The organism is Enterobacter sp. EGD-HP1 (assembly GCF_000733275.2).
Taxonomy (GTDB): Bacteria; Pseudomonadota; Gammaproteobacteria; order Enterobacterales; family Enterobacteriaceae; genus Enterobacter.
In genome coordinates, this window is record NZ_AVOP01000004.1 from 57,672 (window position 1) to 115,342 (window position 57,671).

Below are 57,671 nucleotides of genomic sequence, written 5' to 3' on the forward strand. Positions count from 1 at the left end.
TGGATTCATTAACCGTGTTAATATCTTTCGTTAATGCCGTTGCAGAAAGCTGGCTCAGCGGTGCATCAAGAGCGTGCATATTTTTCAGATATGCCTGTAACTCTGGATGGCTCATCTTTTCAAGATGACTATCCAGATAATTCAGTATCTGCTGTAAGCGTAAAGCGAGTTCTTGATGCGCTTTATCGCTGTCAATATAGTGACCTAAATCTCCCCCCTTCATTAAATCGCCCTGGCTGAGCATAATTTCGAGACGCATGCGGACCTGGTCTATCGTAACGTCATCGGTATCGGTTGCGTATAGACCAAGCCATGATTCAAAACGGTAATACTCTGATACCAGTTGTGCCACGGACCAGGACTCAGTGTATTGAGTCAGTTTTTGCAACTCCTGCTGTCGATCGTAAACAAGGAATGCAATATATCCTGTCGTGATAAAAAGAGAAAAAATGATACCAACCAGTATCCTGTTCATTATGTTCTCCTGAACGGCTACTCAATCTTCATTTTGCTAACCTGCCATGCTGATCGCGAGTAATAAATCTGATTATTTAACTCAGGAAGACTGTCATAGGGGTATACAATGAATGATGGACCTTTATCGCGGATGCGCATATATTCGCCATTGACCTTTAAAGCAAGGATGGCGTTGTATTTTTTGAAATCACTGAGAGGGATCACGGTAGAGTAATCATTGAGCGCAATAACATTAACATTAGAACCCTTCGCACCCACATAATCCATGAGTTTGTTCATAGGAACACCCTCAAACTTAGTACGTCCATTATACCAGGGCGATGTTGTCTCGAAACTCACCATGCCCAGTTTTTCAAGGCTGGCGAGATCAAACACTGCTTTTCCATTTTCATTGGTATTTTCTATATTACCGTAAATCGTTAAAATGGGTTTACCAACTGGTTTTGGCAGTTCGCCAGCCCAGGTTACACTTTGTACCAGACAGCATAACAGCAGTAGGGTTAATCGCATTTTGGCCTCCACTTTTTAACAGAAGTATAAGAATTATAATTTAGATATCACACTAGTTTATATATTTTGTTGAGCAGCAAGGCCTTTTAGCGTTTTCATTGGTATAAGTTCAATAAAATCAGTTGTTTAGAGCGTGTTGATGCCAGGGTGTTTAGCAGCAGAAGGACGCTTAACTTTTTGAGAAAAGCTAAAGCTGCCTGCATAAGCTCTCTTGTGTTTAAAAAACGCTCGCTTTTATTGATTGTTATTATCTCATACCACTGATTTTACCGATGATGGAAACGGCGAGCGTGAAAACGCTCAGCGCCAGCCCTTCGCGGGTTTAGCTCTGGCGGTAGCGATGATTTCGGGGCAGTCAACCTGTACAAAATTCGTTCATCCTGAGCGAGAAGGCATGGGTACGCCGTTTCTGACGGCGCGAATACCATCCTGCCGGTTTGCTCAGGCAATCAAACGCGCTAAAAAGATTACCGCCTGCGGACTGCGTTTTTTCTTATGCGATGGCAGAAAATGTAAATAATGAAGAGATGGGGTTGTGAGATATTATCGATGAGATCGTCAGTTAACGGTTTCAATCTGTGTCTGAATAATTGCCTGATTTTTGGACGCTTCTTCCACTGGGAAGCGTCCACTTTTTTCTTTCCTTCAGCCTGATATTTTCCGGTATCTCGCTAATTATGTCACTGACCAGGTATGTTCAAATCAGGAAGCCTGTCAGCCATGTTCTGTCAGGATGATTCTCGGGTAATTGTTCAAGGATATGAATTAACGTATTCTGGTTGTCCTGCCCGCTGTTGATAAATCTAAAGAAATTGCTGTCACAATTGCTTTTGTGATATTGCATTTTATAGAACTCTTTTTTTCTTAAAAAGGTACGTTCTAGCCAGTTGAACTTCTTTATTTCCCTTTCAAGGTATTTCATTTCGGAAATTGAAAGGAATATTTTCTTGTACAGAATATCCCGGCTGCCCGGCGTGTATGATTTACTGTCCATCAGACTTTCTCTGTTTTTTTGATACTCACATCCTTGTGCTAAATAAATATCAGTGTCCTACAGACGCGGCATCCACCACGCGCGAAGGTTTAGGTGCTAATGCAATTGCAAATGCAGCGATAAAAAATATGACGCCGATCGACATCATCAGATTATTGGTCGAAAGCATCATGCTCTGGCTGTTTACCATCTTGTCAAAAAGCTCGCGTACAAATTGTCCACCTTGCTGAGGGGCCGAACTAATGTAGTGCGAAAGATCGCCAGTTGGATCGACGACGGACGCCAGTTTGTCATGTGCTATATAGCGCTGGTCCTGCCATGACGTCGTCACGAGCGATGTGGCAAACGCACCCGATAACGTTCGAACAAAGTTCATTAAGCCCGCTGCTGAAGCCATTTCCGTTTCATCTACAGAGCCCATTGCAAGCCCCGTAATCGGGACATAGTACAACGGCATGCCCACGCCCATGAATAACAACGGTACACAGATGGACCAGTAGTCCATATCGGTCGTCGCATAGGATCGCCAGAAGGTGTCGAGACCCAGCCAGGCACAGCCTAAGAAAATAAGAATGCGCGGATCGATTTTGTTGGAGAGGTTAGCGGCAACCGGAGAAAATACCACCTGCAGAAGTCCGCCCCAGGCAACCACAATCCCTGCCCATGTTGTTGTATACCCTAAGTTATATTGCAGCCACAACGGCGTGAGGACATTCAGACCAAAAAAACATCCAAACGCGAGTGCGAGAACAAACATGCTGGCCGAAAAACCGCGATGGCGAAACACTCTGATATCGACGATCGGATGCTCAGCGGTTAGCTCCCAGATGCAGAAGCTTAAAAAGCCGATACAGGCCACAATCGCCAGAACCCAAATTTCTTCTGAGGCAAACCAGTCAAGGTCTTTCCCTTCATCGAGCATGATCTGCAGGGCACCAACCCAGATAACCAATAAAATAAACCCAACGATATCAATAGAGTTATTAACCAGCGTATCTTCGAAAATTTTCAGTACTGACCACGCGACCAATGCAAAAGCGATGGCCATCGGAACGTTGATGATAAACACCCACGACCAGCTGTAATGATCGCAAATCCATCCGCCCAGAACCGGACCTATTACGGGCGCGAGCAATGTTGTCATCGCCCATAGTCCCGTCGCCTGCATGGATTTTTCTTTCGGGAAAATACGCAGCAGTAACGTTTGTGATAAGGCCATCAGGGGGCCTCCCGCCATGCCCTGAAAAACCCTCATCAGCAGCAGCATTCCCAGCGAGGTGGAAAGGCCGCAAAGCAAAGAAAAAACGCCAAACATGAACACGGAAACGCAGAAAACGCGCACGCCGCCGAAGCGTGTGGTTAACCATCCTGATAGCGGTACCGTGATGGCTTCAGCCACGGCATAGGCCGTGATGATCCAGGTTCCCTGGCTGGTGCCTGCCCCCAGGGCGCCAGCCATATTGGGTTGAGTGACGTTTGCAATGGTCATGTTGAGCACAGCTAAAAAGTTAGCCATTGCAAGTACCAGGGCACCAATCCATAACATACCGCCTTTCAGCGAAGGCGGCTCATTATCGATAACTAATGTAGACATGGCCTGGTTTCCGTTATTCACTTTTTAAGTTAACTGTCGCTTTCATGGACAGACCAACCCGCAACGGATGTGCAGCAAGCTCATCAGCATTGAGTTTGATGCGCACGGGCAAACGCTGAACAACCTTAATCCAGTTACCCGTTGCGTTCTGCGCAGGAATAATTGAAAACGCTGCGCCGGTGCCGCCATCAAAGCCTTCTACCGTTCCATGGAAAGGAACGTTGTCGCCATACAGATCGCTCACCAGTTCCACCTTCTGTCCCACTTTCACATGCTGAAGCTGAACTTCCTTGAAGTTGGCATTGACGTGAATTTGCTGCACAGGCACCACGGACAATAACGGCGTGGAAGGCTGGACACGCTGTCCAAGCTCGACCTGGCGACGAGCAACCACGCCATCGACTGGCGAACGGATCACGGTTCTTTCCAGATCCAATCTGGCCTGATCGCGCTTCGCTCTGGCGAGAGCGACTTCCGGGTTGGTCTCGATATTTGCATCCTCAATCATCACCGCATTCGCCTGTCTTGCACCCACCGCCGCCTGTCTCGCTGCATCAGCTTGCGCCACGGCGGCTTTAGCGGCATTCATGTTTGCCAGGGCGGAAGCATAAACGTTTTGAATACGCGTCAGTTCGTCGCCTGAAATCGCGCCCGTCTGCATTAACGCCTCGCGTCGCTTGAGGTCAACCGTCGCGCGCTGGAAGTCAGCGTTTGCGGCATCAACCTGGGCCAGCAGACGTTTTTGCTCTTTTTCATTCGCTACAACTTCTGCGCCGAGTTTTGTGTCATTGGCCTTGTATCCATTTACCCGCCGAATGGCCAGGTTCAGGTTTGCTTCCGCCTGATTAAGGGCTAACTCTGCGTCAGTAGGATCCAGCTGGATCAGGACATCGCCTTTTTTTACCACCTGAGAATCCGTGACCAGGATGGCACTGACCGTACCGGTGATCGCGGAAGAGAGCTGAGCGGACTCAACATCGGTATAGGCGTTATCGGTTTCAACATATCGGGAACCCACTAATTCCCAATAGGCGAACGAGCCTGCGCCAGCCAGCGCGATGCTTAACGCAAGGTAAGAGAATAAACGTTTTCTTTTTTTCTTTTTGATATCGGATGATTCAATATTTTGATTTTCAATAGCTGCAGAATGACTCATTTTATTTCCTTTCTTTCCACTATTTAGTTATTAACCTGGTGTTAAAAAATCACTGTTTGCTCGAGGTATATCCGCCGCCCAATGCACGCGCTAATGCGACGTCAATCGTAAAGGCGCGGGAATTTACATCGGCTAATTTTCTGCGGGCCGCGACCAGCTCATCTTCCGATGACAAGACGTCGAGATAGTCAGCAACCTTTCCTTCATATCGTTGTTTGGTGAGGGAATACGCCTTTTCTGCCGACGTGACTGCGCCCTGAGAATAAAGCATCTCGTCTTTAAGAGAGGCTCTGCTGGTGAGCGCATCGCTCACTTCCCGAAGTGCATTCGTTAACGTGTCGTTATAAACCTGCACCGCAATGTCATATTCACCGCTGGCATATTTCAAATCACCCTGGAGCTTCTGCGTATTAAATATTGGCAACGATATGGCCGGGCCAAAACTGCCAATTGCTGAGCCACTCCGGGTAAGGTTGTTAATACCCAGTGACTGGAACCCGGCAAAGGCAACCAGATTAACGCTTGGGTAAAAACCGGCTTTTTTCTGTTTGATTTGCTCTGCTGCCGCCTCGGCGCGTAAACGTGCCGCGACAATATCAGGACGGCGACCAATCAGATCCAGCGCAATATTCGGAGGAAGTTCCTCATGCGCTAAAAGCGTTGCCTTAGGCGCGGTGATTGCCAGCGATCTGTCAGGCCCATCACCGATCAGTGCAGCGAGCTCATGTTTTTTGATCGCAATAGCTTCATCTATTGCCACCAGGTTTGCTTTTGCGTTGAGTTGACGCGTCTCAACCTGTTGCAGGCTGGATAAATCTTCAAGCCCTGCGTCATGTCGTTGCTGGAATAACGCGAGCGTACTGGTTCTTATCGTGAGGGTATCGTTAAGCGTTTCGCGAACGGTGTATAAATGCGCCAGCTCCGCGTAAACGGTAACAATAGAAGAAGAGAGCACCAGTCTTGTCTGTGCTTCTTCCGCTACCGCCGCCATTTCGCCTGACGTTGCAGCCGCGAGCGCGGCACGGTTTTTACCCCAAAAATCAATTTCCCAGCTCATATCAAGCGTGGTACGCCCGTAGCTGTTCCAGTTTTGAGGCGTTGCGCTTTCAGGCGTGACATAGTTGTAACTCATTTTGTCCCGCATAAAGCTGGCGTTTGCGGTGACCTCAGGAAAAAGCGAACCGCTCGCGCTTTGCGTCATCGCCTGCGCCTGCTTCACGCGAGCTTCGGCGATGTTAAGCGTGGGGGAATTTTTAAGCGCGTCATCAATCAGCCCGTTAAGCTGCTCGTCACCGTATTTCTTCCACCAGTAATCTTTCGGCCACTGGCCGTTCTGGTGCGGGAAGCTTTGATCGCTTTTAAGTTGTGAGACCGTCTTCATCGGCGGTGGGGTACCAAGATCGGGGATCATGGCGCATCCGCTCATACTGATGGCGGAAATGACAACACAGCCCATCACTATCCTGGACCGGGTTAAACCGGAAATACGACACCCCGGGAGTGTCTCCTGAAAACCTTTCATCAGTACGCTCGTCATGCTGTTCATAGAGTAGTCCAAATACAGTACCGTACAGTACGGTACACTTTATATCTTGACTTCTGAGCGCCGTCAAATGAAAATGTACTCGTCAGTACGATTACGAACCCTACTATCTGACGTGATTCCGAAATCAGAGAACAAAAAGTGTTGGCCCCGGCCAGACACCTAAACAAACGAGGAAACATATGGATAAAAGAGCGCTTAAACGGCAACAGATCCTGGAGGTCGCATCCGGACTGTTTCGACAAAAGGGATTTGATGCCACGTCTATCTCAGAAATTAACGCGATTGTTGGTGGCTCAAAATCGACTATTTACAGTCACTTTTCTTCGAAAGAAGAGCTATTTGTAGAATGCATGTCTTCAGAAACTGAACAGTATATAAAGAGCATGACTATTGAAACTGCAGGGCAGGTGCGCCTTTTCAGAAAATCACCACAGCTGGTCATAGAGCAATTTGCCGTTGCCTTTTTACGCTATATTTGCTCTCCGGATATTGTGGATTTGCAAAGATTAATGATCTCCGAGGCCGGAAGATCGGGTATCGGAGAATTATATTATGCGCGAATGCAAAAGCTGCGTTCAAACGTTTCGGCGCTTTTTACCGATTTAATGAATCAAAACATCTTAAGAAAAGATGATCCTGTGCTGGCGGCTGAGTATTTTCGTTCTCTTCTCCAGGCCGACATACTGGAACCTTTGCTTTTAAAAGCAAGAAAGGACCAGCCTGACGAAAGTGAAATCATCATGAAAGCGCAGGCCTCCGTTAATGCGTTTATGAAACTGTATGGTCCTGAAAAAAATGAGGATGTTGCAAAGGCATCTTTCTAAAATACAGTAAGCTTTCCTTCACCCTATTATTAGGGTGATTTTTCTTTTGGGAAATATTTATTTTCAATTGTCATTGGATGACTTTGCCAGCGGCCTTCTTGTAAATAAAATTTCGTGGATACTTATGTGTATAAAGTTTACTCTCTTAAAAGATCGTGAAGCTGTAATTAAGTCCCTTACTCACTGGATTGACTCGAATTTATATCGGCCCATTACCGTTTTAGATGTGGCACGGAAATCCGGTTATTCATTGGCTTACATTCAGCGGAACTTTCGCCAGGAGTGTGGCATAAGTATCGGTCTCTATATTCGAAGCCGGAAACTTGAAAAAGCCGCGCATATGCTCAGACATACGCAGCTCTCTGTTTCAGATATATTCACGATGCTAGGCTACGAGGAGCCGTCAACGTTCAGCAGAGCGTTCTCGAATCAATATGGACTCTCCCCAACCAAATACCGTGAGCAGGCTAAAAAAAGTCACTACATGAATGGATTGGCGATGTTGATTACTGAAGTGACGCGCGAGTAAAGCGATAATCCGCTAACCCGCCTCCAGCATCCCAAAACTCACAATCCGCGAGCGGCCCAGCTCTTTCGCCCGGTACAGGGCCACATCCGCGGCGCGCAGCAGGTTGTCAGTCTGGGCATGTTGCGGGTAGCTGGCAATGCCAATCGACACGTCCACCGGCCCAATCTCTGTCAGCCCGTAGCGAAGCGACAGCTCATGTACGCCGTTGTAAATCTTCTGTGCGCAGGCGTATGCGCCGGCTTCATCGGCACCGGAAAGCAGCACCAAAAATTCCTCACCCCCGTAGCGAAATGCCAGCCCATTCTCATGGGCTGCCCGCTGAACAATCGACGCCACGCTTTTAATCACCTGATCGCCCGCTTCATGACCGAACCGGTCATTGATGCTCTTGAAGTGATCGATGTCGATCATCATGCAGCTTAATGGCTCGTCGGTGCGCATCGCCTGTGCCGTTTGGGTTTGCAGGGTATCTTCCAGATGATGACGATTACGCAGGCCGGTGAGCGGGTCAAACAAGGCCTTTTCCAGCAACGCATCGCGCAAACGCTGGTTGGCCAGCGCCAGCCCGAGCGCTTCGGCCATCAGTTCCAGATACGCGCGGGAAGGGGCGTTGTCCGCCGTAATATTCTGAAAGGAGAGCAGGCCAATGGCCTCGCCCTGGGCGATAAGCGGCACGCACAGCGAGCTTTCCGCCTGTGATGCCGGAAGATGGTAGCAGGCGATATCCGGCTCACCGTTTACCGGCGGGTGGCTTTGCCCGCGGCGCACGGCCCAGCATTCGTCCGGATGGAAGCTCGTCTCTTCACCAACCGGTGAAAGCCATTGCGCGACGCAGCGCATCTGCCACGGATCGCGGTCAAGGACATAGAGCCGGCCCGCGATCCCCGGCGCGATATTGGGGGCAAACAGCTCCGCCACGTTAATCACATCGTTAAAGTTTTCACACCCCTGGAGCCGCTGGGTCATGCGCGCCAGCAGCTCGCGGATGGCCCAGTCGGCATCGCGCTCTCTTTCCAGACGCTGTCGCGCAAGGCCATTTTCACGGAAGATGCGGATGGCCTGGGCCATATCGCCAATCTCATCAATCTGGTTGAAATTGGGCGTTTCAACCGCGTAATCCTGAGACGCCAGACGGTGTACCACGTCGCTCAGGCGCACCACGGGGCGCAGCACGCGCCGCTTTAATATAAAACCGAGAACAAATAAGAACAGCAGGGCGGTCAGGCCGACCATCAGCTCAGACGCCGTACGCAGCGCTTTCGATTTTTTTGTCGCGTCCTGAACGGAGGCGATGACGCGTTTGTCGAGTATCTGGCGGAAATGATCGATCTGGTTCTGCGCGCGCTCCAGCTCCTGCTCATAGGGCGTACCGTAGAGCAGCGCAACGGCCTGTGCGTCTTCTCCTCGCTCAAGGCTGGAGAGGGCGGTTTGCTGCTCGTCCTGCAGCTCATCGATAATTTTTATGCCTTCGCGCAGCAGGGACAGTTCATCATCCGATGCACCGTTATCCCGCAGTTTTTCCAGCCGTATCTCTATGTTCTTCAGGTTATTTTCTGACTGGCTATATTCCTTTAGCGTTTGCGGATCTTTTTTGATGACGTAGAGGCGCGCTAAATCGGACTGCGCCCAGGCATCGGTTTCAATATCTTCAGTAAGCGCATCAAAACGCTGACGTTGTTCAACGGCCTGGCGTTCGGCAGTGTCAGCACTGGACGCCATCAGCATGATAATGCCGGAGGCGATGGTCAGGCAGACCGTGGCACCATAGGCCCAGTTTGTTATCGTCGCGATTCGCACCTGATGATCCTTTTACGACATGAAGAGGACAGCGTTCTTCAAATTATAGAAAACGTTTGATTTAAGGCGTAAAAAAAGGCGGCACAGCGCCGCCTGGTGTGGTCTTTATCGTCACATCCTCACAATTCTGGAGGATTTTTTCCTTCTTCGATGAAGTCGGGATCCAGCTCTTCGGCGTTACCTTCGTGATCGCGCCCGGAGAAGAGGTTCCAGCAGGCGATAAAAAGCGCGGCAATAAGCGGGCCAATCACAAACCCATTGATGCCGTACAGCTCCATGCCGCCGAGGGTGGAGATCAGAATCAGGTAGTCCGGCATTTTGGTGTCTTTTCCCACCAGCAGCGGGCGCAGGATGTTGTCCACCAGCCCGACGACGATCACGAAGAAGCCGACAATAAACAGCCCTTGCCAGATCTGATGCGTGGCGAACAGGAAGATAGCGGCGGGCACCCAGACAATTGCCGAGCCGATGGCGGGCACCAGAGAGAGGAAGGCCATCAGGGCGCCCCAGAGCACGCTGCCGTCAATACCCGCAATCGCAAACGCAATCCCGCCGAGGATGCCCTGAACCACCGCCACCGCCGCCGTCCCTTTTACCGTGGCGCGCGACACGCCGACGAATTTGGCGAACAAGTGCTGCTTGGCGAAATCAGACAGCGGCAGAGAGTCGAGGATCTGGCGCACCAGATACGGGCCGTCTTTCAGCAGGAAGAACAGCAGATAAAGCATGATGCCGAAGCTAATCGCAAAGCCAAACGTTCCCTTGCCAATCAGAAACGCGCTGCCCGCGAGATACTGCCCGCCCTGCAGGGCGACGTCAGAGAGTTTTTTCTGGATCTGCGCCGCGTTGGTCAGGTTGTGATCCGCCAGGAAGCCGCTGGCCCAGTCAGGCAGATGGTTAAAGATGCTAGCCACCACTTCCGGGAACTGGGTGTTGTTCTCCTGGAGCTTCGTGTAAACCATGTTCAGCTCAATGGCGAGCGAGGAGAGGATCACCATCAACGGGATAAAGACGATCAGGCAGATAATGCCGATGGTCAACAGCGAAGCAAGCCCGTTGCGATCCCCCAGCGCGGCGCGCAGCCTGTTTTTTACCGGGTTGAAGATGACGGTCAGAATAGCGGCCCAGAGTATCGCGGAGAAGTAGGGCGACAGCACGTCGAAGAAAGCCCAGGTCACAAGGGCAAGAATGAAGATAAAGAAACCTTTGGTCAGTCCGTTAAAGCGCATCAGTCAGTCCTGGTTACTAAGAAACTGTGTCGACTATAGAACTGATTGTGAGAATTACCAACCATTGCAGCCGGGTAAGGTGCAATGGTTGGTGAGGCGTTAAATCGCCTCAAATAACGCGCTAACCAGCGCAACATGTGCCTTAACGCCCACGGCCAGGGCAGCTTCATCAATGCGGAAGTGTGGGTTATGGACGTTCCATACCGCTCCCTTTTCCTCGTTGCCGCAGCCGATAAACAGGAACGAGCCGGGAATTTTCTCCTGATAGGATGAGAAATCTTCGCTGCCGAACAGCGCACGATCGGCCAGCTGCAGCGTCTCGTCATCAAAGTGCTCTGCAATGGCTTTTTTGGCTATGGCGTTGGTGTCGGCATGGTTATTTCCAACGGCATAACCCTGCTGCCAGCGGATCTCACAGCGCGCCCCGTGGGCGCTCACTACGCCTTCAACAATACGCTGCATCAGCTGAGGAACCTGTTCACGAACCTGCTGATTATGAGTTCGCACCGTTCCTGCCAGACGGGCGCTGTCCGGAATGACGTTATAGCTATCACCGGCCTGGAAGGTGGCAATGGTCAGCACCGGGGCGTTAATCGGGTCAAGATTGCGTGCGACCACATTTTGCAGTGCGGTAACAACTTCAGCGCCGATTACCACCGGATCGATACAGAACTGCGGCATTGAGCCGTGGCCACCCTGCCCAAAAATAGTGATGTCAAAGTTATCGCTGGAGGCGACGTAAACGCCCTCTTTCAGCGTGATTTTTCCAGTAGGGCTGTTAGGGAAGACGTGCAGGCCGAAAATCTTTTCGACGTCGTCAACGACCCCTTTCTCCACCAGCTCGCGTGCGCCGCCCGGTGGCACTTCTTCGGCAGGCTGGAAGATAAACTTAATGCTGCCGCAAAGCTGGCTGCGCAGATGGCAGAGCACTTTTGCTGCCCCCATCAACATGGCGGTGTGGGCATCGTGACCGCAGGCGTGCATCACGCCGGGCTGAGTGGAGCTAAATGATTCTCCACTCTCTTCCTGAAGCGGTAGCGCGTCGATATCGGCCCGCAGCGCCCACGTTGGGCCGGGTTTTTCGCCCTGCAATACGGCTACCACGCTGTTCTCCAGCGGGCGGCTTATCGCCAGTTCCGGCAGATTCCCCAGCTCGCGGGCAATAAAATCAGCGGTGGGTTTTTCCTGAAACGAGAGGTCCGGGTTGGCGTGAATATGTCTGCGCCAGCGGATCACCTCTTCATTAACGTCGCGGATAAGGTTTTCAGTGGTGCTTTTCATGACGGTCTCCTTCAGTCAGTAATCGGCAGCGTGGCCACAGGTTTTTTTATCAGCGGTACTATCGCCGCGCCCGCGCACACCATTGCCAGTGACAGGAAAATAAACGCGCTTTCGTAACTGTGGCTTTTCCCGACAAGATAGCCAATTACGACAGGCGAAACGAAGCCCCCCAGCGTTCCACCGGTGTTTATCAGGCCGATAGCCGAGCCCATAATGTTCTCCGGAAGGCGTTTCATCGGCAAGGTAAAGGCGGTAACAAAGGTTGCCATCAGGAAGATCTCGCCCACGAACAGCAGGATGCTGGCCGTCAGTGCCGTGGCGGTATGGAAGATGCCGAAAATAGCGGCAGCACCGATCAGCGCGCAGATCAAAATCACCTGCGGCTCGCGATTATGGAAATATTTCCCGACGAACCAGCCGGTGCACAAGGACGAGAGCCAAATCCCCGCGCCACCGACGGCGACGATATAACCGGAGATTTCCAGCGGCATTCCCCTGCTCTGGACGAAGAATTTTGGCAGCCAGGCCATCAGTCCATAGCTGGGAATATTGACGCAGAATACAGAGACAAAGAGTAGCACCACCGTCGGGTTACGCCACAGGGCGCCGTTTTGCTCACCTGACTGCTGGCGCGGCGCAGGTTTCTGATAGGGCACGCGCACGGCGATCAGCACGCCGATGGCACAAGCAACGATCCCCAGCGCCACAAACGACGCGTGCCAGCCCAGATGCTCCAGTGCAGAGACGGCCACAATTGGCCCCACGGTCATTGCCAGCCCGGCGGAGGAAAGCAAAACCGATTGCGCAAAGGTACGTTTTTCCAGCGTGAAATTGCTGACCACCGCTTTCGCGCAAGAGCAGGGATAGCCGGAATGCCCCACTCCGGAGAGAAAGCGAAACAGCAGCAGCAGGCCAAAGCTCATGCCCAGCGCACCGAAGCACAGGGCGAAAATCCCCAACGCGCACAGGGAGAGGATCAGCATGGTTTTATAGCCGAGTCTGTCGTTCATCCAGCCCGCTGGCAGCTGAAAGAGAGAGTAGGCCAGGAAGAAAATGCCGGTAATGTAGCCCAGCTCCGCGCTGGTGAGGCCGAACTCTTTTTCGATAGGCAGCAGGGCAAACCCCATGACGGTTTTATCGATATAAACCACGACATAGCCGACAAAAAGCAAAAAAATCATCTGTGACTGGCTTTTCATATTATTTTCCGCCTGACGTCAGAGTGTGATGAGGAGTGTGGTGTGTACTCCGAATCTAGGGGTTTACCTGAGACTCGGGAAGATATAATTTTTCTATAGGTGATGCTTTTTTGTTATAGGGTGAGTGATGAGATATTTGCCAAAGCTTGGGCATCTTCAGGCCTTTCGTCAGGTGGCACGTAGCGGCAGTATTCGTTCAGCCGCGCGTGAGCTGGGCGTTTCTCAGCCCGGGTTGAGCCGAACATTGCGTGAGCTTGAGCAAACTTTAGGCACGCAACTTTTATTGCGCAGCAAAGAGGGCATCGCCCTGACCGAGGCGGGAATGGCCTTTTCCCAACGCGCGGAGTGGGTGCTGGAAGAGTTGCGCCGTGCGGCAGATGAAGTGGAACAGATTAACCATTACACCCACGGACGGTTGACCGTGGGATTCTCGTCACTGATTGCGCTGACGGTGTTTCCCGATGTGGCCGAGGCGTTTAAAGAGACGCTGCCGCAGGTGCTGCTGACGGTTAAAGAAGGACAATTATCATCGCTGTTACCCGGCGTGCGCAACGGTGAAATTGACATCGCCATCGGGTCTGTCGATCCGATGGCGCCGCCAGAAGGGGTGATGATCGAACCCCTGTTCACCTCGCCGTTTTGTATCGTCGCGCGCAAAGGACATCCGCTGGCTGACGCACGGGATCTGATGGCGCTACGTCAGGCCAAATGGCTGCTGCCGGAGTCATCAATGGGTTACTACCAGCAGCTGCAAAATGAGCTCAGCCATTTTTACCGACAGGTCGATGTGACTCCGCTGCGTACGGATTCTGTTATCACCGGCCTGAGTATGGTGCTCAACGCGGACTATCTAACGGTGGTTGCTCGGGCAATGTGTCAGCCGCTGCAGCTTGATGACAAGCTGGTCGCGCTGCCCATCGCCCAACTGCCGTCGGCTCAGTATTGTGCGGTGTGGTCGCAGAAATCGGCGATGACCACTAACGCGCGCCAGTTTTTAATCCGCCTGCGCGAGGCCTGCAGAGGGTTTAGCTGGTAGGGAAAAGATACGACTTTTGTCTGACCCAGGATCGACGCCGTCCGCACCATGCTGTAAGTATCTGCTTGCGGAGGTGCTTATGGCCTGGCGTCCGATTCTCTATGTGATCCTCACGACCCACCCCAGACTGAGCGCGCGGCGCGCCCGTTTGCGTCTGGTCATCTAGCTTTTTATTAACAATCGCGGTATAACACACCTTCTTTGGATGTTTAGATGTCCATACGTATAGAAGGTAATATGCAAACACAACAAGAAAATGGGCAGCTTAAGCGCACCATGAAAACACGCCACCTGATTATGCTCTCGCTGGGTGGCGTGATTGGGACAGGGTTATTCTTCAATACCGGCTACATCATTTCCACGACCGGGGCGGCGGGCACGCTGCTGGCGTACCTGATAGGCGCGCTGGTGGTCTGGCTGGTGATGCAGTGTCTGGGCGAACTCTCCGTGGCGATGCCGGAAACCGGCGCGTTCCACGTCTATGCCGCCCGCTATCTTGGCCCGGCGACGGGCTACACCGTGGCGTGGCTCTACTGGCTCACCTGGACGGTGGCGCTCGGCTCGAGCTTCACCGCCGCGGGCTTCTGCATGCAGTACTGGTTCCCGCAGGTGCCCGTCTGGGCCTGGTGCGTGGTCTTCTGCGTGGTGATTTTTGGCCTGAACGTCATCTCGACGCGCTTCTTTGCTGAAGGCGAGTTCTGGTTCTCCCTGGTCAAAGTCATCACCATCATCGCCTTTATTATTCTTGGCGGGGCGGCGGTCTTTGGCTTTATCCCGATGCAGGACGGTTCACCCGCGCCGGGCTTAAGCAATATCACTGCCGAAGGCTGGTTCCCGCACGGCGGCCTGCCGATCCTGATGACCATGGTGGCGGTGAACTTTGCCTTCTCCGGTACCGAGCTTATCGGCATCGCGGCGGGTGAAACCGAAAACCCGCACAAGGTGATTCCGGTTGCGATCCGCACCACCATCGCGCGCCTGATTATCTTCTTTATCGGTACCGTGTTTGTGCTGGCGGCGCTGATCCCTATGCAGCAGGCGGGCGTGGAAAAGAGCCCGTTCGTGCTGGTGTTTGAAAAGGTCGGTATTCCTTACGCGGCGGATATCGTTAACTTCGTGATCCTGACGGCGATCCTCTCGGCGGCTAACTCGGGTCTGTATGCCTCCGGGCGCATGCTGTGGTCGCTCTCTAACGAGAAAACGCTCCCGCGCTGCTTTGCCCGCGTGAACAAAAATGGCGTGCCGCTGACGGCGCTGTCGGTCTCTATGCTCGGCGGCGTGCTGGCGCTGTTCTCAAGCGTCGTGGCGCCGGACACGGTGTTCGTCGCGCTCTCGGCGATTTCAGGTTTTGCGGTGGTGGCGGTCTGGATCAGCATCTGCGCGTCGCACTTCGTTTTCCGTCGCCGTCATCTGCAGTCCGGGCAGCCGCTCTCTGCGCTGCAGTACCGCGCGCCGTGGTATCCGCTGGTGCCGGTGCTTGGTTTTATCCTCTGCATGGTGGCCTGTGTCGGACTGTGGTTTGACCCAAGCCAGCGCATTGCTCTTTATTGCGGGCTTCCGTTTGTCGCCCTGTGTTATGGTGCGTACTACCTGACCCGAAATATGACATCGCAGGAGCCTGAACATGTCGCAGAATAACCCGCTTACCGCCCTCCTTGAAAAGCAGCCGTTTGTGGTGCTGGATGGCGCGATGGCGACGGAGCTGGAAGCGCGCGGCTGTAACCTGGCAGACAGCCTCTGGTCTGCCAAAGTGCTGGTGGAAAACCCGGAACTCATCCGCGAAGTGCATCTCGATTACTATCGTGCGGGCGCGCAGGTGGCGATCACCGCCAGCTATCAGGCCACGCCTGCGGGCTTTGCGGCACGCGGTCTGGACGAAGCGCAGTCTCGCGCGCTGATCGGCAAAAGCGTGGAGCTGGCGCGTAAGGCGCGCGAAGCGTATCTGGCCGAAAACCCGCATGCGGGCACGCTGCTGGTGGCGGGCTCCGTTGGGCCGTACGGCGCGTATCTGGCGGATGGTTCTGAGTATCGCGGCGACTACGTGCGCAGTGCGGAAGAATTCACCACCTTCCACCGACCGCGCGTGGAAGCGCTGCTGGATGCGGGCGCTGACCTGCTGGCCTGCGAAACGCTGCCCTCGTTTGTGGAGATTAAGGCGCTGGCGGCGCTGCTGTCTGAATACCCCCGCGCCCGGGCGTGGTTCTCCTTTACCCTGCGGGACAGCGAACACCTGAGCGACGGTACGCCGCTGCGTGAGGTGGTCAGCGTGCTGGAAAACTCGCCGCACGTTGTCGCGCTGGGCATTAACTGCATCGCTCTGGAAAACACAGCGGCGGCGCTGAAGCATCTGCAAAGCCTGACGTCGCTACCGCTGGTGGTCTACCCGAACTCGGGCGAGCATTATGACGCGGTAACCAAAACCTGGCACCACCACGGTGAAGCGTGCGAGACGCTGGCGGGATATCTGCCGCAGTGGCTGGAAGCTGGCGCAAAGCTGATTGGCGGATGCTGTCGGACCACGCCGAAAGACATTGCTGAGCTGAACGCGCAGCGCTGAGTGCTTTGCCGGGTGGCGGCTACGCCTTACCCGGCCTACCTCTGAGATTTCGTGCGGCCTGATGCCCTCACCCTGACCCTCTCCCACGGGGAGAGGGAAAAAATGAACCGCACAAAATTCACTATCCTTTCCCGCTTTTTATCTAAAAACGAATCGTTATGAGCGATTCATTTTTATTCCTTTATCAAAATTCCCGCGCCGGAAATACTGCCCTCATAACAACAAGGGGAGCAGGCACTATGGCAATTTCATCGCGAATCACATTACTCGGCGCACTGGCGCTGTGGGCTTTTCAGGCGCAGGCGGTGGACGTCACCGTCGCGTATCAAACCTCTGCGGAACCGGCGAAAGTCGCGCAGGCGGACAACACCTTTGCCAAAGAGAGCGGGGCGAAAGTCGACTGGCGTAAATTCGACAGCGGGGCGTCCGTCGTGCGTGCGTTAGCCTCCGGCGACGTGCAGATTGGCAATATCGGCTCCAGCCCGCTGGCGGTTGCGGCCAGCCAGCAGGTGCCGATTGAGGTTTTCCTGCTCGCCTCGCAGCTCGGTAACTCAGAAGCGCTGGTGGTGAAGAAAAACATCACCAAACCGGAAGACCTGATCGGCAAACGTATCGCCGTGCCGTTTATCTCCACCACCCACTACAGCCTGCTGGCGGCGCTGAAACACTGGGGCATCAAGCCGGGTCAGGTACAAATTATCAACCTGCAGCCGCCGGCGATTATCGCCGCCTGGCAGCGTGGTGATATTGACGGGGCCTATGTGTGGGCACCGGCAGTAAACGAACTGGAAAAAGACGGCACCGTGCTGACCGATTCTGAAAAAGTGGGCCAGTGGGGCGCGCCAACCCTCGACGTGTGGGTCGTGCGCAAAGACTTTGCCGAGAAACATCCTGAGGTGGTGAAAGCCTTCGCCAAAAGCGCGATTGACGCCCAGCAGCCGTACATCTCTAACCCTGATGAATGGCTGAAGCAGCCCGCCAACCTGGAAAAACTCTCCCGCCTGAGCGGCGTGCCGCAAGCGGACGTGCCGGGGCTAGTGAAAGGCAATACCTATCTGACCCCCGCGCAGCAGGTGCAGCAGCTGGCCGGGCCGGTCAACAAAGCGATTGTGGATACCGCCACCTTCCTGAAAGAGCAGGGCAAAGTGCCCGCGGTGGCGGCGGATTACAGCCAGTACGTGACAGACCGCTTTGTGAAATAAGGAGTTCGCCATGCTGAATATTACAAATCTGTACGCCGATTACGGTGGGAAGCCCGCGCTGGAGGACATCAACCTGACGCTGGACAGCGGTGAGCTGCTGGTGGTGCTGGGTCCGTCAGGGTGCGGAAAAACCACGCTGCTGAATCTGATCGCCGGGTTTGTCCCTTATCAGCATGGCACCATTCAACTGGAAGGCAAAAAGGTGGAAGGCCCGGGGGCCGAGCGCGGCGTGGTCTTCCAGAACGAAGGATTGCTGCCCTGGCGCAACGTGCAGGAAAACGTGGCGTTTGGGCTACAGCTTGCAGGCATCAACCGCGAACAGCGGCTGGAAACGGCGCGGGCGATGTTGAAAAAAGTGGGGCTGGAAGGGGCGGAAAAACGCTTTATCTGGCAGCTTTCCGGCGGCCAGCGCCAGCGCGTCGGGATTGCCCGCGCGCTGGCTGCGAATCCGCAGCTGTTGCTGCTGGACGAGCCGTTCGGGGCGCTGGATGCCTTCACCCGCGAGCAGATGCAAACCCTGCTGCTGCGCCTGTGGCATGAGACGGGCAAGCAGGTACTGTTGATTACCCACGATATCGAAGAGGCTGTGTTTATGGCGACGGAGCTGGTGCTGCTCTCGCCGGGGCCGGGCCGCGTGCTGGAGCGTTTGCCGCTGGATTTCGCCCGCCGCTACGTCGCGGGAGAACCCGTGCGCAGCATCAAATCCGATCCGCTGTTTATCGAACAGCGTGAATACGTTTTAAGCCGCGTGTTTGAACAACGGGAGGCTTTCTCATGAGCATCGTCTTCAGTGAAAAAACGCGCCGCACGCGTCTGGCGCTGCGCTGGCCGTTCTCGCGTCAGATAACCCTCAGCGTCGGCACGCTGCTGGTATTGCTGGCGGTGTGGTGGGCGGTTGCTGCCCAGCAGTGGGTAAGCCTGCTGTTTCTGCCGCCGCCGGGACAGGTGCTGGCCAAACTCATTACCATCGCCGGGCCTCAGGGCTTTATGGATGCCACGCTCTGGCAGCACTTAGGTGCAAGTCTGGCGCGTATTCTGGTGGCGCTTCTGGCTGCCGTCATCATCGGCATTCCCGTGGGCATTGCGATGGGGCTGAGCCCGACGGTGCGCGGCATACTCGACCCGCTGATTGAGCTTTACCGTCCGGTGCCGCCGCTGGCCTATCTGCCGCTGATGGTTATCTGGTTTGGCATCGGTGAAACGTCAAAAATCCTGCTGATTTATCTGGCGATTTTCGCCCCGGTTGCCATGTCGGCGCTGGCGGGCGTGAAGAGCGCCCAGCAGGTGCGGATCCGCGCGGCGCAGTCGCTGGGCGCCAGCCGCACGCAGGTGCTGCTGTTCGTGATTTTGCCGGGTGCGTTGCCGGAGATTTTAACCGGGCTGCGCATTGGCCTCGGCGTGGGCTGGTCCACGCTGGTGGCGGCAGAGCTGATTGCAGCCACGCGCGGCCTTGGCTTTATGGTGCAGTCGGCGGGAGAGTTCCTGGCGACTGACGTGGTGCTGGCAGGGATCGCGGTGATCGCCGCGATCGCCTTTGGATTAGAACTGGGGCTGCGCGCGTTACAGCGTCGCCTGACGCCCTGGCATGGAGAAATACAATGAGTGAACGTCTGACCATTACCCCGCTGGGGCCGTACATTGGCGCGCAGGTGTCGGGCCTGGATGTGACCCGTCCGCTGAGCGATAACCAGTTTGAGCAGCTGTACCACGCGGTGCTGCGCCATCAGGTTGTTTTCCTGCGCGAACAGGCGATCACCCCGCAGCAGCAGCGCGCGCTGGCCCTGCGCTTTGGCGATCTGCATATCCACCCTGTCTATCCGCATGCGGAAGGCGTGGAGGAGATTATCGTTCTGGACACCCACAACGATAACCCGCCGGATAACGACAACTGGCACACCGACGTGACCTTTATCGAGACGCCACCCGCCGGGGCGATTCTGGCGGCGAAGCTGCTGCCGGAGACGGGCGGGGATACGCTGTGGGCCAGCGGCATTACGGCCTTTGAGGCGCTCTCCGCGCCGTTCCGGACGCTGCTGAGCGGGCTGCGGGCGGAGCATGACTTCAAAAAATCGTTCCAGGAATACAAGTACCGGAAAACGGAAGAGGAGCATCAGCGCTGGCAGGAGGCGGTCGCGAAACATCCTCCATTGCTGCACCCGGTGGTGCGGACCCATCCGGTCACGGGCAAGCAGGCGCTGTTCGTGAACGAAGGGTTCACGACGCGCATTGTGGACGTGTCCGAGAAAGAGAGTGAGGCGCTGCTGGGATTCCTGTTCGCGCATATCACCAAGCCGGAGTTTCAGGTGCGCTGGCGCTGGCAGGAGAACGACCTGGCGATCTGGGATAACCGCGTAACGCAGCACTATGCCAATGCGGACTATCTGCCGCAGCGCCGGATTATGCAGCGGGCGACGATTTTGGGGGATAAACCGTTTTACCGCCCTTGATCCTGCAGTACACGTAGGCCGGGTAAGGCGTAGCCGCCACCCGGCAATTGTGCACCGTTCTTGCCGGGTGGCGCTGCGCTTACCCGGCCTACAAAAAACTGCACATCTAAAGGTGCGCCTCAATATACCGCTGATAGCGGTTCGCCTTCAGGTAACACAAATCCACCAGCACCAGCCCGTCGACGCAGTCGTTAAATGCCGGGTCGCTGCCAAAATCAATAAACTGCACGCCGCCGGGTTCGCACAGCTCGGAATACTGCTTGTAGAGCGGCGGAATGCCGCAGCCCAGATTGCCGAGCAGGGATTTCAGCTTCGTCAGATCGTCCACGTAATCCACGCCGCCAAACTGCGCGAGCACGTCCGGCAGCGATGCAGGATACGGCTGACGAGACGCGGCGAGCGGATGCGTCGCCGGGAACCACAGGCGGTAAAAGGCGACCAGCAGATCCCGCGCGGCAGGCGGTAAGCCACCGGAAATCGAGACCGGGCCAAACAGGTAGCGGTAGTGCGGATAGCGCGCCAGGTAAGCCCCAATGCCGGACCATAAATAGTCCAGGCCGCGGCGTCCCCAGTAGCGCGGCTGAATAAAGCTGCGCCCCAGCTCAATGCCGTGTTCCAGCACGTCCTGCATTTTGTCGTCGTAGTGGAACAGGCTATAGCTGTACAGCCCTTCCAGACCCCGACGCTCAACCTGTTTTGCGGTTGGCATAAAGCGATACGCGCCGACGATCTCCAGATCCGCATCATCCCACAGGATCAGGTGCAGATAATCGTCATCGTAACGATCGGTGTCCCGGCGTTTACCGCTCCCTTCCTCCACCGCGCGAAAGGCAATCTCGCGCAGGCGGCCCAGCTCGCGCAGCAGCGGGGCGTCTTCCTGACCGTTGCGCTGCCAAAGATAGATGGTTTTACCGTCGCTGGTATTGCCCAGACATTCGGCCTGCGCCAGCGCGCGTTTCAGGGTGGCCCGGTCTTCCGGACGGGCAATGGCGCACTGGGTTTTAAAGACGCCAGGCACTCCCTTGCCAAGACGCATCACGTGCTGACGACACTGCTCGGCCATCTCACGCGACGAAAGGGTGGCGCTATGCCAGTGATGCCACGCAATCTGCTGGCCGATTTTAATCGGCAGCTGGCTGTGGCGGCGGCGGAACATTTGCTGCATCAATAGCAGCATCGACAGAGTTGGCGACACCAGCGTGCTGGCATAAAAAAGCAGGCTGTTATGCGCCTGAATATGCACCGGCAGCAGCGGGGCGCGCAGCTTGCTGGCGAGTTTGATAAAGCCGGAGTGCCACTTTTTGTCGCGAACGCCTTTGCGCGTGGGGCGGGACACTTCTCCGGCCGGGAAGAAGATCAGCACGCCCGCGTTTTGCAGATGCTGTTCCATCTGGAGCAGGGACGATTTCGCCGTCCTGCCGCCCATATTGTCCACCGGAATAAACAGCGAGCTGAGGGGTTCAAGGTGGGTCAGCATCCGGTTGGTCACGACTTTAACATCGCGTCGCACGCGGGAGACGGCGTACATCAGCGCCAGTCCGTCCAGCGTACCCGTCGGGTGGTTGGCAATAATGACCAGCGGGCCATGTTCGGGGATTTGTTCAAGATCGCGGGCGGAAACGGTGCAGAGAATATCAAGGTGTTCCAGAACTTGCTCCACCATATCCAGTCCTTTCAGGTGGCGGTGTGCTGCGGCAAATTGCTGAAATTCGTCTTCGTAAAACAGTCTTTTTAACAGACTTTTTTGCCAGGGTGCAGGCCTCGCCTGAGGCCAAAGATCGTCGAGAACGCTATCGAGGCTAAACATGATTACTCCTCCTGCCGTCTTGCGAAGACAGTAGAAGGAGCAGATGTCGATTGTATTGCAGTTTGGTGAAGATTAGCGGAGGATTTTTTTCTCGGCCAGATCCAGCGCGAAGTAGCTGAAGATCAGATCCGCGCCTGCGCGTTTGATGGCGCCGAGGCTTTCCAGGATCACTTTCTCTTCGTCAATGGCACCCGCCAGCGCGGCGAATTTGATCATCGCGTACTCGCCGCTGACCTGGTAAGCGCCCAGCGGCAGCTCGGTACGCTCGCGGATGTCGCGCAGAATATCAAGGTACGCGCCAGCCGGTTTTACCATCAGGCAGTCTGCGCCCTGGGCTTCATCAAGCAGAGATTCACGAATCGCTTCCCGACGGTTCAGCGGGTTCATCTGATAGGTTTTACGATCGCCTTTCAGCGCCGTGCCCGCCGCTTCACGGAACGGGCCGTAGAAGGAGGAGGCGAATTTGGTGGAGTAGGACATGATGGCGGTGTCGGTAAAGCCTGCCGCGTCCAGCGCCTGACGAATCGCCTGAACCTGTCCGTCCATTGCCGCAGAAGGTGCGATGAAGTCCGCACCCGCAGCGGCAGCGACCACAGCCTGCTTGCCAAGGTTCAGCAGGGTGGCATCGTTATCCACGCCGTGATCGCACAGCACGCCGCAGTGGCCGTGAGAGGTGTATTCGCAGAAACAGGTATCGGACATGACGATCATTTCCGGCACGGTCTCTTTGCAGATGCGGGACATGCGGGCGACGAGGCCATCCTCTTTCCACGCGTCGCTGCCGGTGGCGTCGGTATGGTGAGAGATGCCGAAGGTCATCACCGAGCGGATCCCCGCGTTGGCGATGCGTTCGATCTCACGCGCCAGATATTTCTCCGGAATGCGCATTACGCCCGGCATGGCTTCGATGGCTTTGTAGTCATCGATCTCTTCTTCGACAAAAATCGGCAACACCAGATCGTTTAAGGTCAGGGTTGTCTCTTCAAACATAGCGCGCAGTGCAGGTGACTTGCGCAGGCGGCGGGGACGTGCAATTAAATCGGTCATGGTATGCCTGATGTTTGTGGAACAAAGAAGGCTAGTGTACCTCAAAGTGAAGACAGGTGTTTTACTAAAGTGGGCATTTTGTTTTTTGCGAAATGCGGCAGGTCAGGCTTTATATCATCAATATATAATACAGGTCAGTATATTGATGAAAGGAAGAGGTATTCGTGTTGTTTCTATATTAAGGGGAATGCATCATTAAAAATGATCTATTATTTTTTATTATATGCTTTGCATTGGTGAGGCTGTATTTTAACGTTTTGTTTTTATAATATTTATCTCGAGTAACCCATGCGTTTGCCGTTTTGAAGGTGCTATTGGTCTGGATACGGACTTAATGGAAACATTCATTGAACCTTTTCGAAATGAAAATGCATAATTCCCTCCGCAATAAAATATTGCCAAATGATGTGATGGACAAACTTGCTTACGTCCCTGAGGAGGGATGACCCAATGCAAACATGGAAAAAGAAACTGGTTGTATCTCAACTTGCATTAGCCTGCACCCTGGCTATCGCTTCTCAGGCCAATGCGAAGGATATTTCCGGTACGACATATAATACCTTTGGATATGATAATACCGCGTCTACCCCCTGGTATTATGGTTACGCTGACTGGGATTACTCCGATGCCAGCCACGATGGTGATATTTATCCGGTGATTAATAAATCTACCGTGAATGGTATTATTTCAACGTATTATCTGGATGATGGTGTCAATGGCCATGCCAATGCGCTGAGCATTTCTAACAGCACCATAAATGGCATGATCACGTCTGAATGTATGACCACGACCTGTGCAGATGGTGTAGATACCGACGGCACTAATCATACTCAGTACGATCGTTTTAGTTTGACGGTGGATAATTCTACTATCAACGATACCTATGAGCATTATGCTTACGACGTTGTAAATGGCGACAATACTGAAACCCATTATCTGGACACATATGCTCTGGGTAATGCGATTACGCTGGACGCAGAGTCTGATATCGTTATTCAGAATAACTCCCACGTAGCGGGCATCACACTGACGCAGGGTTATCAGGAGCCGGATAATACTCCTTACGACGGTGTTGAAGGCGTAGCCAACAGCAGCAAAGTCTTTACTGACACACTGCTGGTGAAAGACTCGGTACTGACTTCTGGTGCATACAGCGACCTGGGCACCAGCGGATTCTACGGCCAAACCGCGAAGCCGAGCGATTATGGAGAAACCAACGCGACAGCGGCGGATGATGCGGCGCTGATTGTGGCCGCCAGCGCGTCTGATAACGCGATGCAGACCGCCGCCACATTCGATCACTCCACCGTTACTGGCGACATTCTTTTCTCCAGCACCTTCGACAACAATTTCTACCCGAACGGCGATCCGGCAACCGATATCACCGATGACGGTGTGTATAACCCAACCACCAACGGCTGGGACGGTACCGATAAGCTCGACGTTACGCTGACCAACGGCAGTAAATGGGTGGGCGCAGCTCAGTCAAGTGTTGAAGCCATTGGTACCTCCCAGATGTACGGCCAGGGATATAGTGATGTGGACTGGAGCACCCTGTCCCCTAACAGCATCTGGCCTGACTCCACCTATGACAGCAACGACCACGTAGCGGGTGAAGAGGTCTATCAGAGCGGTCTGTTTAACATCGCGCTGGATAACGGCTCTGAGTGGGATACCCGCAAGGTTTCTAACATCGACACGCTGACGGTAAACAACCAGTCTCAGGTCAATGTTGAAAACTCAGGCCTGCTGGCGGATACCATAACCCTGACCAATGCTTCTTCAATGAATATCGGTGACAGCGGCGGCGTGGCGACCGACCATCTGTATCTGGACAGCTATAGCCGTGCGGCACTGACGGAAGAAACGGCCGAACTGTATGCCAACACCATCACCGTGGATAACGGTGCTGAGCTGGCGCTGGGGCTGGGTCAGGTTGATACGCACAATATGGTCCTGACCGAAGGTGGTGTACTGAACGTTGCCAGCCGTGATTATGTGCTGAACAGCGATCTGAACAACGCACGCTATATCACCAACGATAAGTACAATGCTGATTACGACTACGGTGTTGTGGCGATTAACTCAGATGGCCATCTGTCAGTGAACGGTGACGTTGCAGGTAACTACCAGGTGCGCATTGACGATGCGACAGGTGCCGGTTCCGTTGCTGATTACAAAAACAAAGAGATTATTCGCGTCTATGACAATAACGCGGATACCACGGCCAGCTTTACTGCTGCAAACAAAGCCGATTTAGGTGCTTACACCTACCAGGCGCAGCAGCAGGGTGACACCGTTGTCCTCCAGCAGAAAGCGCTGACCGACTACGCCAATATGGCGCTGAGCATCCCATCTGCCAATACCAATATCTGGAACCTGCAGCAGGATACCGTAGGTACGCGTCTGACCAACAGCCGTCACGGCCTGGCGGACAACGGCGGAGCGTGGGTGAGCTACTTCGGTGGTAACTTCGACGGCGACAATGGCGTTATTAGCTACGATCAGGATGTGAGCGGCATTATGGTTGGTCTGGATACGCAGATTGACGGTAATAGTGCGAAGTGGATCGTCGGCGGTGCGGCAGGTTTCGCGAAGGGGGATATCAGCGATCGTACCGGTCAGGTCGATCAGGACAGCCAGACGGCAATGATCTACGCGTCGGCGAAGTTCATGAACGATCTGTTCCTCGACAGCTCCCTGAGCTACACCCGCTTCAACAGCGATCTCTCTGCTAACATGAGCAACGGTCAATATGTTGATGGCAACACCACTAATGACGCAGTTGGTTTTGGGTTGAAACTGGGCTATGACTGGAAACCAAACCTGTCCGGCTATGTCACACCATACGCAGCCGTGTCTGGCCTGTTCCAGTCTGGCGATGATTATCGTCTCAGCAATGACATGCGCATGGATGGGCAATCTTACGATAGCCTGCGTTATGAACTCGGTGTTGATGCGGGTTACACCTTCAACTACGGCGGCGATCAGGCTCTGACGCCTTACTTCAAACTGGCCTACGTTTATGACGATGCCGATAACAATGCCGACATTAACGGTGACAGCATTGATAACGGCGTGAAAGGCTCCGCTGTGCGTGCAGGATTGGGCACCCAGTTCAGCTTCACGAAGAACTTCAGTGCTTACACTGATGCCACTTATCTGGGCGGCGGTGACGTTGACCAGAACTGGGGCGCAAATCTGGGTGTGAAATATACCTGGTAATGAATAAAGCGGGGGAGTCATATCCCCCGCTTTTTATATACATAAATAAAAATAATATTGAACCGACAAATACGGATGCCTTGAGGTCTGCATGAACGTTAATGCGAAACCGCTTTCTGAATTAAGCCGGCTCGAACAGTGTTTGAAATCAGCCAGTACCCCTTTTAAAACTGCTCCACAACAATTAATTACACCAGGTGAGTGTCATGAACCCCGCACGACCGTATTACAAACCGGTATAATCAAAATTTATCGTTGTTCAGATGAGCTGCTTGTGGGCATCGCAACAGCACCTTTTATTTTAGGGCTGTCCACCGTGATGATTAATCATAGTCAGGAATATAGAGTGGTAGCCAAAACAGCCTGCACGGGATTTTATTTGCCCACTGAAACCACTCGTCAACTTATACAACAGAACGCGCTGTGGAAAGAGGCCTTCGGTTGGTTATCCTGGATAAACTATATTCTTGAGAAACGTGATATGCAGCTGGTGGGAAATAATTCCTACCATCAGATCCGCGCCATGCTGCTGAATATGGCAGAGTGGGATGAAACGCTGCGCTCAAAAATTGGTGTGATGAATCATATTCAACAAAGTACGCGTATTTCACGTTCAGTGGTTGCTGAGGTTCTCGCTGCCCTGCGGCAAGGTAACTACATCAATATGAGCCGGGGCAAGCTGGTCAGCATTAACCGCTTGCCCACGGAATATTAAGATCAGTTAGACGCGGTGAGCACCTGGGCTTTGTTGGCGCTCAGTTCAGCCACTAAGTTATTAATTCCGTCACTCATATTAACGAAACGCGTATGTGGGGAGCGGGTGACCACCACAAACGCGCCCACGTTTGACTGTGGGATCATGGCCATATAGGTGATGAATCCACCGCCGCCGCCGGTTTTCTGAATAATTCCCGGACGGCCATTTTTCGGCGCCATATAGACCCACCCCAGGCCGAGCGCATCGGCTTTACCCGGCACGTCCATCCCGATGACGCGGTGCAGTTGAGTACGCTGATAAATCAGAGTCTGCATGCGATCGGCCTGGCTGGTGCGAGCGTAGAAATCCGAGGAGAGGAACTGCTGCATCCAGCGCATCATGTCGCCAGGCGTGGAATAGACCCCGCCGCTGCCCACTGCCGCGAGCGTGTTATTACAGGGGCTCGCGCCTTTCTCTGCCACCATCAGGCGACGGCACTGATCCGGGGACGGGGTAAAGGTGGTGTCTTTCATACCCAGCGGGCGGGTAATCTGCTCTTCAAATAGCTGCGTATAGGGTTTACCCGCCGCCGTTGAAAGGGCGTCCGCCAGCAGGTCAAAGGCCAGGTTTGAATAAGAGGCCTGCGAACCCGGCGCCGCCTTCAGCGTGGCGGTACTCAGGTAGCTCCAGCGCTGGTCGCGCGTTGGCCAGACAAATACGTCACGATGCGCCGCCCCGCCCGGCTGCTCACGCGGCAGGGCGCTGGTGTGGGTGGCTAGGTTCACAAGCCGAATCGGCGTACCCTGCCAGGTCGGAACCCGAGCGCCTGGAGGCGCGTATTTGCTGAGCGGGTCGTCGAGTTTTACCACGCCCTGGTCGAGCAGTTTCACCAGCATTTCGCTGGTCATCAGCTTGGTTAAGGACGCGATGCGGATAACGGAATCCAGCTGCGGGTGAACGTTATTTCCTGGGCGCGTCTCGCCAAAGCTGCGGAACACACGCTGGTTGCCGTCGATGACGACCATCGCCATCCCGGTCGCGCCGCTGCCGTAATAGATAAGATTCGCGTAGCGATCGGCAATATCTGAAGCTAAAACGGGCGCCGTCAGCGGTTGGGCTGCCTGGGCGGTAGAAAAGCTCACCGCACACAGCGCGGCAAAAGAGAGCAGACAACGTTTCAACGAAAAGCATCCATGAAGTGAATGAGGAAAGTAATGGGTATTTATACTACTAATCGGTACCGCGCAATGCCCCGATTGCATAACGATAGCGAGAAAAACGTAACCATGGGTAAATATGATCAATTTACTTACGAGCCATCTCCCATTTTGTGACATCGGGCTTATGATAGGCACCAGTGTCACTCAATCTTACGGAGAACGGTATGTCTGAGAAGCGTGTGGTTATGGTTGTCGATATGCAGAACGGGGTATTTGAAACCCCTCGTCATCAGCGCGAAAAGTGTGTCTTTCTGATCAACCAGCTTACGCAGGCAGCCGACAAGGTGATTTTTATTCAGCATACCGAGGCCGGAGGTCTGGAAGAGGGAAGCGAAGGGTTTGCGCTACTGCCTGAACTCCATCAGCCTGCTGACGCGCTTTACGTGACCAAAACCGCCTGCGATGCCTTCTATAACACCGCGCTTGAGGCGCTGCTGCGTGAGCAGGGCATTCGCGAGTTTGTTATCTGCGGCTGCGCCACCGATTACTGCGTCGATGCGACGGTGAAGAACGGCGTCAGCCGGGGTTATCACATCACCGTCGCGGAAGATGCCCATACTACCGCCAATCGCCCGGCGGCAGAGGCGCAGATCGTGATTAACCACCACAATGACGTCTGGCGTAACTTCATCGCGCCGGCGAATCCTCTCGCGGTGAAACGCACCGAAACAATTCTCGAAAACTGGAAAGCGAACTAATAATCAACCCTCGGGTCTGACCTTTTTGCCCAGGCCGGGAGGCTGGCTCGGGCAGGTTTTTCGTGTGGTAACGTGTTGTGCACAGCAACAACCATAACAACAAGAAGGAAGCATTATGTTTAAGTCTTTTTTCCCAAAGCCGGGGCCTTTTTTCCTGTCGGCATTTATTTGGGCACTCATCGCTGTCATTTTCTGGCAGGCGGGCGGCGGCGCATGGCTGACGCGCATCACGGGGGCAACGGGTGATGTGCCGATTAGCGCGGCGCGCTTCTGGTCGCTGAGCTATCTGCTGTTTTATGCCTACTACATGGTATGCGTGGGGCTGTTTGCGCTGTTCTGGTTTGTTTATTCTCCGCACCGCTGGCAGTACTGGTCGATCCTCGGCACATCGCTGATTATCTTTGTCACCTGGTTCCTCGTGGAAGTGGGTGTGGCGGTTAACGCCTGGTATGCGCCGTTCTACGATCTGATTCAGACCGCGCTGAGCTCGCCGCACAAGGTGACCATCAACCAGTTCTACCATGAAGTCGGGATCTTCCTCGGTATCGCCCTTATTGCGGTGATCATCGGCGTGATGAACAACTTCTTCGTCAGCCACTACGTTTTCCGCTGGCGTACCGCGATGAATGAACATTACATGGCGCACTGGCAGCACCTGCGCCATATCGAAGGCGCCGCGCAGCGTGTGCAGGAAGACACCATGCGTTTTGCCTCCACCCTTGAAGACATGGGCGTAAGCTTTATCAACGCCATCATGACGCTGATTGCCTTCCTGCCCGTGCTGGTAACGCTCTCGGCGCACGTGCCGGATCTGCCGATTGTTGGCCATCTTCCGTATGGTCTGGTGATTGCAGCGATCGTCTGGTCGCTGATGGGTACGGGCCTGCTGGCGGTGGTGGGGATCAAACTGCCGGGCCTGGAGTTTAAAAATCAACGCGTGGAAGCCGCTTACCGTAAAGAGCTGGTTTACGGTGAAGATGATGCTAACCGCGCCTCGCCGCCGACCGTCCGCGAGCTGTTTGGCGCCGTGCGTCGTAACTACTTCCGACTCTACTTCCACTATATGTATTTCAACATTGCCCGTATTTTGTATCTGCAGGTGGACAATGTTTTCGGTTTGTTCCTGCTGTTCCCGTCGATTGTTGCGGGTACGATTACGCTCGGTCTGATGACGCAGATTACCAACGTTTTCGGTCAGGTTCGTGGGTCGTTCCAGTACCTGATCAGCTCCTGGACCACCCTGGTAGAACTGATGTCCATCTATAAACGTCTGCGCAGTTTTGAACGTGAGCTGGACGATCGTGACCTGCAGGAAGTCACCAACACATTTAGCTGATACAGGAAGTTGCTATGTCTTTTGCCGTACCGCGCGCGTTACCGTTGTCCTTGCTGGCCGCTCTTGTGCTGGCAGGCTGTGCCGAAAAAGGGGCCGCTCCGCTCAAAAAGGGGGAGAAGCCCGTCGATGTGGCGAGCGTAGTGCGGCAGAAAATGCCCGCCAGCGTGAAGGATCGCAACGCGTGGGCAGATGCGCTGGCAAAAACCTTTGAAAGCCAAAAGATCGCGCCGACCGAGGAGAATATCTGCTCGGTGCTGGCGGTGGCGCAGCAGGAGTCGATGTACCAGTCAGACCCGGTCGTGCCGGGTCTGAACAAAATTGCCTGGAAAGAGATCGACCGCCGCGCGGAATCCATGCATATCCCGGTGTTCCTCGTGCATACCGCGCTTAAAATCACCTCGCCGAACGGCAAAAGCTACAGCGAACGGCTGGATGCGGTCAAAACCGAAAAACAGCTTAGCGCCATCTTTGATGATTTCATCAGTATGGTCCCGATGGGGCAGAAGCTGTTTGGTTCACTGAACCCGGTACACACCGGTGGCCCGATGCAGGTGAGCATTGCGTTCGCGGAGAAGCATACCGACGGCTACCCGTGGAAAATCGACGGTACGGTGCGCCAGGAGGTCTTCTCCCTGCGCGGCGGGCTGTGGTTCGGCACGTATCATCTGCTGAACTATCCGGCGAACTACAATGAGCCGCTGTACCGCTTTGCCGACTTTAACGCGGGCTGGTATGCCAGCCGTAATGCGGCATTCCAGAGTGCGGTCAGCCGCGCAACCGGCGTCAAGCTGGCGCTGGACGGCGATCTCATCGCCTACGGCAGCAGCGAGGCGGGAAGCACCGAGCTGGCAGTACGGAAATTATCGACCACGCTTGGCTTGAGCAACAGCGACATTCGCCGTCAGCTTGAAAAAGGCGACAGCCTGGCATTCGAGAAAACGGATCTGTACAGGAAGGTGTTTGCGCTTGCGGAGCAGAAAAGCGGGAAAGCGTTACCGAGGGCTATCCTGCCGGGGATCCAGCTGGAAAGCCCGAAGATCACGCGTAACCTCACTACCGCATGGTTCGCAAAACGCGTGGACGATCGTCGGGCTCGCTGTATGGGGCTTTAACGGCGACGGCGGAAGCGAAAGCGCAGCACTAACGCCACAACGCCCAGAATCATACATCCCGCGAGGAAGGGAATCAGGCCGAACAGGGTGCTGACACCAAACCCAATCTCAACTCGCGGGCGTCCGTTATCCTGCACCTGCATCAGGTGTTCATAAACGCCAGGCGCATGGACCAGCATATTGAGCAGCTGGGAACCGGCCCAGAAGCAGAACAGGACAAACAGGGCATAAGCGATATTACCCGCCGTGGAGGTTTTTGGTTTGCCGCCAAAAATCGGTTTCGACAATGTAAAGTCAGCCATGTTGACCTCCCGTGGTATCACTCTGTTTTAATACGCGTCTTATGGGGTGAGTTTGACAGGTCATCGCATTTGTCAATATCAGAATCGTGGTAATTTGCGCTCAGGAATCCTCCTGGATTGTCGATTTCTGCAGCACATCACAATTTCATTACTTAAGTGAAATTGCGTCGCGTTTCAGAATTTCCGTATCTGCCACAGACCTGGCCGAAAAACTGTGAGAGGATGTCTTTTTTTCTTGCCGGAGTTGTTATGAAGCTCACGTCCAAACTACGCCGTGACTGGCACTACTACGCCTTTGCCATCGGGCTGATCTTTATTCTTAACGGCGTCGTGGGCCTGTTGGGGTTTGAAGCAAAAGGGTGGCAAACGTATGCCGTCGGGCTGGTGACCTGGGTGATAAGTTTCTGGCTGGCGGGGCTGATTATCCGCCGTCGCCCTGAAGAGACGACAGCGGATGAGGCGGAGTCGGCGAAGCGCGCCGATTAACCGTTTACGGAACTTTTAAGCGCGCTGTCGGCGGCGTGACGCTCCAGCGCCAGTTCGATCAGGCGGGTGATCAACTCCGGGTAGCTCAGGCCGCTCGCCTGCCACAGTTTCGGATACATGCTGATGTTAGTGAACCCCGGCAGCGTGTTGATTTCATTGATCACTACTTTGTTTTCCGGCGTCAGGAACACATCCACGCGCGCCATGCCGCAGCAGCCGAGCGTCTGATAAGCGCGAATGGCGATCGCCCGGATCTTATCGTTAACCGCCGGATCGAGATCCGCAGGCACGACAACCTGCGCGCCTTTGTCATCAATGTATTTGGTGTCGTACGAGTAGAAGTCGCTGTTTAAGACCACTTCGCCGCAGGTGCTCGCCTGTGGGAAATCGTTGCCCAGCACGGCGCACTCAATTTCACGGCCTTTAATACCCTGTTCAACCACCACTTTATGGTCGAACTCAAACGCCAGACGGACGGCCTGCGTGAACTCTGCTTCGCTGGTGACCTTGCTGACGCCCACGGAGGAGCCCTGGTTTGCAGGCTTCACAAACAGCGGCAGACCCAGCTCTCCGCTAATTTGCGCGAAGGTGTGCGTGTCGCGGTTGGCGCGGGTGAGGGTCACGAATGGCGCAATGTTCAGCCCGGCATCGCGCAGCAGGCGTTTGGTGACGTCTTTGTCCATGCACGCGGCAGAGCCGAGTACGTCCGAGCCGACGAACGGCAGGTTGGCCATGCGCAGCATCCCCTGCAGGGAACCATCTTCCCCCAGAGTGCCGTGGACGATGGGGAAGACAACGTCGATCTGGGCGAGAGCCTGCGCGTTGCCGGCGTCGATGAGCTGCCCCTTCACGACTCCGGGTACGGTGGCGACGCTCACTTCTGAAGGATTAAGGGCGATGTGTGCCGGATCGTGAGCATTCAGCAGATACTGGCTGGCATCGTTAACGTGCCACTGGCCCTGCTTATCAATGCCCAGCAGCACCACGTCGAAACGGCTTTTATCGATTGCATCAACGATATTTTTGGCCGATTGCAATGACACTTCGTGTTCCGCTGATTTTCCCCCAAAGACAATACCTACGCGCTGCTTAGCCATCTCACTCTCTTCCAGTCTGACGAAAAGCCAATAACATACCACGATGCCCGGCGGGTTTCGCGGCCTTCTGCCATAATGTTTTGGGGAATGCTGAGGGGGGAGAGTGAAAGGAAAAACGCTGCTGACCGTTTTGATTATTGTGGCCGTTGCAACGGCGGGTTACCGCTGGTTGCCGTCTTACTACAACCCTTTCATGCCGCTGACCCTTGACGACCCGCCGGGCCGAATCACCCAGTATAAGCTTCGGCGCTTAACCCCCGAGGCGTGCGCGAGCCTGCTGTCGCAGGCTAACCAAAGAGATCTCATCCGCACCCAGCCGGTGGCGAACAGCGGCGGCGCGTGTCCGCTTAACAACGTTGTGCGCGTACGTGACTTCGGCCCGGTCAGCCTGAACAGCAGCTTTCTTGCCAGCTGTCCGCTGGCGCTCGGCTCTGCGCTGTTTATCAGCCAGCAGGCCCGGCCGCTGACAAAACGCTATACGGGCAGCGACCTGACCCGCATCGACCATCTCGGCAGCTTTGCCTGCCGCAATATTTACCACCGCCCTGACGCACGACGCAGCGAACATGCCACGGCGGAAGCGCTGGATATCGCCGCTTTTCGGCTGGCGAACGGGGAACGCGTCACGGTACTGAACGGCTGGAAGGCGGCAACAACGCAGCCCTGGCTGAAGGCCATGCTGGCGGCAAGCTGCGGCTACTACGGAAACGGCCTTGGGCCGGAGTATAACGCGGCGCACGCCAACCACTTTCATCTGGGAATGCGCGGTTTCGGTCTCTGTCGGTGAAGCATAATATTCCGCCAGAAAATGGATGATTTGTGACTTATTTCACAAATATGATGACTGGGGAGATAAAACACCAAAGTCAGTCAGGCCGCATCTCTGGTGCGACGTCAAAACGCGTAACTTGCTAATCTGTAGGCGAATTCGCCTAAAAATGAAGACTATTTCTTTATGGAATCCTGGAAAGTTAATCTCATCTCGGTCTGGTTCGGCTGCTTCTTCACCGGTCTGGCCATCAGCCAGATCCTGCCGTTCCTGCCGCTGTACGTTTCGCAGCTGGGGGTGACCTCGCATGAAGCGCTCTCCATGTGGTCCGGCCTGACGTTCAGCGTCACGTTTCTGGTCTCCGCCATTGTGTCACCGATGTGGGGCAGCCTGGCGGATCGGAAAGGCCGAAAACTGATGCTGCTGCGCGCCTCGCTCGGGATGGCGATCGCCATTCTGCTGCAGGCCTTCGCCACCAACGTCTGGCAGCTGTTTTTCCTGCGCGCGGTGATGGGGCTGACGTCCGGGTACATTCCGAATGCCATGGCGCTGGTCGCCTCTCAGGTGCCGCGCGAGCGTAGCGGCTGGGCGCTGAGTACGCTTTCCACGGCACAGATAAGCGGCGTCATCGGCGGTCCGCTGCTGGGCGGCTTTCTGGCGGACCACGTCGGGCTGCGCGCGGTATTTATCATCACCGCGATCCTGCTGGTGGTCAGTTTTCTGGTCACGCTCTTTCTTATCAAAGAGGGAGGCCGCCCGGTTATCAGTAAATCTGAACGCCTGAGCGGCAAGGCCGTCTTCGCCTCTCTGCCTTATCCTGGGCTGATGATCAGCCTGTTTGTGACCACTATGGTTATCCAGCTTTGTAACGGTTCGGTCGGTCCGATTCTGGCGCTGTTTATCAAGTCGATGGAGCCGGAGAACACAAATATCGCTTTTCTGAGCGGCATGATTGCCGCCGTGCCGGGCGTATCCGCCCTGATTTCCGCGCCGCGTCTGGGAAAACTGGGTGACAGGATCGGCACGGCGCGCATCCTGATGGCGACGCTGATCTTTGCGGTGGTGCTCTTCTTCGCGATGTCGTTTGTCACCTCTCCGCTTCAGCTTGGCGTATTGCGATTTCTGCTCGGGTTTGCTGATGGCGCCATGTTGCCTGCGGTACAGACCCTGCTGGTTAAATATTCCAGCGACCAGGTGACGGGGCGTATTTTTGGCTATAACCAGTCATTTATGTATCTGGGGAATGTTGCCGGTCCGCTTATTGGCGCATCCGTTTCCGCGATGGCCGGTTTTCGCTGGGTATTTGCGGCCACAGCTATTGTCGTTTTAATCAATATTATCCAGCTGGCTATTGCGCTGCGTCGCCGCAGACAAGTGGCGGAGGCTAAGTCGGCGAGATAATCGTTTCGTTGATGTATTATATATTCTTATAGTAGCCGCATTTTTATATAACGAAATGCGGCGTTTTTTATAGAAAAACGTTTCGCTCACCGTGACTGTCCTTTAATTCCGTTCCTGCATCACTTTTGCATACCATAATAAATTTCTTCTCTTTGCATTATGGATTCAGAGTGATAACGTCAGACAAAACTGAAAAAGGAACTGGCACGATGAAAAATCTCATTGCTGAATTGCTGGTCAAGCTGGCACAAAAGGAAGAAGAGTCAAAAGAGCTGGTCGCTCAGGTCGAAGCGCTGGAAATTGTGGTCACCGCGCTGCTGCGACAAATGGCGAAAACCGATCAACAGGCGTTGATTGAGAGCGTTGAAGGGGCGCTGGAGAGCGTCAGACCTGAATCGCAGGTCCCGGTTGAAGATGCCGAGATGCTCCACCAATACGTAAAGAAGCTGTTAAGGCATCCGCGCAGCTAAACCGTCACAGGACGTAACGACGTGTCATAGAATTGTCATGCAGGATGCCTATAGTCGCTCTGTTTTTATTTTTATGTATTTGTACATGGAGAAAATAAATTGAAACAGAGCGCATTTTTCATTGCATTACTTCCCCTGTTAATTACTCCCGCCATTTATGCCGACACTTCTCATACCAGCGTGCTGGATAATCGTGCGGCAAAAGGGGATATCACCCAGCCTGGCGGCGCACGCCGTTTATCAGAAGATCAAACTGCCGCTATTCGCGCTTCGCTGAATGATAAGCCGGCGAAAAATATTATTCTGCTTATTGGCGATGGAATGGGGGATTCCGAAATCACGGCGGCGAGAAATTATGCCGAGGGTGCGGGCGGCTTTTTTAAAGGCATCGACGCATTACCGCTGACCGGACAATATACCCATTACGCGCTGGATAAAAAAACCGGTAAACCGGATTACGTCACGGACTCCGCGGCCTCTGCTACGGCGTGGTCCACCGGCGTGAAAACCTATAATGGCGCGCTGGGAGTGGATATTCACGAAAAAGATCATCAAACCCTTCTGGAGATGGCAAAAGCGGCGGGTCTGGCGACCGGCAACGTCTCTACCGCTGAGCTTCAGGATGCAACGCCCGCGGCACTGGTGGCGCACGTGACCTCGCGTAAATGCTACGGCCCGTCAGTGACCAGCGAAAAATGCCCAACGAACGCGCTGGAAAAAGGTGGCAAAGGCTCGATTACGGAGCAGCTGCTGAACGCGCGTCCTGACGTGACCCTGGGCGGTGGCGCGAAAACCTTCGCGGAAACCGCGACGGCGGGCGAGTGGCAGGGCAAAACGCTGCGCGAGCAGGCGCAGGCTCGCGGCTATCAGCTGGTGAGTGATGCCCGTTCTCTGGCGGCGATAACCGAGGCGAGCCAGGACAAACCGCTGCTGGGGCTGTTCTCCGATGGCAACATGCCCGTGCGCTGGGAAGGACCAAAAGCCTCTTATCACGGCAATATCGATAAACCTGCCGTGACCTGCACCCCGAACCCGAAACGCACTGACAGCGTACCGACGCTGGCGGCGATGACCGATAAAGCCATCTCTCTGCTGAGCAAGAGCGAAAAAGGGTTCTTCCTGCAGGTAGAGGGCGCGTCGATCGATAAGCAGGATCATGCGGCGAACCCGTGCGGTCAGATTGGCGAAACCGTCGATCTGGACGAAGCGGTGCAGAAGGCGCTTGAGTTCGCGAAAAAAGACGGCAACACCCTGGTGATCGTCACCGCGGACCATGCCCACGCCAGCCAGATCATCCCGGCAGATACCAAAGCCCCGGGCCTGACGCAGGCGCTGAACACCAAAGATGGCGCCGTTATGGTGATGAGCTACGGCAACTCTGAAGAAGAGTCCATGGAGCACACCGGCACCCAGCTGCGCATTGCAGCCTACGGCCCGCACGCGGCAAACGTGGTAGGCCTGACCGATCAAACGGATCTGTTCTACACCATGAAGGCGGCGCTGGGTCTTAAATAATAAAATCCCGGCGGAAATCACATCTGCCGGGTGGTTTTTTTCCCGTCACGAACCAGACTTACAGGGAATGTTCACAAAAGGATGGTGCAATGAAAACAACATTACTGGTTACTCTGCTCTCCGGCCTGTTCCTGGTCGCATCGGCGAACGCCGAAGAGAAAACGCTAACGCCGCAACAACAGCGTATGACCACCTGTAATCAACAGGCGACGTCTCAGAGTCTGAAGGGAGATGCCCGCAAGACCTACATGAGCGACTGCCTTAAAAATGGTGCCGCGAAGCCGGCTGAAAAAAGCCTGACGCCGCAGCAGCAAAAAATGCGCGAGTGTAATGCGAAAGCGACGGAACAGTCCCTGAAAGGGGACGACCGCAGCAAGTTCATGAGCGCCTGCCTGAAGAAAAAAGTGTAGTTCTAACGGGTGAGCGGCTTCGGCGGCTCACCCGAAATTTCATACTTTCCCCGCAGACCCCCTCTCTATAATTTGGGAAAATGTTTCAGAATATTCCCAAAAATGATGAATGATGAAACGTATTACAACAAAAAGCGCATTCGGGAAGAGTGGAATTTAACCCTTTCTCAGGATGACCCTCACCGCGCCGGCATTCAGTTTGCCCGGCGAGTTCGGCTGGCGCGCGCCGTCGGGCTGGCGGCGATGTTTTTCCCGGTTGCGGGGATGCTGGTCACCCATTTTTTACCCGGTGGCTGGTGGCTTTTACTGGTGGGGTGGTCGTTCGTCTGGCCCCATTTCGCCTGGCAGCTATCCTGCCGTGCCGCTTCACCTCATCAGCAGGAAATTTTTAATCTCAAAATCGATGCCATTATTGCCGGGCTCTGGATCGGCGTGATGGGGATGAATGCATTACCCACCGCAGCGCTGGTGATGATGGTGGGGATGAACATGATGGGCTCCGGTGGCTGTCGTCTGTTCATCCCGGGGATCGCGTTGACGCTGCTCTCCGCGCTGGTGACCCTGCCGCTCGTTGGGAAGGTGACCATCTTCAACCCCGACCCCGTAGAGTGGATCCTGACGCTGCCCGTACTCATGCTTTATCCCATGCTGTTTGCCTGGCTCAGCCACCGCACCGCCGTCAGGCTTGCGGAGCACAAGCGGCGGCTGGAAATAATGGGCACCCGAGACGGCATGACCGGGGTCTTTAACCGACGACACTGGGAAATGCTGCTGCGAAATGAATTTGAGCACTGTCGGCGCGACCACCGCACCGCCACGATACTGCTGATTGATATCGACCACTTTAAAAACATCAACGACACCTGGGGGCACGACGTGGGCGACGAGGCGATCGTTGCCATTACGCGCCAGCTCCAGCGGTCGGTACGGTCAGGCGATGCTATCGGCCGGTTTGGCGGGGATGAGTTTGCGGTGATCATGTCCCAGACGGCGGCGGAAAGCGCCATCGCCGTGATGTCGCGACTGCATGAGCGGCTGGAAAAGCTGACCTTACCGTGCGCGCCAAAAGAAGCGCTGCGCATCAGCGTAGGCGTTGCCCCCTGGGGACCGCAGTTTGGACACTATCGGGAATGGCTGAAGGCGGCTGACGTGGCGCTGTACAAGGCGAAAAATGCCGGGCGCGGCCGCACCGAAGTGGCGGCCTGACGCCCGACGGCGAGGATCAGGATTTACTCAGCTTCTCTGATTTTTCCATGCATTTTGCCATCGCTTCAATGACCGCCGAGCGGAACCCGCGCTCCTCCAGCACCCGCACCGCTTCGATGGTGGTACCGCCCGGGGAGCAGACCATATCTTTCAGCTCGCCCGGGTGTTTGCCGGTTTCCAGCACCATTTTGGCGGAGCCCATGACGGCCTGCGCGGCGAACTTATACGCCTGCGCGCGCGGCATTCCGCCAAGCACGGCGGCGTCGGCCATCGCTTCTAAAAACATGAAAACATAGGCAGGGGCTGAGCCACTCACGCCGACCACCGGATGGATCATCGATTCGGCAATCACTTCAGCCTCACCGAAGCAGCGGAAAATGTTCAGCACATCGGCCACTTCTTCCGTGGTTACCAGCGCGTTAGGCGTGACGGAGGTCATGCCGGCGTTGACCAGCGACGGTGTGTTCGGCATCGCGCGGACGATTTTACGATCGTGACCCAGCGCGCGGGCCAGCTGATCGAGCGTGACGCCCGCGGCAATCGACACGACCAGCGTCTCTTTATTCAGGCTGGAGGTGATATCGCTCAGCACTTTGATCATGATGTTTGGCTTGACGGCGCCAAAGACGATATCGGCGACCTGGGCCACTTCCTGCGCGCTTTCGGCAGCGTTGATCCCGTATTGATCGCGCAGCGCGGCGACCTTGTCAGGTGACGGGGTATAGACCCAGATCTGACCCGGCAGCACCTGCCCGCTGGCGATCAGACCGCCCAGGATGGCTTTGCCCATGTTACCGCAGCCGATAAACCCGATTTTCTTGTCCATCACGATTCTCCGTCATTATGCGTTGTTTTCTCTGATTGATAGCTTAACAACGAAATGCAGGCGACAATAGTCGACAGAGTCATTATGGGGGGACAATATGACGATTTGGGTTGATGCGGACGCGTGTCCGAATGTGATTAAAGAGATTTTATTTCGCGCCGCCGAGCGCGTTCAGATGCCGCTGACGCTGGTGGCAAACCAGAATATTCGCGTACCGCCTTCGCGGTTCATCCGCTCTTTGCGCGTGCCGGCCGGGTTCGACGTGGCGGATAACGAAATTGTTCGCCTGTGCAGCGCCGAGGATCTGGTGATCACGGCGGATATTCCGCTGGCCGCCGAAGTGCTGGAGAAAGGGGCGGCGGCGCTCAATCCGCGCGGGGAGCGTTACTCGCCTTCGACTATTCGGGAAAAGCTCACCATGCGCGATTTTATGGATACGATGCGGGCCAGCGGCGTGCAGACCGGTGGACCGGACAGCCTGTCCCAGCGCGATCGCCAGCAGTTCGCTGCCGAGCTGGATAAGTGGCTACTGGAAGTGAAGCGCCGCACAGCGTAATGATAATTATTGTCAATTTGTGGTACAGTGTGGCCTCCACAGGGTTGTCATCCCGTACCGCTTTGCAGTAAAGTAATCGCAACATCTTCTGCAATTATTTCTTTACACTCTTCAGCCATCCGGCATCAAGGGGAACACCTGGCATGACCCAACCCATCTTTTTAGTTGGCCCTCGCGGCTGTGGGAAAACCACCGTTGGCCTGGAGCTGGCACGCGTGTGTCATCGCCAGTTTGTTGATACCGACCACTGGCTGCAAACCGAGGCCGGAAAAACCATCGCTGAGATTGTTGAGCAAGAGGGCTGGGAGAGCTTTCGCGCACGCGAAACCGCCGCGCTGAAAGCGGTCACTACTCCATCGGCCGTGATCGCGACCGGGGGTGGCATTGTTCTGGCGGAGTGTAATCGTCACTTTATGCGCGAAAAGGGGATTGTGATTTATCTCAGCGCGCCGGTGTCGGCTCTGGTAGGGCGTCTGGAAGCGTTTCCGGAAGAGGGGCAACGCCCTGCGCTGACCTCCAGGCCACTCAACGAAGAGGTGAGTGAAGTGCTGGCCGAACGCGATGCGCTATACCGCGAAGCGGCTCACCACGTGGTGGATGCGTCCGCGTCTCCCGAAGACGTTGTGATTCAGATTATTACCGCCCTGCGTTTGGCTTGTGCCAGCTAAGCGGCGTCTATACTTATAGCTCAGACATAAAAAAAGGATGAGCTATGCCAACCAGACCTCCCTATCCGCGTGAAGCGCGCATTGTTACCGTTGAAAAAGGCCATACAGGTCATACCGTGACCTGGTATCAACTGCGCGCCGATCACCCCAAGCCGGACTCGCTGATCAGTGAACACGAGACTGAACAGGAAGCGCTGGACGCGAAACGGCGCTACGAAGATCCCGATATAACCTGAATGTTTTCCTAAACGCTCCAATATCGTGCCTGAATCACACTTTTTACTCATCGGGAAAGTTAAGCAGGAGTTAATATTTAGTTATTACAAGTAACTCCGGTATCGGCAGGCGATCTTTACATTTCGATGTCGGGATCACCTGCTACGCTTGGTCCTGTTTTGTTTAAAAAACGAACTGTGCAGCGTAGTGAGCCTGTACCTGTGTACACGATGTTGGAGTAATGGAAGGCGATAAAAATGAAGGCAACGTTGGCGATCCTCACTATTGGTGTGGTCCCTGTAAGCGAAGTGTTACCGCTCTTAACCGAGCATGTATCTGAACAACAGATAACGCATCTCAGCCTGCTGGGGAAGATGAGTCGGGAAGAGGTCATGGAAGACTACGCTGTCGAGGCGGGGGAGGATCCCCTGGCGACGTTATTAAGTGACGGTAAACTGGCGCACGTTTCACGTCAGAAAATCGAGCGCTCGCTGCAGGGCGTGATAGAAGTGCTCGATAATCAAGGTTATGACGTTATTTTGCTGATGAGTACCGCACCCATTAAGGGGCTTACGGCGCGGAATGCGATTTTGCTGGAGCCGATGCGGATCATTCCACCGCTGGTGGCCTCTATCGTTGATGGCCATCAGGTGGGGGTGATTGTTCCCATTGAGGAGCTCATGGATAACCAGGAGGCAAAATGGCACGTGCTGGAAAAAGTGCCCTTGTACGCGCTGGCAAATCCGTTCTGGGACAGTGAGGCCAAGCTCATTGCTGCCGGGAAGGAACTGCTTGAGAGAGGGGCGGACGTCTTGATCCTGGACTGCCTGGGTTTCCATCAGCATCATCGTGACCTGCTGCAAAAAGCGCTGGATGTGCCCGTGCTGTTATCCAACGTTCTGATGGCTCGCCTGGCCTCGGAACTCCTCATGTAATGATTTTGCGTGACAGGTGATGAGCATGGCCCCTATAGTGAATTTTTATCTATAAATATAAGGGCCAGTTCATGCTTCAAAGTAACGAATACTTTTCCGGTAAAGTGAAATCCATTGGTTTTACCAGCAGCAGCACTGGTCGTGCCAGTGTCGGCGTAATGGCGGAAGGGGAATACACCTTTGGCACGGCGGAAGCTGAAGAAATGACGGTCGTCAGCGGGGCGCTGAACGTCTTACTGCCGGGTGAAACGGAATGGAAAGTTTACGCTGCCGGGCAAGTTTTCAACGTCCCTGGCCACAGCGAATTTCATTTGCAGGTGGCTGAACCCACCTCTTATCTGTGCCGCTACCTGAAATAAAAAATAAGCCGGGTGGCGCTAACGCTTACCCGGCCTGCGTTTTGCCTGTTATCTCTGCGCTTCGCCGCCGAGACCTTCCACCAGATTCTGAATCAACGCGGCCAGCTCGCCGGTCATCAGGATGAAGTCCGCGTCAAAACGCTGGGCGTAATCTTCCCTGTCGATATCTTCGTTCTGATCGCGCAGCTCGTCGCAGAACTTCAGACGCTTCACGGAGCCGTCGTCGCACATCACGAACTGAATGCGCTGCTGCCAGTCGAGCGCCAGTTTAGTGACCACTTTGCCCGCTTCGATATGGACGGCGATCTCGTCGCTCACCAGATCCTGCTTCTTCGCGCGGATCACGCCGCCATCTTCCAGCAGGGCTTTCAGCTCGGCTTCATCAAGGATCTGGAAACCCTGTGCCGCAGCACCGCTGCGTACCCATTCGGTCAGCGTCAGCTCGATCGGCGTTTCAAGCGCCAGCGGAACGACCGGTAAAGAGCCGATGCTTTTGCGCAGCAGGGCCAGCGTATCTTCTGCTTTCTTGGCGCTGGCGCAGTCCACCATGATCAGCCCGTTGACGGTGTCGATCCACATCATGGTCTGGCTGAAGCGGCTGAAGGCGCGCGGCAGCAGGGAGTGCAGCACTTCGTCTTTCAGCGAATCTTTTTCGGTCTTTTTCAGCTTGCGGCCCTGTTCGGCTTCCAGCTTGAAAATTTTTGCTTCGAGCGCCTGCTTAACCACCGGCGTCGGCAGGATTTTCTCTTCTTTGCGGGCGCAGACGATGATTTGACCCGTGCTGCTGGCGTGGGTCAGTGCATCGCTTTGTGAACCCATTGGCGGAACCCAACCGGTTTTCGCCATATCCTGGCTACCGCAAGGGGAAAAGGTATAAGCGGCTAACTGTTTTTCCATCTCTTCTGCACGCAGCGAAACGTCGCGGCTGAGACGGTAAACCATCAAATTTTTGAACCACAGCATGATAATTTCCACGGCCTTGTCGTTAAATCAGCGGGCATGATAACGAATTGTCGCATCGCTTGCATTGCTAATCGGGAAGCGTGCTTCTACTCTGTTGATAATCAAAATAATGAGGAGAGTCTTGTGCGTATTGGGATCGATTTGGGCGGCACCAAAACAGAAGTCATCGCGCTGAGCGAGCGGGGGGAGCAGCTGTTTCGCCATCGTCTGCCGACGCCGCGCGATGATTATCACCAGACTATCGAGACGATTGCCAGCCTGGTTGAGATGGCAGAGCAGGCGACAGGGCAAACCGGCAGCGTCGGGATGGGGATCCCGGGGTCGATCTCGCCGTATACCGGGGTGGTTAAAAATGCTAACTCTACCTGGCTCAACGGTCAGCCGTTTGATAAGGATTTAAGCGTGCGCCTGAACCGGGAAGTGCGTCTGGCCAACGATGCCAACTGCCTGGCGGTCTCTGAGGCTATCGACGGCGCGGCGGCCGGTGCCCGGACCGTGTTTGCCGTGATTATCGGTACCGGCTGCGGCGCGGGCGTGGCGTTCGGCGGGCGCGCTCATATCGGCGGCAACGGTACCGCGGGCGAGTGGGGACACAACCCGCTGCCGTGGATGGACGAAGATGAGCTTAAATACCGCGCTGAAGTGCCGTGCTACTGCGGAAAGCAAGGCTGTATTGAGACGTTTATCTCCGGCACCGGGTTTGCGACCGACTACCACCGTCTGAGCGGCCAGCCGCTGAAGGGCAACGAAATTATGCGTCTGGTCGAAGAGCAGGATCCGGTTGCCGAGCTGGCCCTTAGCCGCTACGAAATGCGGCTGGCGAAATCCCTGGCGCACGTGGTGAATATTCTCGATCCGGACGTTATTGTGCTCGGCGGCGGCATGAGCAACGTTGATCGGCTGTACGCCACGGTGCCGAACCTGGTGAAACAGTGGGTCTTCGGCGGCGAGTGTGAAACCCCGATCCGCAAAGCTGTCCACGGTGACTCCAGCGGCGTGCGCGGCGCGGCGTGGCTGTGGCCAGTAAATTCGTAGGCCCGGTAAGCGAAGCGCCACCGGGCGAATTCAGGCAGCCGCAAAAAAAAAGCCGGGTGGCGGCTACGCCTTACCCGGCCTACAGATGGAGTGGACCTTTACTGCACCGCAAATTCTCTGTCCAGCCTGCTGTACCCCAGCCCGTTGATCTTCTTCACCTTGATCTGCACCGGAATGCGCTCTTTCATCGCCTCTACGTGGCTGATCACGCCGATGGTTTTTCCGGTAGCGTTCAGCGCGTCGAGCGCATCCAGCGCGGTATCCAGCGTTTCGCTGTCGAGCGTGCCGAATCCTTCATCCAGGAACAGGGAATCGATCCGCGTCTTATGACTCACCAGGTCGGAAAGGGCCAGCGCCAGCGCCAGGCTGACCAGGAAGCTCTCGCCGCCGGAGAGCGTACGGGTATCGCGCACCGCGTCCGCCTGCCAGGTATCGACCACTTCCAGCTCCAGCGCGTCGCTGGCCTTACGCTGCAGCAGATAACGCCCGTGCAGACGGTTAAGCTGCTGGTTTGCGAGCCAGACAAGATTATCCAGCGTCAGCCCCTGCGCGAACTTACGGAACTTGTCGCCGGTGCTGGAGCCGATCAGCGCGTTCAGATAACCCCAGTCGTCCGCCTGGCGCGCGGCCTCATCAATTTGCTGCATCAACGCCAGCTGGTGCTGCCGGTTATCGCTGTCCTGCTTAAGCTGCTGGCGGATCTCGCCCTGATGCGTCGTGTTCTCGCGAAGCCGTTGCGCCAGCTGCTGCAGCTGGCTTTGCAGCGCAGGAGCATCGGCGTCGAGCCTTTCCGGCCGCAGCGCCAGATGAGCCTGCAGCTGCTGGTTCGCCTGGCCGGAAAGGACCGCGGCCTGCTGTATCTGGCTTTCCAGCGACTGTTTCAGCTGTTCGAGGTGGCGAATAGCGTCGTCATCCAGCAGCGCGGCAAGGAACGCGTCCCGATCGGCAAAACAGCTCGCTGAGAGCGCCGCGGTGAACTGCGTCTGGGACTGCTGCAGGCGCTCTTGCTCCAGCTTTTCCTGCTGCTGCTGCGCGGTGAGCTGGCTTTGTAGCGACACGCATTCGTCGTGGACGTCGCGCCAGCCAGCCGGAATGGTCGGTTCGGCCTCTTCGCTGTGCGTTTCCGGAAGCGTGTCGAGCAGCGGCTTGAGAGCGTTTATGCGTTCCAGAAGCACGCCGTGCTGCGTTTGTTTCTCCTGCCACTGCGCGAATTCCGCTTCGCGGGCGTGCAGCCAGGCGGCTTCATTACCGTCTTCAGGTACGTTAAGCGATAGCGAGAGCAGGGCGTGTTCCAGCGCCTGGCGCGCGGCCGTCAGCTGCTGCTGGAACTGTCGCTCCTGCACTTCCTGCTCGTTTAACTGGTTTTGCAGGGTCAGACGCTGGCTGAGCTGATAAAGCTGGCGCTCGTACTGTTCCTGCTCGTTCATCCACGGCGTGATATCTTCCTGAATATTCAACGCGATGTGCAGGGAAGCGCAGGCCTCCATCCACTCTTTAGTGAGTGCTTGCTCTTCTTGAGAGAGAGTCTGCGCTTCGTCTGTCTCGCGCTGGATCTGCTGAGTCAGGGCATTAACCTGTCCCAGCACCAGTAGCCCTTCTTCTTTAAGCGCGGCGACCTCTTTTTCCAGGGAATCGCGGCGGCGCTGGTTATCCGTCAGCTCAAGCGACTGGTATTGCTCAACGGCGGGATGCTCGCTGGAACCGCACAGCGGACAGGGTTTGCCTGCCTCAAGCCGGGAACGATAGCTTTCCAGGTCTTTAATCGTCGCTTCACGTTCGCACAGGGCCTTCAGGTCCAGATAGTGCTGGTGTTTCTCTTTGTACTGCTGGCGGCGCAGCGTCAGCGTATCATTGAGTTTATTTTGATCGGCCCGGGCCTTCTGCACGTTTTCACCGCTCTGGCGCAGGCGCTTTTGCAGCGGCTGATAGCGCGCATGCAGCGACGTTAGCCGCTGGCGCAGCGTGCGTGACCGGGACTGCTGCTCCATGGCCGCGCTGACCTCATCCGCCGTCAGGCTCAGCGCATTTTCCGGCATTTCAGCCAGCCTGTTGCGTAATTCACCCATCCGCGCAGCTAGCGAGGCTAACTGCGTTTTGTCGCGGTTAAGCTGCGAGAGCTGGGCACGCCAGCCGGCAATTTCCTGCCCCAGCAGGCGATAGCGCTCGTGCTCCGCCAGCCACTGCGCCAGCGCCGTCAGTTCGGTCTGAAGCTGCTCATGATTACGCTGGGCGGTATGACGGATCCGCGCGCGCAGTGCGGTTTTGGCTTGTAAGCGAGTATTTACTTCGATAATTCGCTGCTGGGTTTGCGTCAGACGCGCGGTTTGCTCCTGCTGGTGCGCCCAAAGCGGTCTAAGCTGGGCGGCGGGCAGCGCGAGCTGGAGCTTTGCCAGCTCTGGCGCAGCGTTCGTCAGCGCCTGCTGCGCCTGCTGCTGCATCGTGGTGACGCGCTGTTGCTCAAGCACGAGCTCATCACGGCGCGTAAACCACTGAAAATCTTTCTGCTGGCTTTGCTGCTGAACCAGCAGGGTTTTCTCTTCGTCAGTAAGTGCCTGCAAACTTTGCTGTAACTGCTGCTGTTGCTCTTCGCTCAACAGCACGACGCCCGCCGCCTGCGCCTCGCACTTTTCAAGCACGCTGCGGGCGGCTTTGTGTTTCTCAAACACCATGGCGGAAATCTGGCCGTAGATCTCGGTGCCGGTCAGCTCTTCCAGCAGCTCGGCGCGATCGCTCGGTTTGGCATTAAGGAAGGCGGCAAACTGCCCCTGCGAGAGCAGCATGGAGCGGGTAAAGCGGCCATAGTCCAGCCCGGTGAGCGCAGCGGTTTGCTCCAGTTTATCCGTCACTTTGTCGGCCAGGATTTTGCCATCTTCGCAGCGCGCCAGCTCCACGCGCGGCGCCTGCAGGTTCCCGTCAGGCTGGTTGCGCGCGCGGTTCTGGCTCCAGAAGGCGCGATAGGCGATGCCTTTTACCTCGAATTCCACTTCCGCCAGGCACTCGGCGGTGTCGCGCGTCATCAGGTCGTTTTGCGCCTGAGAGACCTTCTGCAGTCGCGGCGTTTCGTGATAAAGCGCCAGACAGATAGCGTCGAGCAGGGTGGTTTTACCTGCCCCGGTCGCGCCGGTGATGGCAAACAGACCGTTGCTGGCAAACGGCTCCGCGGTAAAGTCAATTTTCCACTCGCCCTTGAGGGAGTTGAGGTTTTTCAGGCGCAGGCTCAAAATTTTCATGCGTTTTCTTCCTCATCATTGAGCGCATGCAGGGTATGGCTGAACAGTTCGCTGAGTCTTGCGCGCTTCGCGTCGTCAATTTCCTCCTGCGAGAGCCTGCGTTCAAACACCTCTTCAACCCGAAGCTCACTGAGCGTTTCGCGTTGAGCGCTTAACAGAATTTTCTCGCGCTGCTCGCGGCTGCGGCGTACCAGTAAGACTTCGACGGGCAAATCTTCCGTCAGCGCCTGAATTTTACGCTGCATATCGTGCAGGTAGTCATCGGTGGTGATTTCGATATCCAGCCAGACGGGCGGGTTAAGCGCTGCTCCGCGCCACTGCTCAAGCTGGGCGGTAATGGCGTCAAGATCGCCCTTCAGCACCGCCAGCGGCTGGGTGACGGGCACCTCCAGCGTCTCGACGGCGCGGAGTTTGCCCTCGGAAAAGCTCACCAGATGCACGGATTTTGCTTTACCCGTTTCATCGAAGCTGAGCGAAAGAGGCGAGCCGCAGTAGCGGATGTGCTCGCTGCCGCCGACGATCTGCGCCCGGTGAATGTGTCCGAGCGCAATGTAGTCGGCTGGCGGGAAGTTCTGCGCCGGAAAGGCGTCCAGCGTGCCGATATAGATGTCACGCACGGCGTCACTTTTACTGGCCCCGACGGTGGTGAGATGCCCGGTCGCAATCACCGGAATCGGCTGGTCGCCGCGCAGGGCGCAGGCTTCGGCATGCTGCTGGTGATAATAGTCGGTGATGGCCTGTAACAGATGCTGTTGTTTTTCGCCGCCGGAAAGTCCCGCCTGGCTTTGCACAATATCGCGCGGACGCAAAAACGGAATGGGACACAGCACCGCCCCCGGCGTACCGTCGCGTTTTTTCAGGATCTGCGGGGCGTGCCCGGCGCTGGCGACGACGGTGGTATTGAGAAATGCCAGGATGTCGCGGGATTCATTGAGCGTCGCGACGGAATCGTGGTTGCCGGCGACAATCACCAGATGACAGCCGGTTTGCTGCAGATTCACCACGAAGCGGTTATACAGTTCACGCGCATAGCTGGGGGGCGAGCCGGTATCAAAGATGTCACCCGCTACAATAATCGCGTCCACCTCGTGCGTCCGGGCCGTTTCCAGCAGCCAGTTCAGGAAGGCTTCATGTTCAGCCGCACGGCTTTTGCTGTAAAAATTTTGACCCAGATGCCAGTCCGAGGTGTGAAGTATGCGCATAGCTGATCCGTGGCAAAAAAGAGAAAGCGGGATTATAAACCTTCAGAGACGGGAAAATAACCGCTGTAATAAAACAACGGTTTGCCCGTTATCGTGGTACTGTTTTTCATAAATCTGTCATAAATCTGACGCATAATGGCGCCGAATTACAAACTTGTAACTTAAATAAGATAAGACAGGGCAAAGTATGGCGAGACGTATTCTGGTCGTAGAAGATGAAGCTCCAATTCGTGAAATGGTGTGCTTCGTGCTCGAGCAAAACGGCTTCCAGCCGGTTGAAGCGGAAGATTATGACAGCGCAGTGAACCAGCTGAATGAACCCTGGCCCGATCTGATTCTGCTGGACTGGATGTTGCCCGGCGGCTCCGGACTGCAGTTTATCAAACACCTGAAGCGCGAGGCGCTGACCCGCGACATCCCGGTTGTGATGCTGACGGCGCGCGGAGAAGAAGAGGATCGCGTGCGCGGTCTGGAGACCGGCGCGGACGATTACATTACTAAGCCGTTCTCCCCAAAAGAGCTGGTTGCCCGCATTAAAGCCGTGATGCGCCGTATTTCGCCGATGGCGGTGGAAGAGGTGATTGAGATGCAGGGGCTGAGCCTTGACCCCACTTCACACCGCGTGATGACGGGTGAAAATCCCCTCGACATGGGGCCTACCGAATTTAAACTCCTGCACTTCTTTATGACCCACCCGGAACGCGTATACAGCCGCGAGCAGTTGCTGAATAACGTCTGGGGAACTAACGTGTATGTCGAAGACCGGACGGTTGACGTACATATTCGCCGCCTGCGAAAAGCACTGGAACTGAGCGGCCACGATCGCATGGTGCAGACGGTCCGCGGCACGGGTTATCGTTTTTCTACCCGTTTCTGAACAATGACAGGAGTGTGACGCGTGCTGGAACGTCTGTCATGGAAAAGGCTCGTCTTTGAACTGATCTTATGCTGTATTCCGGCCTTCCTTCTGGGGGCCTTTCTTGGACACCTGCCGTGGTTTCTGCTGGCGTCGGTCACCGGGCTGCTGATCTGGCATTTCTGGAACCTGCTGCGCCTCTCCTGGTGGCTGTGGGTTGACCGAAGTATGACGCCGCCGCCGGGAAGCGGCAGCTGGGAGCCGCTGCTGTACGGTCTGCATCAGATGCAGATGCGTAATAAAAAGCGTCGCCGCGAGCTGGGAAGCCTGATTAAGCGTTTTCGCAGCGGTGCAGAGTCGCTGCCGGATGCCGTTATTCTGACGACCGAAGAAGGGACGATCTTCTGGTGTAACGGCCTTGCACAACAGCTGCTGGGCCTGCGTTGGCCCGACGACAATGGTCAGAATATCCTCAACCTTTTGCGCTATCCCGAGTTCACGCAGTATCTGAAAACGCGTGATTTTACCCGCCCGCATAATCTGAAGCTCAACAATGGTCGCCATCTGGAAATCCGCGTGATGCCCTACAGCGATAAGCAGTGGCTGATGGTGGCGCGCGATGTTACCCAGATGCACCAGCTGGAAGGGGCGCGCCGCAACTTCTTCGCCAACGTCAGTCACGAACTGCGTACTCCGTTGACCGTACTTCAGGGCTACCTGGAGATGATGCAGGAGCAAACGCTTGAAGGCGCGCCGCGTGAAAAAGCGCTGCACACCATGCGCGAGCAAACGCACCGGATGGAAGGGCTGGTGAAGCAGCTGCTGACGCTATCGAAGATTGAAGCGGCGCCAACGCTTGCGCTAAATGAGACCATTGATGTCCCGATGATGCTGCGGGTCGTTGAGCGTGAAGCGCAGACGTTAAGCCACAAAAAGCATCACCTGACCTTTGAGGTCGACAATACGCTGAAGGTGCTGGGCAGCGAAGATGAACTGCGAAGCGCCATTTCTAACCTGGTGTACAACGCGGTGAATCATACGCCGGAAGGGACGGATATCGTGGTGCGCTGGCACCATGCCTCAACGGGGGCTGAGTTTAGCGTGGAAGACAACGGGCCGGGGATTGCGCCTGAGCATATTCCGCGTCTGACCGAGCGCTTTTACCGTGTGGATAAAGCGCGATCCCGGCAGACAGGCGGAAGCGGCCTGGGACTGGCAATTGTGAAACACGCGGTGAATCACCATGAAAGCCGTCTCGATATTCAGAGTACGTTGGGTAAAGGAACCCGTTTCAGTTTCGTTATTCCGGAACGATTAATTGCCAAAAAGATCGCCTGACGGCAGGCGTGTCATTTTACCTTTCCACGGGTCAGCCATCGCTGGCCCGTTTGCTTTGCAGTCAAGCGAAACGCGTGTGAATTATATACGGCTGACTGTTTTTTGTTCGCATGATTAGCCATGGGTTTTTCTTATAAATAGCGTATTATTCTAACGCGTATTTTCATGCTGGCATATTGTTCTGGTTTTACGATCCCACCTTGCCTTTAAACGTTATAAGCGTTTAAATTGCGCCCCAGATACTGTCAGACCGACTGTATTTGCGTGGTAAATCGAAAAACTATTCTTCTCCACGCCAGGACGGGAGCATTTCCCGCTGAAATTGAGCAAGTTTTCGGCTGTATCGTCCCGTCAGGGATATCGAAAATCTCAATGTTTTCAACACCACATCCACAGGCAGTAAGGTTTTATGACCCATCACTTAAAATCGCGTGACATCATCGCGCTGGGCTTTATGACATTTGCGCTGTTCGTTGGCGCAGGCAACATCATTTTCCCTCCAATGGTTGGCCTTCAGGCGGGTGAACACGTCTGGACCGCCGCGTTTGGTTTCCTGATCACTGCCGTGGGTCTACCGGTACTGACCGTCGTCGCGCTGGCGAAAGTCGGCGGCGGCGTGGATAGCCTCAGCACCCCGATTGGCAAAGTGGCGGGCGTTCTGCTGGCAACCGTCTGCTATCTGGCCGTTGGCCCGCTGTTTGCGACCCCGCGTACGGCGACCGTTTCCTTTGAAGTGGGTATTGCTCCCCTGACCGGTGACGGTGCGATGCCGCTGTTTATCTACAGCCTGATCTACTTCGCGATCGTAATTCTGGTTTCCCTCTATCCGGGCAAGCTGCTGGATACCGTGGGTAACTTCCTGGCTCCGCTGAAAATTGTGGCGCTGATTGTTCTGGCGGTAGCGGCTATCGTCTGGCCCGCTGGCCCGATTAGCGACGCGATGGACGCCTATAAAAACGCCGCGTTCTCTAACGGCTTTGTGAACGGCTACCTGACGATGGATACGCTGGGCGCGATGGTGTTTGGTATCGTTATCGTTAACGCCGCGCGTTCCCGCGGTGTGACCGAAGCACGTCTGCTGACCCGCTATACCATCTGGGCTGGCCTGATGGCCGGCTTGGGGCTGACGCTGCTGTATCTGGCGCTGTTCCGTCTGGGTTCCGACAGCGCCATGCTGGTCGATCAGAACGCCAACGGTGCGGCTATCCTGCACGCCTACGTTCAGCATACCTTCGGTGGTGCGGGCAGTATGCTGCTGGCGGCGCTCATCTTCCTGGCCTGTCTGGTCACCGCGGTTGGCCTGACCTGCGCCTGCGCAGAGTTCTTCGCACAGTATCTGCCGCTCTCTTACCGCACCCTGGTGTTTATCCTCGGCATCTTCTCGATGGCGGTGTCCAACCTCGGTCTGAGCCACCTGATTCAGGTCTCGATTCCGGTACTGACGGCGATTTATCCGCCGTGTATCGTGCTGGTGGTGCTGAGCTTTACGCGCCCGTGGTGGAACAACTCTTCACGAATTATTGCGCCAGCCATGTTTATCAGCCTGATTTTTGGTATCCTTGACGGGATTAAAGCATCAGCTTTCGCGCACATACTGCCAGCATGGACACAGCGTCTGCCGCTGTCCGAGCAGGGTCTGGCCTGGCTGATGCCTACCGTTGTTGCACTGGTTCTGGCGATTATCTGGGACCGTGCTGCAGGGCGTCAGGTCGCATCGAACGCCCATTAATCAACGGCAACAAACTGTTTAACCACGGGGCTTAAGGCCCCGTGGTTTTTTGTTTTTTTCGTGTTGAATGGCAAGATTTAAATGGAAAGCACTAACAAACTTAAACGTGGATTGAGCACGCGCCACATCCGCTTTATGGCGCTGGGCTCTGCTATCGGCACCGGTCTTTTTTATGGCTCGGCAGATGCCATCAAAATGGCCGGTCCCAGCGTTCTGCTGGCGTACATCATCGGCGGCGTGGCGGCGTATATCATCATGCGCGCCCTCGGCGAAATGTCGGTTCACAACCCGTCCGCCAGCTCCTTCTCCCGCTACGCGCAGGAAAACCTCGGCCCGCTGGCCGGGTTTATCACCGGCTGGACCTACTGCTTTGAAATCCTGATTGTGGCGATTGCCGACGTGACGGCGTTTGGCATCTATATGGGCGTCTGGTTCCCGGCGGTGCCGCACTGGATTTGGGTGCTGAGCGTGGTGCTGATCATTTGCGCCGTCAACCTGATGAGCGTGAAGGTGTTCGGCGAGCTGGAGTTCTGGTTCTCCTTCTTCAAGGTCGCCACCATCATCATCATGATAGTGGCCGGTTTCGGCATCATCATCTGGGGAATCGGCAACGGCGGGCAGCCGACCGGTATTCACAACCTCTGGAGCAACGGTGGCTTCTTCAGCAACGGCTGGCTCGGCATGGTGATGTCGCTGCAGATGGTGATGTTCGCCTACGGCGGTATCGAGATTATCGGTATTACCGCTGGTGAAGCGAAAGACCCGGAGAAATCCATTCCGCGCGCCATCAACTCGGTGCCGATGCGTATTCTGGTGTTCTACGTGGGTACGCTGTTCGTGATCATGTCCATTTACCCGTGGAACCAGGTGGGCACCAACGGCAGCCCGTTTGTTCTGACCTTCCAGCACATGGGGATTGCGTTTGCCGCCAGCATTCTGAACTTTGTGGTGCTGACCGCGTCGCTCTCCGCGATTAACAGTGACGTCTTTGGCGTGGGCCGTATGCTGCACGGCATGGCGGAGCAGGGCAGCGCGCCGAAGGTGTTCGCCAAAACCTCACGCCGCGGCACGCCGTGGGTGACCGTCGTGGTCATGACCGTAGCGCTGCTGTTCTCGGTGTATCTGAACTACATCATGCCGGAGAACGTCTTCCTGGTGATCGCATCGCTGGCGACCTTCGCGACGGTGTGGGTGTGGATTATGATCCTGCTGTCGCAGATTGCCTTCCGCCGTCGTCTGTCGCCGGATGAGGCGAAAGCGCTGAAGTTCAAAGTACCGGGCGGCGTTGCGACGACCGTCGTCGGGCTGATCTTCCTGGTGTTTATCATTGGCCTGATTGGCTACCATCCGGATACCCGCATTTCCCTTTACGTGGGCTGCGCGTGGATCGTCCTGCTGCTGGTGGGTTGGGTGTTTAAATGCCGCCGCGATCGTCAGCTGGCGGAAGCACAGTAATATTTTTTCTCCCTCTCCCTGTGGGAGAGGGAATTTTGCCTCATCCTCCTTTCTCCTCCCCCAATAATCCCGATCGTGATGAGCTATCCTTAACCACCCTGTGGCAAGGTGACGTCAATTTCATCAAAGGGGATTCGTGATGTTAAACGCCTGGCACCTTCCGGTTGCCCCATTTGTTAAGCAAAACAAAGACAACCTTGTGATTACGCTCTGGCTGGCGGGGGAAAATCAGCCTGAACGCGTGACGCTCCGCGCCGAAATAGATAACGAAGAGACCGGCCTGAAAATGCACAAGCTGCGCAGCCAGCCGCAGCCGGGGATCACGGCGTGGCGGGCGAATATCGACCTGCGCAGCGGACAGCCGCGCCGCCGTTACAGCTTCAAACTGCTGTGGAATAACCGCCAGCTGTGGTTTACCCCGCAGGGGTTTAGCCGTTTCCCGCCCGCACGGCTGGAGCAGTTCGCGGTCGATTACCCGGATAACGGCCCGCAGTGGGTTAACGATCAGGTCTTTTACCAGATTTTCCCGGACCGTTTCGCACGCAGTGAAAAGCGCACCGCTGACCAGGATAAGATCTATCACCACCATGCGGCGGGCCACGACATTATCCTGAAAGCGTGGGACGATCCGTTAACCGCGCAGGCGGGCGGCTCGACGTTTTACGGCGGCGATCTCGACGGCATCAGCGAAAAGCTGCCGTACCTGAAAAAGCTCGGCGTGACGGCGCTCTATCTCAACCCCGTTTTTAAAGCCCCGAGCGTGCACAAATACGATACCGAAGATTATCGCCACGTTGACGCGCAGTTTGGCGGTGACGAGGCGCTGCTGCGCCTGCGCAAGAACACCCAAAACGAAGGCATGCGCCTGATTCTGGACGGCGTGTTCAACCATAGCGGCGATTCGCACGCCTGGTTTGACCGCCATAATCAGTCGATGGGCGGGGCATGTCATAATCCGGACTCGCCGCAGCGCGACTGGTACAGCTTTAACGAGGAGGGCCGCGCGCTGGACTGGCTGGGGTATGCCAGCCTGCCTAAGCTGGATTTCCAGTCGCCAACGCTCGTGAATGAAATCTACGGCGGCGAAGACAGCATCGTCCGACACTGGCTGAAGGCGCCGTGGAATATGGACGGCTGGCGTCTGGACGTGGTGCATATGCTCGGTGAAGCGGGCGGGGCGCGGAATAACCTTCAGCACGTCGCCGGGATTACGCGCTCCGCAAAAGCGGCCCAGCCGGAGGCGTTCGTCTTTGGCGAGCACTTTGGCGACGCGCGCCAGTGGCTGCAGAACGATGCGGAAGATGCGGCGATGAACTATCGCGGCTTTACCTTCCCGCTGTGGGGATTCCTCGCTAACACCGATATCTCCTACGATCCGAACCATATCGACGCTGAAACCTGCATGGCGTGGATGGAGAACTATCGCGCCGGTCTGTCTCATCAGCAGCAGCTGCGGATGTTTAACCAGCTCGATAGCCACGACACCGCCCGCTTTAAATCCCTGCTCGGCAAGGATGTGGCGCGTCTGCCGCTGGCGGTGACCTGGCTCTTCACCTGGCCGGGCGTGCCGTGCATCTATTATGGAGACGAAGTGGGGCTGGACGGCAACAACGATCCGTTCTGCCGTAAAACCTTCCCGTGGGAGCCAGCGAAACAGGACAAGGTGCTGTTCAGCCTGTATCAGCGGCTGGCGAAGCTGCGTAAGCAGAGTCTCGCCCTGCGCTACGGCGGCTGTCAGGTGGTGTACGCCCACGATAACGTGGTGGTGTTTGCTCGCGTCTATAACCAGCAACGCGTGCTGATCGCCATCAACCGGGGCGAGGCCTGCGAAGTGGTGCTGGATGATTCACCGCTGCTGAAGGTGGCTATGTGGAAGAATAAAGAGGGCAAGGCAACGATACAGGACGGCGTGCTGGCGCTGCCTGCGGTATCCGCGACCATCTGGTTCGGCAGCTAAGACCTGTTAATGTTTCCACCTTTTAAGATGGCGCAAATGCAACTATTTGTGTCAATCTTAACGGATCGTTTACGGTGAAGGTGGAAACATGGACGAGCTTTACATCCTTGGCTGTTTGTTCCTGGTTTTTGCGCTGGGCGTTGCGCCGGTGCTTGCGGTTATCGGCTTTAACCGAAGCACGGCGGCGAAACAGGAGATCGCCCGGCTGCGCCAGCGCATTGAGGCGCTCGAGCAGCGCGGCGTCGCGGAGAACGCGCCGGAACCTGAACGGGCCGCCGCGCCGGCGGCAGTGGCCGAGCCGGTGGCTGAGGACGTACCCGCGCCTGTCGACCCCTGGCGTTCGGATATTCCCGCTGCTGCGGCAGCACCCGATCCCGCTCCTGCGCCCGCGGCAAAACAGCCTTCTGCCTTTGGCGGCATGCTGACGTCGCTGGTGCGCTGGTTCATGCAGGGTAACCCGCTGGCGAAGTTGGGCATCCTGCTGCTCTTCCTCGGTCTTTCATTTCTGCTGCGCTATACCGTCGAACACTCCCTGTTCCCGCTTGAGCTTCGCCTGGCCGCGACGGCGCTGTTTGCTATGGTCCTGCTGGTCCTCGGGTGGCGGCTGCGGCACAGGCAGCGCGTCTATGCGCTGATCCTCCAGGGGGGGGCGACAGGCATCCTCTATCTGACCGTCTTTGGCGCCTTCCGGCTCTGGCAAATGCTGCCGATGACGCTGGCCTTTGCGCTGCTGGTGGTGATATGTGCGGCGAGCGTCGGGCTGGCGGTGCTGCAGAAGGCGCTGAGCCTGGCCATGCTGGCGAGCCTCGGCGGGTATCTTGCGCCGCTGCTCTTATCTACCGGGGGCGGTAGCTTTGTGGCGCTGTTCTCCTTCTATCTCCTGCTTTCCATCGGCATTCTCGCTATCAGCATCTGGCAGCACTGGCGCGAGCTGAATCTCCTTGGGCTGCTGTTTACGTTCGGTGTGGGCGGCCTGTGGGGGCTGAATGACTACCAGCCCGAAGACTATTGGATCTGCCAGCTGTTCCTGATTGCCAATACGCTGATATTCGGCGTCTTGAGCGTGGCGCTGTCGCTGCGGGCGCAGGAGAAAGGGAAGCAGATTATCGACGGCGTGCTGCTGTTTGCCCCGCCTCTGGTTGGTTTTGGAATGCAGTATGGCATGACTCA

Annotated in this window: 52 protein-coding genes (2 of these 52 cut by a window edge); 33 read left to right on the top strand and 19 right to left on the bottom strand. The window is 55.6% G+C overall.

Annotation, left to right across the window (positions count from 1 at the left end; all coding sequences use genetic code 11):
• The 6 genes from N037_RS05535 to N037_RS05560 form a co-directional block, all read right to left on the bottom strand.
• Positions 1-475, bottom strand: the 5' portion of a protein-coding gene (locus N037_RS05535) for a putative bifunctional diguanylate cyclase/phosphodiesterase (RefSeq protein ID WP_032639590.1). The gene continues 1,457 nt to the left of window position 1, outside the view; the window shows 475 of its 1,932 coding nt (coding positions 1-475); its start codon is at positions 473-475; the stop codon falls past the left edge of the window.
• Positions 476-492: 17 nt separating this feature from the next.
• Positions 493-987 (bottom strand): molybdopterin-dependent oxidoreductase, encoded by a 495-nt coding sequence (locus N037_RS05540; RefSeq protein WP_032639592.1) that lies wholly within the window; start codon positions 985-987, stop codon positions 493-495.
• Positions 988-1,684: 697 nt separating this feature from the next.
• Entirely contained in the window at positions 1,685-1,981 is a 297-nt protein-coding gene (locus N037_RS05545) for a hypothetical protein (RefSeq protein ID WP_023334641.1), read from the bottom strand.
• A 49-nt stretch (positions 1,982-2,030) separates the two neighbouring features.
• A complete protein-coding gene (locus N037_RS05550) occupies positions 2,031-3,575 on the bottom strand; it encodes a DHA2 family efflux MFS transporter permease subunit (RefSeq protein WP_231686669.1) in 1,545 nt (514 codons plus the stop codon).
• A gap of 13 nt (positions 3,576-3,588) precedes the next feature.
• Positions 3,589-4,731, bottom strand: a complete 1,143-nt coding sequence (locus tag N037_RS05555) for an HlyD family secretion protein (RefSeq protein ID WP_032639593.1) — start codon at positions 4,729-4,731, stop codon at positions 3,589-3,591.
• Positions 4,732-4,780: 49 nt separating this feature from the next.
• Complete coding sequence (locus N037_RS05560) at positions 4,781-6,277, bottom strand: efflux transporter outer membrane subunit (protein WP_156369709.1); 1,497 nt, start codon at positions 6,275-6,277, stop codon at positions 4,781-4,783.
• Between the two features lie 179 nt (positions 6,278-6,456).
• Here N037_RS05560 and N037_RS05565 point away from each other — a divergent pair, with 179 nt between their 5' ends.
• On the top strand, positions 6,457-7,101 hold the full coding sequence (locus tag N037_RS05565; protein ID WP_023334645.1) for a TetR/AcrR family transcriptional regulator: 645 nt from the start codon (positions 6,457-6,459) through the stop codon (positions 7,099-7,101).
• A 124-nt stretch (positions 7,102-7,225) separates the two neighbouring features.
• A complete protein-coding gene (locus N037_RS05570; protein WP_032639598.1) occupies positions 7,226-7,630 on the top strand; it encodes a helix-turn-helix domain-containing protein in 405 nt (134 codons plus the stop codon).
• 12 nt (positions 7,631-7,642) lie between these two features.
• Here N037_RS05570 and N037_RS05575 read toward each other — a convergent pair whose 3' ends face one another.
• The 4 genes from N037_RS05575 to N037_RS05590 form a co-directional block, all read right to left on the bottom strand.
• Entirely contained in the window at positions 7,643-9,427 is a 1,785-nt protein-coding gene (locus N037_RS05575; RefSeq protein WP_023334647.1) for a diguanylate cyclase, read from the bottom strand.
• A gap of 119 nt (positions 9,428-9,546) precedes the next feature.
• Positions 9,547-10,656 (bottom strand): AI-2E family transporter, encoded by a 1,110-nt coding sequence (locus tag N037_RS05580; protein ID WP_023334648.1) that lies wholly within the window; start codon positions 10,654-10,656, stop codon positions 9,547-9,549.
• A 99-nt stretch (positions 10,657-10,755) separates the two neighbouring features.
• Complete coding sequence (locus N037_RS05585; protein ID WP_032639600.1) at positions 10,756-11,937, bottom strand: amidohydrolase; 1,182 nt, start codon at positions 11,935-11,937, stop codon at positions 10,756-10,758.
• Between the two features lie 11 nt (positions 11,938-11,948).
• A complete protein-coding gene (locus N037_RS05590; RefSeq protein ID WP_032639602.1) occupies positions 11,949-13,136 on the bottom strand; it encodes an MFS transporter in 1,188 nt (395 codons plus the stop codon).
• 127 nt (positions 13,137-13,263) lie between these two features.
• Between N037_RS05590 and N037_RS05595 the strand changes: the two genes are divergently transcribed.
• The 7 genes from N037_RS05595 to tauD all read left to right on the top strand — a co-directional run bounded on the left by N037_RS05595 (position 13,264) and on the right by tauD (position 20,378).
• Positions 13,264-14,172 (top strand): LysR substrate-binding domain-containing protein, encoded by a 909-nt coding sequence (locus N037_RS05595; protein ID WP_023334651.1) that lies wholly within the window; start codon positions 13,264-13,266, stop codon positions 14,170-14,172.
• Between the two features lie 237 nt (positions 14,173-14,409).
• Complete coding sequence (mmuP, locus tag N037_RS05600; protein ID WP_032639604.1) at positions 14,410-15,810, top strand: S-methylmethionine permease; 1,401 nt, start codon at positions 14,410-14,412, stop codon at positions 15,808-15,810.
• A complete protein-coding gene (gene mmuM / locus N037_RS05605; RefSeq protein WP_032639606.1) occupies positions 15,797-16,729 on the top strand; it encodes a homocysteine S-methyltransferase in 933 nt (310 codons plus the stop codon). The genes mmuP and mmuM overlap by 14 nt, the downstream gene beginning before the upstream one ends.
• Before the next feature lie 239 nt (positions 16,730-16,968).
• Positions 16,969-17,931 carry a taurine ABC transporter substrate-binding protein gene (tauA, locus tag N037_RS05610; protein ID WP_023334654.1) on the top strand — a complete coding sequence of 321 codons (963 nt, stop codon included), beginning with the start codon at positions 16,969-16,971 and terminating at the stop codon, positions 17,929-17,931.
• A 10-nt stretch (positions 17,932-17,941) separates the two neighbouring features.
• Positions 17,942-18,709, top strand: a complete 768-nt coding sequence (gene tauB, locus N037_RS05615) for a taurine ABC transporter ATP-binding subunit (RefSeq protein WP_023334655.1) — start codon at positions 17,942-17,944, stop codon at positions 18,707-18,709.
• Positions 18,706-19,533, top strand: a complete 828-nt coding sequence (gene tauC, locus N037_RS05620; protein WP_032639609.1) for a taurine ABC transporter permease TauC — start codon at positions 18,706-18,708, stop codon at positions 19,531-19,533. The genes tauB and tauC overlap by 4 nt, the downstream gene beginning before the upstream one ends.
• On the top strand, positions 19,530-20,378 hold the full coding sequence (tauD, locus tag N037_RS05625; RefSeq protein ID WP_032639611.1) for a taurine dioxygenase: 849 nt from the start codon (positions 19,530-19,532) through the stop codon (positions 20,376-20,378). Before tauC ends, tauD begins: the two co-directional genes overlap by 4 nt.
• 106 nt (positions 20,379-20,484) lie before the next feature.
• On the opposite strand, the gene N037_RS05630 is transcribed toward tauD, so the two are convergent.
• On the bottom strand, positions 20,485-22,185 hold the full coding sequence (locus N037_RS05630; RefSeq protein ID WP_032639613.1) for a lysophospholipid acyltransferase family protein: 1,701 nt from the start codon (positions 22,183-22,185) through the stop codon (positions 20,485-20,487).
• A 72-nt stretch (positions 22,186-22,257) separates the two neighbouring features.
• Positions 22,258-23,232, bottom strand: a complete 975-nt coding sequence (gene hemB, locus N037_RS05635; protein WP_023334658.1) for a porphobilinogen synthase — start codon at positions 23,230-23,232, stop codon at positions 22,258-22,260.
• Positions 23,233-23,682: 450 nt separating this feature from the next.
• Between hemB and N037_RS05640 the strand changes: the two genes are divergently transcribed.
• Together N037_RS05640 and N037_RS05645 are read left to right on the top strand one after the other, a co-directional pair.
• Positions 23,683-26,457 (top strand): autotransporter outer membrane beta-barrel domain-containing protein, encoded by a 2,775-nt coding sequence (locus N037_RS05640; RefSeq protein WP_032639614.1) that lies wholly within the window; start codon positions 23,683-23,685, stop codon positions 26,455-26,457.
• A gap of 91 nt (positions 26,458-26,548) precedes the next feature.
• Positions 26,549-27,172 carry a helix-turn-helix domain-containing protein gene (locus N037_RS05645; protein WP_023334660.1) on the top strand — a complete coding sequence of 208 codons (624 nt, stop codon included), beginning with the start codon at positions 26,549-26,551 and terminating at the stop codon, positions 27,170-27,172.
• A 2-nt stretch (positions 27,173-27,174) separates the two neighbouring features.
• Here the strand turns inward: N037_RS05645 and ampH are convergent, their stop codons facing one another.
• A complete protein-coding gene (gene ampH / locus N037_RS05650; protein ID WP_023334661.1) occupies positions 27,175-28,335 on the bottom strand; it encodes a D-alanyl-D-alanine-carboxypeptidase/endopeptidase AmpH in 1,161 nt (386 codons plus the stop codon).
• Positions 28,336-28,538: 203 nt separating this feature from the next.
• On the opposite strand from ampH, the gene N037_RS05655 reads away from it, so the two are divergent.
• From N037_RS05655 to N037_RS05665, 3 genes are all read left to right on the top strand, one after another.
• Positions 28,539-29,072 carry an isochorismatase family protein gene (locus tag N037_RS05655; RefSeq protein ID WP_023334662.1) on the top strand — a complete coding sequence of 178 codons (534 nt, stop codon included), beginning with the start codon at positions 28,539-28,541 and terminating at the stop codon, positions 29,070-29,072.
• A 115-nt stretch (positions 29,073-29,187) separates the two neighbouring features.
• Positions 29,188-30,408, top strand: coding sequence for a peptide antibiotic transporter SbmA (sbmA, locus tag N037_RS05660; protein ID WP_023334663.1), 1,221 nt, complete (start codon positions 29,188-29,190; stop codon positions 30,406-30,408).
• Between the two features lie 14 nt (positions 30,409-30,422).
• Positions 30,423-31,520, top strand: coding sequence for a DUF1615 domain-containing protein (locus N037_RS05665; protein ID WP_032639618.1), 1,098 nt, complete (start codon positions 30,423-30,425; stop codon positions 31,518-31,520).
• Here the strand turns inward: N037_RS05665 and N037_RS05670 are convergent.
• On the bottom strand, positions 31,517-31,822 hold the full coding sequence (locus N037_RS05670; protein ID WP_032639619.1) for a DUF2755 family protein: 306 nt from the start codon (positions 31,820-31,822) through the stop codon (positions 31,517-31,519). The two genes, N037_RS05665 and N037_RS05670, sit on opposite strands and share 4 nt — an antisense overlap.
• A gap of 249 nt (positions 31,823-32,071) precedes the next feature.
• Between N037_RS05670 and N037_RS05675 the strand changes: the two genes are divergently transcribed.
• Positions 32,072-32,308, top strand: coding sequence for a DUF2754 domain-containing protein (locus tag N037_RS05675; RefSeq protein ID WP_023334666.1), 237 nt, complete (start codon positions 32,072-32,074; stop codon positions 32,306-32,308).
• Here the strand turns inward: N037_RS05675 and ddlA are convergent.
• Positions 32,305-33,405 carry a D-alanine--D-alanine ligase gene (ddlA, locus tag N037_RS05680; RefSeq protein WP_032639621.1) on the bottom strand — a complete coding sequence of 367 codons (1,101 nt, stop codon included), beginning with the start codon at positions 33,403-33,405 and terminating at the stop codon, positions 32,305-32,307. The two genes, N037_RS05675 and ddlA, sit on opposite strands and share 4 nt — an antisense overlap.
• Before the next feature lie 103 nt (positions 33,406-33,508).
• On the opposite strand from ddlA, the gene N037_RS05685 reads away from it, so the two are divergent.
• From N037_RS05685 to adrA, 6 genes are all read left to right on the top strand, one after another.
• Complete coding sequence (locus N037_RS05685; protein WP_032639623.1) at positions 33,509-34,192, top strand: extensin-like domain-containing protein; 684 nt, start codon at positions 33,509-33,511, stop codon at positions 34,190-34,192.
• Between the two features lie 168 nt (positions 34,193-34,360).
• Positions 34,361-35,575 carry a multidrug efflux MFS transporter gene (locus N037_RS05690; protein ID WP_032639626.1) on the top strand — a complete coding sequence of 405 codons (1,215 nt, stop codon included), beginning with the start codon at positions 34,361-34,363 and terminating at the stop codon, positions 35,573-35,575.
• Between the two features lie 209 nt (positions 35,576-35,784).
• Positions 35,785-36,045, top strand: a complete 261-nt coding sequence (gene iraP / locus N037_RS05695) for an anti-adapter protein IraP (protein ID WP_023293178.1) — start codon at positions 35,785-35,787, stop codon at positions 36,043-36,045.
• A 99-nt stretch (positions 36,046-36,144) separates the two neighbouring features.
• A complete protein-coding gene (gene phoA, locus N037_RS05700; RefSeq protein ID WP_032639628.1) occupies positions 36,145-37,560 on the top strand; it encodes an alkaline phosphatase in 1,416 nt (471 codons plus the stop codon).
• Between the two features lie 89 nt (positions 37,561-37,649).
• Entirely contained in the window at positions 37,650-37,970 is a 321-nt protein-coding gene (gene psiF / locus N037_RS05705; protein ID WP_023334671.1) for a phosphate starvation-inducible protein PsiF, read from the top strand.
• A 102-nt stretch (positions 37,971-38,072) separates the two neighbouring features.
• A complete protein-coding gene (gene adrA / locus N037_RS05710; protein WP_032639630.1) occupies positions 38,073-39,176 on the top strand; it encodes a diguanylate cyclase AdrA in 1,104 nt (367 codons plus the stop codon).
• 16 nt (positions 39,177-39,192) lie between these two features.
• Here adrA and proC read toward each other — a convergent pair whose 3' ends face one another.
• Positions 39,193-40,002 (bottom strand): pyrroline-5-carboxylate reductase, encoded by an 810-nt coding sequence (gene proC, locus N037_RS05715; protein WP_024906789.1) that lies wholly within the window; start codon positions 40,000-40,002, stop codon positions 39,193-39,195.
• Between the two features lie 97 nt (positions 40,003-40,099).
• On the opposite strand from proC, the gene N037_RS05720 reads away from it, so the two are divergent.
• The 5 genes from N037_RS05720 to ppnP all read left to right on the top strand — a co-directional run bounded on the left by N037_RS05720 (position 40,100) and on the right by ppnP (position 42,736).
• Positions 40,100-40,558 (top strand): YaiI/YqxD family protein, encoded by a 459-nt coding sequence (locus N037_RS05720; RefSeq protein WP_032639632.1) that lies wholly within the window; start codon positions 40,100-40,102, stop codon positions 40,556-40,558.
• Positions 40,559-40,701: 143 nt separating this feature from the next.
• Entirely contained in the window at positions 40,702-41,226 is a 525-nt protein-coding gene (gene aroL / locus N037_RS05725) for a shikimate kinase AroL (RefSeq protein WP_032639634.1), read from the top strand.
• Between the two features lie 44 nt (positions 41,227-41,270).
• Complete coding sequence (yaiA, locus tag N037_RS05730; protein WP_023334675.1) at positions 41,271-41,462, top strand: protein YaiA; 192 nt, start codon at positions 41,271-41,273, stop codon at positions 41,460-41,462.
• A gap of 237 nt (positions 41,463-41,699) precedes the next feature.
• Positions 41,700-42,377, top strand: coding sequence for an AroM family protein (locus N037_RS05735; RefSeq protein WP_008503271.1), 678 nt, complete (start codon positions 41,700-41,702; stop codon positions 42,375-42,377).
• Between the two features lie 71 nt (positions 42,378-42,448).
• Positions 42,449-42,736, top strand: a complete 288-nt coding sequence (gene ppnP / locus N037_RS05740; protein WP_008503270.1) for a pyrimidine/purine nucleoside phosphorylase — start codon at positions 42,449-42,451, stop codon at positions 42,734-42,736.
• Positions 42,737-42,784: 48 nt separating this feature from the next.
• Here the strand turns inward: ppnP and rdgC are convergent, their stop codons facing one another.
• Positions 42,785-43,699 (bottom strand): recombination-associated protein RdgC, encoded by a 915-nt coding sequence (gene rdgC / locus N037_RS05745; RefSeq protein ID WP_023310540.1) that lies wholly within the window; start codon positions 43,697-43,699, stop codon positions 42,785-42,787.
• A gap of 123 nt (positions 43,700-43,822) precedes the next feature.
• On the opposite strand from rdgC, the gene mak reads away from it, so the two are divergent.
• Positions 43,823-44,734 (top strand): fructokinase, encoded by a 912-nt coding sequence (gene mak / locus N037_RS05750; protein ID WP_032639636.1) that lies wholly within the window; start codon positions 43,823-43,825, stop codon positions 44,732-44,734.
• 98 nt (positions 44,735-44,832) lie between these two features.
• Here the strand turns inward: mak and sbcC are convergent, their stop codons facing one another.
• Together sbcC and sbcD are read right to left on the bottom strand one after the other, a co-directional pair.
• On the bottom strand, positions 44,833-47,964 hold the full coding sequence (sbcC, locus tag N037_RS05755) for an exonuclease subunit SbcC (RefSeq protein ID WP_032639639.1): 3,132 nt from the start codon (positions 47,962-47,964) through the stop codon (positions 44,833-44,835).
• A complete protein-coding gene (gene sbcD, locus N037_RS05760; protein WP_032639642.1) occupies positions 47,961-49,166 on the bottom strand; it encodes an exonuclease subunit SbcD in 1,206 nt (401 codons plus the stop codon). The genes sbcC and sbcD overlap by 4 nt, the downstream gene beginning before the upstream one ends.
• Before the next feature lie 187 nt (positions 49,167-49,353).
• Here sbcD and phoB point away from each other — a divergent pair, with 187 nt between their 5' ends.
• The 6 genes from phoB to N037_RS05790 all read left to right on the top strand — a co-directional run.
• A complete protein-coding gene (gene phoB, locus N037_RS05765) occupies positions 49,354-50,043 on the top strand; it encodes a phosphate response regulator transcription factor PhoB (RefSeq protein ID WP_008503265.1) in 690 nt (229 codons plus the stop codon).
• A 21-nt stretch (positions 50,044-50,064) separates the two neighbouring features.
• Positions 50,065-51,360 carry a phosphate regulon sensor histidine kinase PhoR gene (gene phoR / locus N037_RS05770; RefSeq protein WP_032639644.1) on the top strand — a complete coding sequence of 432 codons (1,296 nt, stop codon included), beginning with the start codon at positions 50,065-50,067 and terminating at the stop codon, positions 51,358-51,360.
• 409 nt (positions 51,361-51,769) lie between these two features.
• Entirely contained in the window at positions 51,770-53,089 is a 1,320-nt protein-coding gene (gene brnQ, locus N037_RS05775; RefSeq protein WP_032639646.1) for a branched-chain amino acid transporter carrier protein BrnQ, read from the top strand.
• Between the two features lie 81 nt (positions 53,090-53,170).
• A complete protein-coding gene (proY, locus tag N037_RS05780) occupies positions 53,171-54,544 on the top strand; it encodes a proline-specific permease ProY (RefSeq protein ID WP_008503261.1) in 1,374 nt (457 codons plus the stop codon).
• Positions 54,545-54,683: 139 nt separating this feature from the next.
• Positions 54,684-56,501, top strand: a complete 1,818-nt coding sequence (malZ, locus tag N037_RS05785) for a maltodextrin glucosidase (RefSeq protein ID WP_032639649.1) — start codon at positions 54,684-54,686, stop codon at positions 56,499-56,501.
• Positions 56,502-56,589: 88 nt separating this feature from the next.
• Positions 56,590-57,671, top strand: the beginning of a protein-coding gene (locus N037_RS05790) for a DUF2339 domain-containing protein (protein ID WP_032639651.1). It continues 1,534 nt past the right edge of the window; the window shows 1,082 of its 2,616 coding nt (coding positions 1-1,082); the start codon lies at positions 56,590-56,592; its stop codon lies off the right edge, out of view.

What these genes read in the sequence shown, in the direction of transcription:
- N037_RS05540 (WP_032639592.1), bottom strand. Translation starts at nt 987, where the DNA reads ATGCGATTAACCCTACTGCTGTTATGCTGTCTGGTACAAAGTGTAACC.
- N037_RS05545 (WP_023334641.1), bottom strand. Translation starts at nt 1,981, where the DNA reads ATGGACAGTAAATCATACACGCCGGGCAGCCGGGATATTCTGTACAAG.
- N037_RS05550 (WP_231686669.1), bottom strand. Translation starts at nt 3,575, where the DNA reads ATGTCTACATTAGTTATCGATAATGAGCCGCCTTCGCTGAAAGGCGGT.
- N037_RS05555 (WP_032639593.1), bottom strand. Translation starts at nt 4,731, where the DNA reads ATGAGTCATTCTGCAGCTATTGAAAATCAAAATATTGAATCATCCGAT.
- N037_RS05560 (WP_156369709.1), bottom strand. Translation starts at nt 6,277, where the DNA reads ATGAACAGCATGACGAGCGTACTGATGAAAGGTTTTCAGGAGACACTC.
- N037_RS05565 (WP_023334645.1), top strand. Translation starts at nt 6,457, where the DNA reads ATGGATAAAAGAGCGCTTAAACGGCAACAGATCCTGGAGGTCGCATCC.
- N037_RS05570 (WP_032639598.1), top strand. Translation starts at nt 7,226, where the DNA reads ATGTGTATAAAGTTTACTCTCTTAAAAGATCGTGAAGCTGTAATTAAG.
- N037_RS05580 (WP_023334648.1), bottom strand. Translation starts at nt 10,656, where the DNA reads ATGCGCTTTAACGGACTGACCAAAGGTTTCTTTATCTTCATTCTTGCC.
- N037_RS05585 (WP_032639600.1), bottom strand. Translation starts at nt 11,937, where the DNA reads ATGAAAAGCACCACTGAAAACCTTATCCGCGACGTTAATGAAGAGGTG.
- N037_RS05590 (WP_032639602.1), bottom strand. Translation starts at nt 13,136, where the DNA reads ATGAAAAGCCAGTCACAGATGATTTTTTTGCTTTTTGTCGGCTATGTC.
- N037_RS05595 (WP_023334651.1), top strand. Translation starts at nt 13,264, where the DNA reads ATGAGATATTTGCCAAAGCTTGGGCATCTTCAGGCCTTTCGTCAGGTG.
- mmuP (WP_032639604.1), top strand. Translation starts at nt 14,410, where the DNA reads ATGCAAACACAACAAGAAAATGGGCAGCTTAAGCGCACCATGAAAACA.
- mmuM (WP_032639606.1), top strand. Translation starts at nt 15,797, where the DNA reads ATGTCGCAGAATAACCCGCTTACCGCCCTCCTTGAAAAGCAGCCGTTT.
- tauA (WP_023334654.1), top strand. Translation starts at nt 16,969, where the DNA reads ATGGCAATTTCATCGCGAATCACATTACTCGGCGCACTGGCGCTGTGG.
- tauB (WP_023334655.1), top strand. Translation starts at nt 17,942, where the DNA reads ATGCTGAATATTACAAATCTGTACGCCGATTACGGTGGGAAGCCCGCG.
- tauC (WP_032639609.1), top strand. Translation starts at nt 18,706, where the DNA reads ATGAGCATCGTCTTCAGTGAAAAAACGCGCCGCACGCGTCTGGCGCTG.
- tauD (WP_032639611.1), top strand. Translation starts at nt 19,530, where the DNA reads ATGAGTGAACGTCTGACCATTACCCCGCTGGGGCCGTACATTGGCGCG.
- N037_RS05630 (WP_032639613.1), bottom strand. Translation starts at nt 22,185, where the DNA reads ATGTTTAGCCTCGATAGCGTTCTCGACGATCTTTGGCCTCAGGCGAGG.
- hemB (WP_023334658.1), bottom strand. Translation starts at nt 23,232, where the DNA reads ATGACCGATTTAATTGCACGTCCCCGCCGCCTGCGCAAGTCACCTGCA.
- N037_RS05640 (WP_032639614.1), top strand. Translation starts at nt 23,683, where the DNA reads ATGCAAACATGGAAAAAGAAACTGGTTGTATCTCAACTTGCATTAGCC.
- N037_RS05645 (WP_023334660.1), top strand. Translation starts at nt 26,549, where the DNA reads ATGAACGTTAATGCGAAACCGCTTTCTGAATTAAGCCGGCTCGAACAG.
- N037_RS05655 (WP_023334662.1), top strand. Translation starts at nt 28,539, where the DNA reads ATGTCTGAGAAGCGTGTGGTTATGGTTGTCGATATGCAGAACGGGGTA.
- sbmA (WP_023334663.1), top strand. Translation starts at nt 29,188, where the DNA reads ATGTTTAAGTCTTTTTTCCCAAAGCCGGGGCCTTTTTTCCTGTCGGCA.
- N037_RS05665 (WP_032639618.1), top strand. Translation starts at nt 30,423, where the DNA reads ATGTCTTTTGCCGTACCGCGCGCGTTACCGTTGTCCTTGCTGGCCGCT.
- N037_RS05670 (WP_032639619.1), bottom strand. Translation starts at nt 31,822, where the DNA reads ATGGCTGACTTTACATTGTCGAAACCGATTTTTGGCGGCAAACCAAAA.
- N037_RS05675 (WP_023334666.1), top strand. Translation starts at nt 32,072, where the DNA reads ATGAAGCTCACGTCCAAACTACGCCGTGACTGGCACTACTACGCCTTT.
- ddlA (WP_032639621.1), bottom strand. Translation starts at nt 33,405, where the DNA reads ATGGCTAAGCAGCGCGTAGGTATTGTCTTTGGGGGAAAATCAGCGGAA.
- N037_RS05690 (WP_032639626.1), top strand. Translation starts at nt 34,361, where the DNA reads ATGGAATCCTGGAAAGTTAATCTCATCTCGGTCTGGTTCGGCTGCTTC.
- iraP (WP_023293178.1), top strand. Translation starts at nt 35,785, where the DNA reads ATGAAAAATCTCATTGCTGAATTGCTGGTCAAGCTGGCACAAAAGGAA.
- psiF (WP_023334671.1), top strand. Translation starts at nt 37,650, where the DNA reads ATGAAAACAACATTACTGGTTACTCTGCTCTCCGGCCTGTTCCTGGTC.
- adrA (WP_032639630.1), top strand. Translation starts at nt 38,073, where the DNA reads ATGATGAATGATGAAACGTATTACAACAAAAAGCGCATTCGGGAAGAG.
- proC (WP_024906789.1), bottom strand. Translation starts at nt 40,002, where the DNA reads ATGGACAAGAAAATCGGGTTTATCGGCTGCGGTAACATGGGCAAAGCC.
- N037_RS05720 (WP_032639632.1), top strand. Translation starts at nt 40,100, where the DNA reads ATGACGATTTGGGTTGATGCGGACGCGTGTCCGAATGTGATTAAAGAG.
- aroL (WP_032639634.1), top strand. Translation starts at nt 40,702, where the DNA reads ATGACCCAACCCATCTTTTTAGTTGGCCCTCGCGGCTGTGGGAAAACC.
- yaiA (WP_023334675.1), top strand. Translation starts at nt 41,271, where the DNA reads ATGCCAACCAGACCTCCCTATCCGCGTGAAGCGCGCATTGTTACCGTT.
- N037_RS05735 (WP_008503271.1), top strand. Translation starts at nt 41,700, where the DNA reads ATGAAGGCAACGTTGGCGATCCTCACTATTGGTGTGGTCCCTGTAAGC.
- ppnP (WP_008503270.1), top strand. Translation starts at nt 42,449, where the DNA reads ATGCTTCAAAGTAACGAATACTTTTCCGGTAAAGTGAAATCCATTGGT.
- rdgC (WP_023310540.1), bottom strand. Translation starts at nt 43,699, where the DNA reads ATGCTGTGGTTCAAAAATTTGATGGTTTACCGTCTCAGCCGCGACGTT.
- sbcC (WP_032639639.1), bottom strand. Translation starts at nt 47,964, where the DNA reads ATGAAAATTTTGAGCCTGCGCCTGAAAAACCTCAACTCCCTCAAGGGC.
- sbcD (WP_032639642.1), bottom strand. Translation starts at nt 49,166, where the DNA reads ATGCGCATACTTCACACCTCGGACTGGCATCTGGGTCAAAATTTTTAC.
- phoB (WP_008503265.1), top strand. Translation starts at nt 49,354, where the DNA reads ATGGCGAGACGTATTCTGGTCGTAGAAGATGAAGCTCCAATTCGTGAA.
- brnQ (WP_032639646.1), top strand. Translation starts at nt 51,770, where the DNA reads ATGACCCATCACTTAAAATCGCGTGACATCATCGCGCTGGGCTTTATG.
- proY (WP_008503261.1), top strand. Translation starts at nt 53,171, where the DNA reads ATGGAAAGCACTAACAAACTTAAACGTGGATTGAGCACGCGCCACATC.
- malZ (WP_032639649.1), top strand. Translation starts at nt 54,684, where the DNA reads ATGTTAAACGCCTGGCACCTTCCGGTTGCCCCATTTGTTAAGCAAAAC.